The following is a 54,418-nucleotide window of genomic DNA, read 5'->3' as shown; positions in this document are numbered from 1 at the left end:
CCGACCAGACGCTGTCGTTCATCGTCGCCAACACCGCGCCGGGCAAGCGCATCCCCGTCGTGCTGGTCCGCAATGGCGAGCGGGTGACGGTGACCGCCACGGTCGGCCGGCGGCCGAGCGAGGAAGAACTCAACGCCCAGGCCTTCAGCCCCGAAGCTGCCGAGGACTTCTCCGATCAGCGCGAGCAGGACAGCGAGCAGGCCACCCGCCAGGCGCTGGCGATGGCAGTAACCGAACTGACCCCGCAGATCGCACGGCAGATCGGCGTTCCCCCCGAACTCAAGGGCGTCGTGGTCGCTGCGGTCGATCCTTCGGGCGATGCCGCGACCAAGGGCATCCGGCGCGGCGATGTGATCCTGTCGATCAACAACCGTCCGGTGACGACCTCGGCCGAGGTCGACCGGGTGATCGCCGAAGCGCGCGCGGCCAACCGCGAGGCGGTGCTGCTGCGCGTCCAGCGTCGCACCGGCCAGCCGCAGTTCCTGCCGGTTCGCCTGCGCAGCCGCTAAGCGATCCTCAAGCAAGACAGACAAAGGGCGGTACCGATGGTGCCGCCCTTTTTCGTGCCGTTTTCGGCTATATCCATTGTCGTCACCCCCGCGAAGGCGGGGGTCCCGCTCTTGCGCTGACAATTGAGCGAAAGCGGGATTCCCGCGTGCGCGGGAATGACGGGAGTATTGTCGCAATATCCACCCGGCGCTTTTCGCGAGCGTCACCTTGTCTTGCCAGCCCGGCCTTCCTAGTGTGCCCGTGAATGCCTTGATTCACGGGCAACATAGGAGAGAATGCATGGGCCGAATCGCAATCGTTACAGGCGGGACACGCGGGATCGGCGAGGCGATCAGCCTCGCGCTCAAGGATGCCGGTGCGCATGTGATCGCCAGCTACGGTGGCAATGACGAAGCAGCCCGGGCCTTTGCTGACCGCACCGGGATTGCCGTGCAGAAATGGGATGTCGGCGATCACCAGCAGAGCATGGATGCGGTCGCCCAGATCGAGGCCGAGCATGGCCCGGTCGACATTCTGGTCAACAACGCCGGCATCACCCGCGATGCGACCATGATGAAGATGACCTGGGAGCAGTGGGACGAGGTGATTCGCGTCGACCTGACCGGCTGCTTCAACATGGCCAAGGCGTGCTTCCCGGGAATGCGCACCCGCGGCTGGGGCCGCATCGTCAACATCGGTTCGGTCAACGGCCAGGGCGGCCAGATCGGCCAGGTCAACTATGCCGCCGCCAAATCGGGCATCCACGGTTTCACCAAGTCACTCGCGATGGAAGGCGCGCGCTATGGCGTCACTGCCAATGCCATTGCACCTGGCTACATCGCCACCGAAATGCTCGCCACCATCCCGCAAAACGTGATGGACAAGATCGTCGCGCAGATTCCGGTCGGACGGTTGGGCCAGGCGGAGGAAATCGCGCGCGGCGTGGTGTTCCTGACCGCCGAGGAGGCAGCCTTCGTCACCGGATCGACACTGTCGATCAACGGTGGTCAGCATATGTACTGATCGCCTGCGCGGCAGGGATCACCAAGGGGCCGTGCAGCGATGCGCGGCCCTTTTGCTTACAGGTGCGGGGATTTCAGGGTTTGGCCATCAGCCCGGCGATCAGCCCGCGCTTGGCACCGCTGCCCGACTTGAGCACGTTGCGGCGGAACAATCGCGCACCGAATCGGATCAGCACCAGCACCCAGGCAGCCTGCCAGGCCAGGGCCAGCAGATGCTGCCAAAGCACCTGCTCCTGCGCCGCGCGCGCCAGCATCGCGAAGGGCGAGCTGAACGGAAACGCCACCGCGAACAGCTCGATCGGCTCGCCCAGCCGGGTGACCGAGTACGAGGCGAGGAAGAAGAACAAGAGCTGGCCCATCGTCGCGGGCATCGACAGCGTCTGCACCTCGCGCACCGTCGTCGCCATCGCGCCGATGCCGAGGAACAGCGACCCCAGCAGCAGATAGGCCATCGCGAAATAGGCGACGCCCAAGCCAATGAACAGCGGCCAACCGGTGGCTGGCGCGGGCAGATCGGGAACGCCATTGCCCGCCAGAGCGATCGCGACCAGCGCCAGCCCCGCCCAGCAGGCGATGCCGATCAGCGCCATCCCCAGCATCGCGAACAATTTGCCGAGGAAGATCGCATCGATCGGGACCGCCGCAGCGAGAATCTCGATGATCTTGTTGGTCTTTTCCTCGACCAGATTGGACAGCACCATGCCGGCGAGCAGCATCGTCAGCAGCACCAGCAGCGCCTGGCCGACCTGCGCGGTCACCAGCCGTCCCTGCTCCTGCGAGCCCGAGCTCTGCGCTACGGCGCGGGTCTTCAGCTTCGCAGGTTGCGCGGCGTTACCGGCGCGCGCGCGTTCAACCAGCAGTTCGAGCGGGCCCTTCCAGCGTTCGATCTCGCTTGCGGTGCCGATCAGCTGCGGATCGCCAAGGCTACCGGTGAGCACGCCCAGAAAGCGGGTGTCCTGTGTGGCATCGAGCAGGCGTTCGGGGGTATCGGACTGCCTGGCCACCAGCGCCGGCACCCGGCCCTCGCCGAGCTGCGCGGCCAGCGCGGCGCGCGCCTTGAGCGCGGCGTCCGAATCGGACGCGGCCATCACTAAGGCAAAGCTGGGCCGGTCGATATCGCGCGCCACCTGCCCGCCGATGCTGCCCGCTGCGATCCCGATCGCCAGCGGAAACACTGGTCCCAGCAGGAAGAAGAAGAACGCCTTGGAAAAGATGATCGCGGCAAAATCACGCCGGGCGATCACCCACGACGCGCGCAGCAGCTCATGCATCGGCAGTCTCCTGCTGCGCTTCCTCGTCAAGCTGGCGCGCGGCATCTGCGCCTGCGATCGCGACAAAGGCATCGTGCAGCCCGGGCCGCTCGATCGACAGCGACTGGATCCCCGCTTCGCCCTCGATCAGCGCGCGCAGCAGCGGCTCGACCCCAGTCTCGGGAAGCGTGAACTGCCAGAAATGCCCCTCGGGCGCGGCATCGGCGGGCAAAGCCGCGCGCCACGGCCCGTCGAGCGACCGAGTCTCCAGCCGCACCTGCGGGCGTAGCCGATCGCGCGCCTCGGACACCGATCCGGTGAACGGCACCTTGCCGCCCGCGATAATCGCGATGCGCTCGCACAACCGTTCGGCGTGCGCGATGACATGGGTCGAAAAGATGACGGTAACGCCGCGATCGGCCTGCGCGCGAATCAGCCGCTCGAGCTTGGCCTGGTTGAGCGCATCGAGCCCCGAAAACGGTTCGTCGAGCACGATCAGCTCGGGATCGTGCACCAGAGTGCCGAGCAGCTGCACCGTCTGCGCCATGCCTTTCGACAACGTGCGCACCTCCTTGTCCGCCGCCTTGCCCAGGCCATGCTCCTCGAGCATCGCCCTGCCCCGCTTGCGTCCCTCGGCTAGCGGCAGCCCGCGCAGCGCGCCCATGAAGGCGATCGCGTCATAGGCTTTCATCGAAGGGTACAGCCCGCGCTCCTCGGGCAGATAGCCGACCCGCTTGGCGACATCGAGTGGATGGGCGGCGCCGAGCAATGTCCGCGTGCCCTCGTCAGGATCGACGATGCCCAGCAGCATCCGCAAGGTGGTGGTCTTGCCCGCGCCATTGGGCCCGAGAATGCCGAAGATGCTGCCTGCAGGCACGGTGAGATCAACGCCGTCGACGGCGCGCTGACGCCCGAAGATCTTGACCAGACCGCGCGCTTCGATGGCGTTGGCGGTCACGTTCGGTCCTTCGGCATATCGGGCGGAAAAGGCGGCATCCGGCTTGGTCACGGTCGCACTATCGGGTAGCGGAGAAGGATGGTCAGCGGCAAGCGAAACCTTGAGGCGGATATAGCGGCAGAGGCGGCCCGGCTAGGCTTTGCCGATTGCGCCATCGCGCCTGCCGCGTTGGGACCGCAGACCGCCGAGCGGCTGCAAGCCTGGCTGGCCGAGGGCTGCCATGGCGACATGCTGTGGATGGAGGCGCGCGCCGACCAGCGCGCCGACCCTGCGACATTGTGGAGCGAGGTGCGCTCCGTCATCATGCTGGGGATGAGTTATGCGCCCGCGCGCGATCCGTTCGCGCTTGCCGGGCACCCCGACCGGGGGCGGATATCGGTCTATGCCCAGGGCGGTGACTATCACAAGACGGTCAAGACCGCGCTCAAGGCATTGGCGCGCTGGATCGTCGATCAGGCAGATGATGCTCCAGAAACGACGGGGGTGAAGGTGTTCGTCGACACCGCGCCGGTGATGGAAAAGCCGTTGGCGATGGCCGCAGGGCTGGGCTGGCAGGGCAAGCACACCAACCTGGTCAGCCGCACGCATGGCAGCTGGCTGTTTCTGGGTGCGATCTATACCACGCTCGAGCTTGCGCCGAGTGGCGCTGGCGCGGACCTTTGCGGATCGTGCACCGCCTGTCAGGACATCTGCCCGACCAACGCCTTTCCCGCGCCCTATCGGCTCGATGCGCGGCGGTGCATCTCGTATCTGACGATCGAGCATGCAGGACCGATCCCCGCCGAGCTGCGCAAAGGCATCGGCAACCATGTCTATGGCTGCGACGACTGCCTGGCCGTGTGCCCGTGGAACAAGTTTGCTGATGCCGCGCACCGCAACCGCGCCTTTCTGCCGCGCGCCGAGCTTGCCGCACCATCACTTGCCGATCTGCTGGCGCTCGACGACGCGCAGTTCCGCGCAGTGTTCTCCGGATCGCCGATCAAGCGCAGCGGGCGGGTGCGGATGGTGCGCAATGCCCTGATCGCTGCGGGCAACAGCCAGGATGCCGCGCTGATCGCGCCGGTCGCGCGGTTGTTGGACGATGCCGAACCGGTGGTGCGCGGCGCGGCGGTGTGGGCGCTGGCGCGGCTCGACCCCGCTCGCTGGGAATCCGAAAAGTCGGCCCGGCTGGATCGTGAGACCGACGACGACGTGCTCGCCGAATGGCGCGCGCTTTGCGCGCTTGCCGATACGGCCCTGCCCGTCTAGGCGCAAACCCCATATGCGCCCGCCCTTTGACCATGTCCGCACCTGGATCTTCGATCTGGACAACACGCTCTATCCGGCGGAGACCGACCTGTTTTCGCTGATCGACGAGCGCATGGGGACATACGTTGCCGATCTGATGCAGGTCGATCTGGTCGAGGCACGGCGCATCCAGAAGGACTATTATTACCAGCACGGCACCACGCTGATGGGGCTGATGCTCGACCATGGCGTCGATCCGCACCATTTCCTCGATTACGTCCACGATATCGACATGGGCCGCATCCAGCCCTGCTCGGTCACCTCGACCGCGCTGGCGCAATTGCCGGGACGCAAGCTGATCTTCACCAACGGCGATGTGACCTATGCCGGGCGGGTACTCGACAAATTGGGGATCGGCGACCAGTTCGAGGCGATCCACGACATCCACGCGACGCAATACCAGCCCAAGCCGCATGCCGCGGCCTATTCGAGCCTGATCGACCGGCTCGACATTGATCCTGCAGCTGCGCTGTTCGTCGATGACCTCGCGCGCAACCTCAAGCCCGCCAAGCAGCTGGGCATGACCACGGTGTGGATGAACAACGGATCGGACGGCGGCACGCATGAGGCCGAGCACGATTACATCGACCATGAAATTACCGCGCTGGGCGAGTGGCTCGCCGCGCTGACACAGGAGACTGCCCGATGACCGACACACTCCAGACCCGCATCGAAGCCGCATGGGACAACCGCGATTCGCTCGACACCAGCCCGGGCAGCGCAGTGGGCAACGACGTCGCCGAGGCGGTCGCTTTGCTCGACAGCGGTGTCGCGCGGGTGGCCGAGCCTGACGGCAACGGCGGCTGGCAGGTCAACCAGTGGCTCAAGAAAGCGGTGTTGCTGTCGTTCCGTTTGAACCCGATGGCCGAGATCAGCGGCGGCCCCGGCGGCGCGCACTGGTGGGACAAGGTACCCAGCAAGTTCGACGGCATGGCGGCGGATGATTTCAAGGCAGCGGGTTTCCGCGCGGTTCCCGGCTCGATCGTCCGGCGCGGCGCGTTCGTCGCCAAGGATGCGGTGCTGATGCCCAGCTTCGTCAACATCGGCGCCTATGTCGGTGAAGGCACGATGGTCGACACCTGGGTGACCGTGGGCAGCTGCGCGCAGATCGGCCGCAACGTGCACATCTCGGGCGGCGTCGGCATCGGCGGCGTGCTTGAGCCGCTGCAGGCTGGCCCGGTGATCATCGAGGACAACTGCTTTATCGGTGCGCGTTCGGAAGTCGCCGAGGGCGTGATCGTCGGCGAAGGTGCGGTGCTCTCGATGGGCGTGTACCTGGGTGCTTCGACCAGGATCGTCGACCGGGCCACCGGCGAGGTGCACTACGGCAAGGTGCCGCCCTATGCGGTGGTCGTCCCCGGATCGATGCCCGGCAAGCCGTTGCCCGATGGCACCCCCGGCCCCTCGCTCTATTGCGCGGTGATCGTCAAGACGGTCGATGCGCAGACGCGATCGAAGACCGGGATCAACGAACTTCTGCGCAGCTGAAGACTGGGTTCACGCGAAGGCGCGAAGCCGCGAAGAGGATGTAACCGCAAACCCTTGCGCTTAACGTCCCTCGACTTCGCTCGGGACAGACGGCCATGGGGATGCGAAATGACATTCCCCGGGGCGTATCCACTTGCGCCAAGCAAACTGCGGGTGCGCGGCCACATCCCGTGGTCCCGAGCGAAGTCGAGGGACGTCGTGCACCGCTTATGTAATCTTTGCGCGTTCGCCAGAAATCTTCGCGCCTTCGCGTCTTCGCGTGAAACCTCTTCAACCGATCAGACACGAAAAAGGGCGGCCTGCGCGAAGCAGACCGCCCTTTTTTTCCATCCCTGCGACCGGAGCCGCAGGAGCGGCAAGATTACTTGAGCTCGACGGTACCGCCGGCTGCTTCGATCTTCGCCTTGATGTCTTCGGCTTCAGCCTTGCTGACGCCTTCCTTGATCGCCTTGGGAGCGCTTTCCACCAGGGTCTTCGCTTCGGTCAGGCCGAGCGAGGTGATGGCGCGGACTTCCTTGATGACCTGGATCTTCTTGCCGCCGTCGCCGGTCAGGATGACGTCGAATTCGGTCTGCTCTTCAGCAGCCGGTGCAGCGGCACCAGCAGGTGCAGCAACAGCGACAGCAGCAGCAGCCGAAACGCCCCATGCTTCTTCGAGGGCCTTCGAGAGTTCAGCGGCTTCAAGAACGGTCAGCTTCGAGAGTTCTTCGACCAGGTTTGCGATATCTGCCATTTTAAGTCTCCAGTTCTAAATCATGATACGTGCCGCATCCGCCCGGACAGGCGAGACGCGACGAAGTTTGAAAAGCTTATGCGTCTTCCTTGGTCGCATAGGCGCCGAACACGCGGGCAAGCTGCCCAGCCGGTGCCTGAATGACCTGGACAACCTTGGTTGCCGGGGCATTGACGAGACCAATGATCTTGGCGCGCAGTTCGTCGAGCGAAGGCATCGAGGCAAGCGCCTTGATTCCCTCGGCATCCAGAACCGTGTCACCCATTGCGCCGCCGACAATCTCAAGCTTTTCATTGTCCTTGGCGAAATTCACCGCAACCTTTGCAGCCGCGACCGGATCGGTCGAGGTGGCAAGGGCAATCGGTCCGGTCAGCAGGTCGGCGATGGACTCGTAAGGAGTGCCCACCGCAGCCAGCTTGGCCAGGCGATTCTTGGTGACTTTATAGCTGGCGCCTTCTGCGCGCATCTTCGTGCGAAGCTCGGTCGACTTGGCAACGGTCAGACCCAGATTACGGGTCACCACCACCACACCGGCTTCACCGAAGGTTGCGTTCAGCGAGGCAACAGCGGCTTTTTTATCAGCACGATCCATGCTGGTCTCCTTCCACATGAGCGCCTCAACAGGCCGCTTGCACGGCCCACCGGTGCGCCCGGTTCATTGCGCAGCGCCCTTGCCCTTGTGGGGGTCAAGCACTGCAGATCAGTCCGTGGGGGTGTTTGCCGAGCCGTTGCCGTTCCTGAACAGGAAGGCGAAAATGGCAGCGTCTGTCCTGACAGAATCAGGAGCAGTGAAAAACAGTTCCCCGTCTAGGCTGGACATTAAGCGGGGCAAATCCCCCGCACCAACTGTCTCGGACGGCGATCGGCGCGGCCTTGCGGCGTTACCGGTCAGCGGCGGCCAATAGCAGGTGGGGGTGGAGAGTCAAGGTGGGTCGGGGTGATTCGCCTTGGTGGTTGTCCATCCCAACCCCGCCCCTTCTCGTCACCCCCGCGCACGCGGGGGTCCCGCTTTTGTGCGGGCGCCGAGAAAAGCGGGATTCCCGCGTTCGCGGGAATGACGGGGTTGGCTCAAGCCGCCCGTGTCACGCTGACATTCTGTTCGACCAGCTCGACCGTGCCGAAGGCGGTGAGGAAGGCGACGTCGAGCGCGTCGCGGCCGACGCCGATCTTCACCATTTCGCCCGCGGTCGCCATTCCCGTGGGGTCGACCAGATGCCAGGCGCCGCCATCGCCCGCAGGATCGGCAAGGAACACCTCTGCCACCGCGTGAAAATCCGGCGGGGTGACATCGGGCGCGTAGACGCTGGCGAAGCGCGCGGGGATCGACGAGGCACGCGCGAGCACGATCATCACATGCGCATAATCGCGGCACACGCCGTGGCGCATGACGAAGCTGTCGAGCGCGGTGGTCGATCCGTCCGAGCTGCCGGGCTGATAGACAAAATGCTCGGCGATCCAGCGCTGCATCGCCGCGATTCGCGCGCCGCCCTGCAGATGCCCGAACTCGGTATCGACAAAGGCGTGGAACTTGGTGGCGGGGCAGTAATGCGAATCGAACAGATACTGGACGGTTTCTCCGGGCAGCAGGTGCAGCGCGATCTGCGGCAGCGTCGCGATATCCGCCAGCATCCGCTTGACGGTGACCTGCGCGCGGTAATCGATGCTCAGCCGCCCGCTCGGGCGCAGCCAGATGCGTTCGCCGATCCCGTCATGCGCCGCCACCCGCACGAAATGATCGCACGCAGGCGCATCGAGGCTCGCATGCTCGATCACCTGTTCGGGGATGGCCGCAGCTTCCACCTGCAACAGGATGTCGGTCGGAACCTCCATGTCGTAGGTCAGCGTGATGTGCAGGTCGAGGGTCATGCAGGTGGGTGCTCCGGCGGATGGGGCGGGGAAAATGGGCCAGTGACGAATGGCACTGAAAGCCAGACACCAAAAAGGGGCCGAGGTTCCCCCCGGCCCCTGTTTTAGGCTTCTAGCAGCAGTTTGTGACGATCAGCCGGCGTTGACTTCGGCCAGATCGACCTTGAGGCCGGGGCCCATCGACGAGCTGACCGAGATCTTGCGCAGGTACTTGCCCTTGGAGCCCGAGGGCTTGGCGCGCACGATCGCATCGACGAACGCATCGAAGTTGGCGCGCAGCGCCTCGTCGGTGAAGCTCGCCTTGCCGATGCCCGAATGGATGATCCCGGCCTTTTCGACGCGGAATTCGACCTGGCCGCCCTTGGCAGCCTTGACCGCTTCGGCGACGTTCGGGGTCACGGTGCCCAGCTTGGGGTTCGGCATCAGGCCCTTGGGACCCAGCAGCTTGCCCAGACGGCCGACCACACCCATCATGTCGGGGGTGGCGATGACGCGGTCATAATCGACCTTGCCGTTCTGCATCTCTTCCATCAGGTCTTCGGCGCCGACGCGCTCGGCGCCAGCAGCCAGAGCCGCTTCGGCCTTGTCGCCACGTGCGAACACGGCAACGCGCACGTCCTTGCCGGTGCCCGAGGGCAGCGACACGACGCCGCGGACCATCTGGTCGGCGTGACGTGGGTCAACGCCCAGGTTCAGCGCAACTTCGATGGTTTCGTCGAACTTCGACGTCGCCAGTTCCTTGAGGGTCTTGATCGCGTCGTCGACGGTGTACAGCTTTTCGGCGTCGAGCTTTTCAGCGAGCGCCTTTGCCTTCTTGGTCACTTTTGCCATGATACTCAGCCCTCCACCACTTCAAGGCCCATCGACGTCGCCGAGCCTTCGATAATCTTCGTTGCCGCTTCAATGTCGTTGGCATTGAGATCGGCCATCTTGGTCTGGGCGATTTCGGCCAGCTGCGAACGCTTGATGGTGCCGGCGCTTTCCTTGCCGGGCAGCTTCGAGCCGCTCTTGAGGTTGGCAGCCTTCTTGATCAGATAGCTGGCGGGCGGGGTCTTGGTGACGAACGTGAAGCTGCGATCGCCGAACACGGTGATCACGGTGGGCAGCGGGGTGCCCTTTTCGACTTCCTGCGTCGCAGCGTTGAACTGCTTGCAGAATTCCATGATGTTCACGCCGCGCTGACCCAGAGCCGGGCCGATCGGCGGGGAGGGGTTGGCAGAGCCCGCAGGCACCTGCAGCTTGATATAGCCTTCAATCTTTTTTGCCACGATGGCACTCCTTCATTCTGTCGGGCGCGCAGCGGATGCCGGTTGCCCTCAAATTAAGCGGTCAAACAACAGGTTTAAGGCCTGTCTCCCGCGACTTATGTCCTCGCCCCTTTAGGGGAGAGGATACGGAGCGTTACCGGCTTGCCGGTTACGCGGAGTTGGAGAGGGGTTGCGTCCAGATCGAACGCCCTTGCCCCGCTCCCACTGCGACTAGGCAGCAAGCTGCCAAGTCTCGTTGCCCTCTCCCCTGAAGGGGTGAGGACGAATTCTTACTTCGCCAGTTCGACATGCTCGAAGTCGAGATCGACCGGCGTTGCGCGGCCGAAGATCGAGACCGAGACCTTGACGCGGGCCTTGTCGAAATCGAGTTCCTCGACGATGCCGTTGAAGCTCGCGAACGGGCCTTCGAGCACCTTGACCGAATCGCCGATTTCGTAATCGACATCGATGCGCTGGCGCGGGGCGTTGGCGGCCTCTTCCTTGGTGTTGAGGATGCGCGCAGCTTCAGCGTCGCTGATCGCCTGGGGCTTGCCGTTGGGGCCGAGGAAGCCGGTGACCTTGGGGGTGTTCTTGACGACGTGATAGACGTCATCGGTCATCGCCAGCTTGGCAAGCACATACCCGGGGAAGAACTTGCGCTCGGTCTGCACCTTCTTGCCGCGGCGCACTTCGGTCACGGTTTCGGTGGGCACTTCGACCTGTTCGATCAGCGCCGACAGGCCCATGCGCTCGGCATCAGCCAGAATCGCGTCGCGAACCTTGTTCTCGAAGCCCGAATAAGCGTGAATGATGTACCAGCGCGACATTCAGTTCTCTTTCAAAATTTCCGGGCCAGAAAACCGGCCTGGCATCACGCGAGCGTGAGCAACCACTTGACGACAGCGCCGAACACCGAATCGACCGCGAGGAAGAAGATCGCCAGGATCGTCATCATGATGAACACCATGATGGCGGTGGTGATCGTTTCCTGTCGGCTGGGCCAGACGACCTTCGATGCTTCGGTCTTGACCTGATTCACGAACTCGCCGGGACTGGTCTTCTTTCGTTCAGTGGCCATGGCCTTCAGACTTTCCTGTTTCCGATTCGCGGGCGCATCATCATGCTGCAGACACATTCCCGCCAGCCCTGTCCGGCTGAAACACGATATATGCACCCTGTCGGAGAAAGACAGCCCCATAACCGCGCAAAGCCGCAGAGGCAAGCGATTTGCAATTCGGGACGTCCGCGCGCTCGCTTGCGGGTCGGGTCTTCGACGATTCCAGGGGAGGCCGCTGGCAGGAGTGGAGGGATTCGAACCCCCGGCATTCGGTTTTGGAGACCGACGCTCTACCAGCTGAGCTACACTCCTATGCGGCAGGACGACGCCATTAGCGGCTGCAAGGGCGCTTCGCAAGCATTACAGCTCTTGGGCAAGCATTACAGGCGCTGGGCACGCATTGCTGTGTGTATCCCAGCCGCCAGACGCACAGCGGGGTGACCGCTGTCCCATGGCACCAACCCCTTGAGGCGGCATCATGGGGGCGATCACCCCGTGTGAATTCAAAGCCGGTATGCGCCAGGCCCCAAAAGAGCCTGGAGCAAAGACCCGATCAGCGCTTCGAGAACTGGAAGCTCTTGCGCGCCTTGGCCTTGCCGTACTTCTTACGCTCGACGGTGCGGCTGTCGCGGGTCAGGAACCCTGCCGACTTGACCGTGCTGCGCAGCGTGGGCTCGTACTTGCTGAGCGCCTGGCTGATGCCGTGCTTGACGGCGCCGGCCTGGCCCGAAAGTCCGCCACCCTTGACGGTGCAGATCACGTCGTACTGGCCGCGGCGTTCGGTGATGTCGAACACCTGGTTGATCACCAGACGCAGCGTGGGACGTGCAAAGTACACTTCCTGGTCGCGCTTGTTGATGATGATCTTGCCGGTGCCGGGCTTGAGCCACACGCGGGCCACGGCATCCTTGCGGCGACCGGTGGCATAAGCGCGACCCTGCTTGTCGAGCTCCTGCTCGCGGATCGGCGCAGGCGCGCCGCCGCCGCCGGTGTGCGCCGGGTTGATCGGGGTTTCGATGTCGGCAGCGATGTCCTTGATGTCGGACAGGGATTGCACGGTATCAGACATTATGCACCCACCTTGTTCTTGCGGTTGAGCGAGGCAACGTCGAGCGCTTCGGGCTGCTGGCCGTTATGCGGATGTTCGGTGCCGGTAAAGAGATGCAGGTTGCGCATCTGCTGGCGACCCAGCGGACCGCGGGGAACCATGCGCTCGACAGCCTTTTCAAGCACGCGCTCGGGGAAGCGTCCGTCGAGCACCTTGGCTGCGGTCACTTCCTTGATGCCACCGATGTAACCGGTGTGCTTGTAATAGACCTTCTTGTCGCGCTTGTTGCCCGTCAGCATCACCTTGCCGGCGTTGATGACGATGACATGGTCACCGCAATCGACGTGCGGGGTGTAGCTCGGCTTGTGCTTGCCGCGCAGGATGTTGGCGATGATCACCGCAACGCGGCCGACCACCAGTCCGTCGGCATCGATAATATGCCATTTCTTTTCCACGTCAGCCGGTTTGATCGACTTGGTGGTCTTGAGCAAAGCCTTCATGGCCTTCAACCTTCCAAAACATCAGCCGGTCATCCGGGAGGCCCGGTGGGACCACAGACAAGCGGCGGACACATTTCTGTGAGACGAACGGGCCATCATGAGCCCGAGCGAAGCGCGGCTAATGACGATCAGAGGCTTCTAAGTCAAGCATTTTGGGGGGATTGCAAAGAGGTAATATATTACCTTTGGGTTTCGGGGGGTGCTCTCCGGCAGGTCGCAGCCCCCAGAACGCCCAACCGAATCAATCGATTGCAAGCGTTTCTGCCAGAACCCAGGCGCGGAAGCTGGGCGGGCAGTATTCGACCGGCAGCACCAGCACCGCAGGTTCGTCATAGCTGTGCAGGTGGACGATCCGCGCGACCAAGGCCTTGGACTGGGGCAGCGCTGTCTTGAACAGCACCGGCACCTCGGCCTGCTCGGAAAGCGCGCCCTGCCAGTGGAAGATCGAAAGCGATGGCGACAATATGTTGGCGCAGGCGGCAAGCTGCTCGCGCACCACGGTGCGCGCGATCGTGCGCGCCTCCTCCTCGTCGGCGAACGGACAATAGACCAGTCTGATGTCCGACGTGTCGCTCGCCAGATCGCCGATCATGCCGCGGCGGCCCTGGCGGTCTCCGGCGTGCGGTCAGCCTGGCCCAGCCGGTGCGCGCCCCACGCCGTGGTTGCGACCAGAATTGCGCCGACCGCCTGGTGCAGCACCGCCAGGTGCAGATCGACGCTGCTCATCACCGTGGCGATCCCCAGCAGCACCTGCACCCCGAACGCGGTGTGGATCGCGAGCGAGATCCGCCGGTCGACCCGGCGCACCGCGCGGCCCATCACCACCAAAGCGGCGACGGCGGCAAACGCCCACCAGCGGTGGATGAAGTGCAGCAGGAAGGGATCATAGGTCAGCGCATGGAGCACGCCCTGCGACCAGTCGACATCGACCGGGAAGAACGATCCGTTCATCAGCGGCCAGCTTTTGGCGGCATAGCCCGCATTGAGACCCGCGACCCAGGCGCCGAACAGCAATTGCACGAACAGCACGCCGATCACGATCAGGCTCAGCCCGGTCATGCGTGCGGGGCGGGATGCGGGATCGCGCGCCAGTGCCTTGAGATCGAGCGCGGTCCAGATCAGCCCGGCCATGATGAACAAGGCGTTGAGCAGGTGCACCGCGAGCCGGAAATGGCTGACATCGGTGCGTTCGGACAGGCCCGACGACACCATCCACCAACCGACCGCACCCTGCAGGCCGCCAAGCGCGAACAAGGCGGTCAGCCGCCAGCCATAGCCCTGCGGGATCGCGCGGCGGACCGCGAAATACAGGAACGGCAGCGCGAATGCGACGCCGACCAGCCGCCCGAGCAGCCGGTGGACATATTCCCAGAAGAAGATGTTCTTGAACTCGGCGAGCGTCATCCCGGCGTTGATCTCGGTATATTCGGGGATCAGCTTGTACTTCTCGAATTCGGTGACCCAGGCTGCCTCGGACAAGGGCGGCAGAATCCCGGTGACGACATTCCATTCAGTGATCGACAGGCCCGATTCGGTCAGCCGGGTAATGCCGCCGACCACCACCATCACGAACACCAGCAATGCCACGCCATACAGCCAGTTGGCGATGGCGGACGGGGCGGCGTGCCCGTGGGATTGCGCGGTGGAAACACGGGCTGGCGAAACGCTGTTCATGATGCCGCATTTCGGTTGCCCCGCCCCTGCTTGCAAGGTCTTTTTTGCGCGAAACGAAGCTGCTGCACACAGCGACGCCGACGAAGTTTTTGGAATTCCATGCTCAAGCGACATTGCGCAATGATATTATATCACCTATGTCCGGGGCATGTTGTCTCGTATCACCAAGTCCGGCCAGCTCGATTCTGCAGCGATTGCGCTGTCGGCATTGTGCATGGTGCACTGCGCGGCAGGCGTCTGGCTGCTGGCGGGGTTCGCCTCATTAGGCGGCGTGTTGTTCGCCCCCTGGGTGCACGAGATCGGCTTTGCTCTGGCCGCAGTCATGGCGGCGCTGGCGCTTGGCCATGGCGTGCGCTTGCATGGCGCGCGGCTGCCATTGGTGATCGGCGTCGTCGGCATCGCCGCGATGTTGACCGCGATGACGGTGCCGCATGGCAGCGCCTACGAATACGGGCTGACCCTCGCCGGTGTCGCGGCGCTCAGCATCGCACACCTGCTCAATTACCGCGCCGCACGCCAGAACTGACGCTTTCCTGACGTTACGCTAACATTGGTACTTGCCCTTGGCCCGTCATCCGCGCCAAGAGTCGCCGCCTATGACCAGCACATCCCCCACCGCCGCCCAGATCGACCTTCACATCAACGGCGAACCGCGCCGCGTAGCCGCAGGGCAGAGCATTGCCCAGCTCGTGACTTCGCTCGGGCTCGATCCCGCCAAGGTGGCGGTCGAGCGCAACCTCGAGATCGTGCCCCGCTCGACGCTGGCTGAGGTCACCGTGCACGCTGGCGACCGGCTCGAGATCGTGCATTTCGTCGGCGGCGGCGATCATGTCGCCAGCAACCCTATGGACAGCGACGACAGCTGGACGGTCGCGGGGCACACCTTCCGCTCGCGGCTGATCGTCGGCACCGGCAAATACAAGGATTTCGCGCAGAACGCTGCCGCGCTCGAGGCGTCGGGCGCCGAGATCGTCACCGTCGCGGTGCGCCGGGTCAACGTCTCTGACCCCAGCGCGCCGATGCTGACCGATTTCATCGATCCCAAGAAGATCACCTATCTGCCCAACACCGCAGGCTGCTTCACCGGCGAGGAAGCCATCCGCACGCTGCGGCTGGCGCGCGAGGCTGGCGGCTGGGATCTGGTCAAGCTCGAGGTATTGGGCGAGGCCAAGACGCTGTATCCCGACATGCACGAGACGCTGCGCGCCACCGAGATTCTCGCCAAGGAAGGCTTCAAGCCGATGGTCTATTGCGTCGATGACCCGATCGGCGCCAAGCGTCTGGAAGATGCAGGCGCGGTAGCGATCATGCCGTTGGGCGCGCCGATCGGATCGGGGCTGGGCATCCAGAACCGGGTGACCATCCGGCTGATCATCGAGAACGCCAAGGTCCCGGTGCTGGTCGATGCCGGAGTCGGCACCGCATCGGACGCGTCGATCGCGATGGAGCTGGGCTGCGACGGCGTGCTGATGAACACCGCCATTGCCGAGGCCAAGGACCCCATCCGGATGGCCCGTGCGATGAGGCTGGCGGTCGAGGCCGGGCGTCATGCGTATCTGGCCGGCCGCATGGGCACGCGCAAATACGCCGATCCCTCGAGCCCGCTCGCCGGGCTGATCTGACAGGCAACCGGTTCCACGTGGAACCGGGCGTTTTGGTGGAAGCGCTTTCTTTATAACTGGAGCACGACGTCCCTCGACTTCGCTCGGGAACACGGACGGTAAGCACATCAGTGCGGATATTTGGATATCTGAAACGACGGCATTTGGCGGCACTATTCCCACCCCCCGCCTGTCCCGAGCGTAGTCGAGGGACGTGTGCGAAACGTTCGCGGCTACCGCAGTTGCTGGCGCCATGCGGAACACATCCCGCGACAGACCACAGGAAATAGAGCTTTCCGTAACGTCAGCCGGGCGAAGGCCGCCCGATTCGCATGACATTTCTGCGACTTTATAACATTTGTCGATGCTGCGCTGTCGTTCGTCGACAGCTGTAGTCGTTGAGCGATGCAGGCGCGGATTTGGTCGAGCAGGGCGCGACCATGGCGGGCGGGCCGCCTATCCAGATCATGTCGCGAATGATCCTTGGCTCCCCAGGCAAAAGGGCATTCGCGGCAAACAGGACCGGCCCTGACGGGCCCCTTAACCAGCAGGGCCGGTCACAGTTGAGTTCGCATCATCGAAAGGACCCCGCCCCATGTACGCCCCTGCAACCGCATCGCTTTTTTCCCGCACGCTGGCCGCTGCCGCCGCCTCTGCCATCCTGTTTTCCGCCACCGTCCAGGCCAGCCCCGTCAAGAGCCAGCAGACCAGCGAAGGCCGCACGCTGCGCACCGTTGAAGTGCCGTTCGTCGATCTCGATCTGACGACCGCCAGCGGAGCTGCCACCCTTGAGCAGCGGCTGAAGACCGCCTCGCGCCAGGTGTGCGACGCGACCCAGAGCACCACCCTGCGCGAGCGGATCGACCGCCGCGATTGCATCAGCGAAACCATGGCGAGCGGCAAGCGCGCGCTGGTGACCCTGATTGCCCGTGCCGAAGCCGGCGACCGCTTCAAGCCCGGCGAGCGCATCGCCGTCGGCAGCTGATTTCACCAGTTACCATACCCTTGGTAAACCCGACTGGACCGGCAGCCCCCAAGCTGCCGGTCACTTTTTTGCGCCTAGTTCTTGAGCAGTTGGCAAAACAAAAGGTCGAGGCGAGCGCATTGCTGCGCCCGCCTCAGTCCTTTGCGACCCAAAGGACTAGCTCAAAAGCTGTAGAGCTGGTGCCCGCCGGTGGCCCGGCAGGCGCCCGCGATCAGCGATAGAAGATGTGGTTGTCGACCGCGGCAAGGCGCTGCATGCGCCAGCCGGGCGAGACATGGCGTGCGTGGAAGAACAGCGCGCCTTCGACCGGGCTTTCCCAGCCATCGGTCATGGCGATCTGCGCGATCGCGACGGCTTCCTTCCAGTCATGGCTGGCGGTGGGGATGGCGGGCATCCGGCCGCCGCGCACGAACGAGAACTGGCTGGGCTGATAAACGACGCCGCACAGGCTGTTGGCAAAGCGGCCCGAATCGCGGCGTGCGATGACCACCTTGGCAACGGCGAGCTGGCCGTTGAGCGTTTCGCCCTTGGATTCGAAGTAAACCGCACCGGCGAGGCAGTGCAGTTCCTCGTCCATGTCGGCGGGAATCGAATGCATCGACACGAGCTGCGCCAGGCTGGCCGCCTTGAGCGGCTCAACGGCGTTCTGCGTATCGATCTGCTGGGGAGCGGTTTCAGCGCCTGCGAGGGTTTCGACAGCAGCTTCGGGCGTGCTGGAAACGGCGTCTTCGCTGGTCTCGGCTGGAACCGGCTGGATCATGTCGGCGATCAGCGGCGATGCAAATGCGGCTGAAGCGTCGGCGAAGGTCAGAGTGGCAATCGAATAAAGTGCCACGGCGGCCATGCTGGCAGCCTTGAGGATAGTACTCATCAACGTCTTTGACTGTGCGGTGAGTCACCGAGGTCGGGGCAACATGCTGGCAGAATGATCTCTGCTCGCCGGTCCCGACAGGCTTCCCCCCGTCTGCGTGCTTGCCTCGAGAATTTCCATCCGTGGATTTTCGGTTGGAACCTGTCAGCCGCCTGCGCGTTTTTGGTGAACGCGCCCTTCTGTCATGCGACAGAATGAGTCAACCAAGCTGACCTAAGATCGCGTCGAACTGTGCGCGGTTGGCGACATCCAGTTCGATTACCCACATATCGGGGTCGCGCGCCCTGCGACGCGCTATATATTCCGACAGCGTGCCCTTTGCAGCGATGACATCAGGCGCTTCGGTCCAGATTTCCTGCCATTCGATAGCGCTGTCCAGCCCGGACATGCCTTCCAGCACGGCGTTTTCAGCGCCGCGAACGGTGCGTGCGATCAGGATCGAACCCGATACCGGGTCACCCTTGGCCAGCACTGTGGCGAATCCGCCTGAAGCCTGGGTCAGCCGTTTCAGCGCCTCGATCCGGATATGCGCGGCGAGCCGCGCTTCGATCATGATGCAAGGTCCCGGGCGGCGGGGTGCTGCGGCAGGCTATAGCCTTCGAGCCCCGACAGGCCGATGTGCGAGCGCATGAACGTGCCGGTACCGCGGGCGATTTCCTCGCCATGGCTGTCGACCAACCGCGCTTCGCCGACGAACACCCGCCTTTTGCCGCTGACCCAGTGCCCCTCGGCATAGACCGGTCCGGCGCGCACAGGGGCGGTGAAGTGCAGGTTGAAGGCGGTGGTGAGCAAGAACCGGTCGGTGACCAGCGCGTTGCAGGCATAGAACGCGGCATCGTCGAGCATCTTGAAGTACAGCGTGCCGTGCGCTGCGCTGGCGGCGTGAAAATGCTCGGGCGTCACGTCGAAATCGATCCGCGCCCGGCCCGCTCCGGTGATCGTCAGGCGCGAGGGAAACAACCGGTTGATCGCGGCGGCGGCATACAGCCGTTCGAGCGCACGATAATGCGCCTCTGCCCCGGTACCGGGAGCATCAGCGGATCCCGATCCAGGCCCCGAATCAGGCCCCGAATCAGGCTGCGTCACGATCCAGCTCGGCGGTCACCAGCGCAAAGATCGCATCGGGATCATCGGCGCCCCTGATCTTGGCGAGCGTCTTTTCATCGCGGGTCAGCCGCGAGATGTGCGCCAGCGCCTGCAGATGCATCGCCCCGGTGGCGACGGGAGAAATCAGCGCGATCACCAGATCGACCGGCAGATTGTCGATCGAGCCGAAGTCGATCGGCTTGCCCAGCCGCAGCAGCACCGCGACGGAATGGTCCACCCCGTCAATCTTGCCATGCGGGATCGCGACGCGTCGGCCGAAACCGGTCGAGCCCAGTTGCTCGCGCTCGAGCAGGCAGCTGAGCACCTTGTCGGTATCGAGGCCATAGCAATGGCCGAACTGTTCGGCGGCCAGTTCCAGCGCCTGCTGCTTGTCGGCGACGCGTGCAGATGTCAGCACCGCCTGCTTGTCGAGTTCGAACCACGCCATGATAATAAAAATTCTCGATTCTGTGCGCCCGCCCTCGATCGTTGCCGGGGGCGGACGCAGGAATGTCCATCGGGTTTCGCGTTGCCCCTGCCGGGGAGGCTCTGACCTCGTCCCGCCAACGCATATCTGGGGCGCCCATGCACCAAATCGCCGCAAAAACCAAGCGGCACCGTGCACGGGCGCACAACCAGGGGGTTATTTTTGCGGTTCGACCCAGCCGATCGAACCATCGGTACGGCGATAGACCATATTGTGTCGCCCGGTGCCGGTGTTCTTGAAGAACAGCGCGTTGGTGTTGCGCAGGTCGAGCATCATCACCGCGTCGGACACGGTGGCTTCGGGCACATCGACCCGGGTTTCTGCGATCACGACGGGAAAATCGCCGGCGTCCTCTTCCTCGCTGCCGCTGTCGAAGACGGTATAGGCGGCCTCTTCTTCGGCCAGCGCATGCTGCACCTGCTCCTGGCGGCCCTTGAGGCGGCCCATATAGCGGCGCAGCTGCTTGTCGATCTTCTCGGCAGCGACATCGAACGCGACATGCGCATCGGGTGCGATGCCCTGGCCCTTGAGGATCAGGCCCTGCATCACATGGGTGACGATATCGCACTGGAACTGGTCATGCGGCCCTCGCCCGAAGGTGACCTGACTGGATATCGCCTTTGAAAAATACTTTTCGACAATCGCATTGAGCCGGTCCTCGACGTGCACCTTGAGCGCTTCGCCAGTATCGACCTGATGACCTGAAATACGAATGTCCATTTTGTTCTCCATTATGATGGCCTGCCGCCGCATGAGCCGCGACGGGCCGGACAGATTGACCCCCGGCGATGCCAGGGGCGTTCGAGATGCGGCGAATTGACCTCCTTTCGTTGAAAGGGTGCAGGACTAACGCTTGGACAGCCAGAGCGGCTGCTTTATTTTAGCAAGAAAATCCAGATGCGCGGCAAGCTCTTGCGGGCTTGCGGCGAAATGGCGCGGCAACCGGTGCGGGCGCTGGATGGCGGGAATGAGATTGGGCCGGGCCGGGCGGTCGGTGCCGCTGTCGGGGCCGTCATCGGCCAGCCCCAGACCGATCTGGCGGCCTCCGGTCAGCTCGATATAGACCTGCGCGAGCAGCTCGGCATCGAGCAGCGCGCCGTGCAGCACGCGGTGGCTGCGATCGACCCCGAAGCGCTTGCACAAGGCATCGAGGCTGGCGGGCGATCCGGGGAATTTCGACCGCGCCATCGCCACGGTGTCGATCACGCGTGCCATCGGGATCGGCGGCAGCTCGATCCGCGCCAGCTCGGCATTGACGAAGCGCATGTCGAAGCCGGCATTGTGCGCCACCAGTTGCGCATCGCCGATGAATTCGAGCAGCTCTTGCGCGCGTTCATGGAACAGCGGCTTGTCGGCAAGGAACGCGTCGCTGTGGCCGTGGACGCGCTCGGCCTCGGGCGGCATCGGCATCTGCGGGTTGAAAAAGGCGTGGAAAGTGCGGCCCGTGGCCATCCGGCCGACCATTTCGATACAGCCGATTTCCACCATCCTGTGTCCCTCGTCGGGGGACAGGCCGGTGGTTTCGGTATCGAAAATGATCTCTCTCATTCCCGTCATTATTGGCCTGATTTGATCAGCGCGCAAGAGATCAGTGCGCAAGAATCGGGCGCAATTTCCTGAGCAGCTTGCGCACCGCCTGCCGCGTCGCCAGCTTGGTGCGCCCGGTGGGGATGATCCAGTCGGCATGGCAACGCTTGTGATGGTCCGCCATCTGCAGGTGGCGGATGTGGCGCAGCCGGGCTGCGGTCATCCCTGGCCGCGCCATCACCCGCTTGCGCTGTTGCCACAAGGCAGCCGAGACGACGATGATGCCGTCGACGTTCTGCGTGCCGCCCTTTTCGAACAGCAGCGGGATATCGAACACGATGATCCGCCGCGCGCGGTGGGCACGGACGAACGCCGCGCGCGAGCGTCCGACGGCGGGATGGACGATATGCTCGAGCGTCTTGAGGGCCGCTGGGTTGCCGAACACCGCCGCGCCCAGCTTTGCCCGGTCGACGCCCTGTGGCCCGGTGGTCCCCGGAAACGCCGCCTCGATTGCCGGCAGCAGCGCGCCACCGGGACCCTGCAACTTATGCACCTCGGCATCGGCATCGAACACCGGCACGCCCTCGGCGCGCAGCATCTTCGCGACAGCCGACTTGCCCATGCCGATCGATCCGGTCAGCCCCAGCACCATAGGGCGGTGCCTGTGATGCGGAGGCAGCCGCTTGACGTGCGCGGTCATGCGGTCAGCAGCGCGCGCAATTCGTCATCATGGGTCCGCGGCGGGGCGGCGTCGAAAAAGATCTCGAAGGCGAGCGCCGCCTGGCCGATCAGCATTTCCAGCCCATCGACGGTATCGAGCCCCCGCGCCCGCGCCTGTTTGAGCAGCGCTGTCTCGAGCGGGGCATAGACGATGTCGTAGACCACTGCGCCTTCGGGCAAAGTCGACAGATCGACATTGAGCGGATCGAAGCCCTTCATGCCCAGAGGGCTGGTGTTGACCAGCAGATCGACCTCGCCAAGCGGGTCATCCATGCCGCGCACCTGGCCCTTGAGACCGAACCCGGCGAGCAGCCCCATCGCCTTGAGCGCATTGCGCGCGTGGATCGTGACCGAGCCGACATCCATCCGCGACAGCGCGAACAGCACCGCACGCGCGGCCCCGCCCGCGCCGATGATCGCGACATCCGCGCCGGTGAAATCGCTCTGCCCGAGCGGCGCGTAAAACCCCCCGGCATCGGTGTTGGTGCCGAACAATGCGCCGGTGTCATCGCGCGCGATGGTGTTCATCGCCCCGATGCTGGCGCGCACGTCACCGGGATCGGCGACATGCTCCATCACCGCAAGCTTGTGCGGGATGGTGACGTTGCACCCGCGCCAGGCGGGGTCTTCGCTGCGGCTGGCGATATAGCCGGGCAAGGCCTCGGGCGTCACATGGGCTGAGCGATATTCGGCGTCCATCCCCAGCTGCTTCAGCCAGAAATTGTGGATCAGCGGCGATTTGCTGTGCGCGATCGGGTCGCCGATCACCTCTGCATACGGCCGGGAAGCGTCAGGGTTTTCCACAGACTTGTCAGCCGCTCAGCTCGGCATCAGTTCGCGCTCGCGCAGGAAGCCGAGCAGCGGCAGCAGCGGCATTCCTAGGACAGCGAAATGACTGCCCTCGATATGGCTGAAAAGCTGGGCCCCTGCGCCTTCTATCTCGTAGCAACCCACCGTGTATCCGATCGATTCCCAGTGTTTATCCACATAGTCACGCACAAAGGCGCTGCCCAGCGGGCGCACATGCATCACCGCCTTTTCCACATGCCGCCAGATCGGGCGGCCGCCCTCGACGATCACCGCTGCACTCCACAACCGGTGCGGCTTGCCCGACAGCGTCTCGAGCTGCCGGATGGCATCTTCGGGGGTTTGCGGCTTGCTGAGCATCTCGCCGCTTTCGGTTTCAAGGATCTGGTCCGATCCCAGCACCATCGCCTCGGGCCGCTTGGTCCCGACCCGCATCGCCTTGGCTTCGGCGAGCGCATCGGCAATATCGCGCGGGCTCGTGCCCTCGGCATGCAGCGTGGCACGGATCGCCGATTCATCGATATGCGCCGCCACGACCGAAAACGGGACGTCGGCTTTGTCCAGCATCGTCCGCCGCGATGCGCTTTGCGATGCGAGTATCAGCATGTCATTTCGTCCTTACGCTTCATCTGCGATCGCCCCTGCCGCCAGCCCTTGCCGGGCCGTGTCCGACGCGCGCGCGGTCTCGCGTGCGTTGAACAGATTGATGATCGCCGCTGCCGATTCCTCGATCGACCTGCGGGTCACATCGATCACCGGCCAGCCATTGTCGGCAAACATCCGCCGGGCATAGGCAAGCTCTGCCTTGACCTTCTCATCGTTGACATAGTCGGTTTCAGGGGCCTGATTCAAGGACAACAGACGGTTGCGACGCACCGCGATCAGCCGTTCGGGGTTGGTGGTGAGCCCGACGACCAATGGCCGGTTGAGTGAAAATAGCACCGGCGGCGGCGGAGATTCGACGACGATCGGGATATTGGCGGTCTTGTAGCCGCGATTGGCGAGGTAGATCGAGGTCGGTGTCTTGGACGATCGCGAGACGCCGGCCAGCACGATGTCGGCGGCCTCCCAGTTTTCCCAGTTCTGCCCGTCATCGTGCGCGATGGTGAACTGGATCGCCTCGACGCGGGCGAAATACGCGGCATCGAGCACATGCTGGCGGCCGGGGCGCGCCTTGGCCGCCTGGCCCAGCAGGTTGGACAGCGCATCACTCACCGCATCGAGCGCGGGCACCATCGGCAGCCCCAGCACCCGGCAGCGCCGTTCGAGCTTGGCGCGGATATCGGGATTGACCAGAGTGAACAGCACCAGCCCCGGATTGGCCGCGACCTCGTCGAGAATTCGATCGAGATGCGTTTCGGAACGGACCATCGGCCAGAAGTGTTTTATGATCTCGACCGCATCGAACTGCGCCAAAGCGGCCTTGGCGATGTTTTCCAGCGTCTCGCCGGTGGAATCCGACAGCAGATGGAGGTGGAAGCGGCTCATGGCGATGGTCTGTGGGTTGTGCGGGGATAAATCAAGGCATGATGTTGTGGGCAAAACCGGGGACACAAACGCTCCCCCCTACCGATCAAATCATGGACCGGCTTGTCCACAGCTGACAAGCTTATCGACAGGCTGTTGATAGGCGGGATAAATTTTCCGACTCGTGACGCTCGTGCGATTTGCCGACTGTCAATCTGTCGATACATAAGGCAAGAAAGCGTCATGCCGGTTATCAAGCGGCCTTCTTCAACAGATTCCTATATAAAGGATATAAGATAAAGTATGGGTGGGGAGACAGTTCAGACCGCAGTGCGCCATGCGCCGCTGCTCGAGTGCTTGGCAGGCAAGGTACACCAGACGCCGCCGATGTGGATGATGCGACAGGCCGGGCGCTACCTGCCCGAGTATCGCGCTCTTCGGGCAGAGAAGGGCGGTTTCCTCGAGCTGGTATACGACAGCCCCTCGGCCGCCGAGATCACGCTGCAGCCGCTCAAGCGCTTCGATCTCGATGCCGCCATCCTGTTTTCGGATATCCTGATCGTGCCCTATGCGATGGGACAGAATCTGCAGTTCCTGGTCGGCGAAGGTCCCCACCTTTCCCCGACGCTGGTCGATCATGCGCTGGAGAGCCTTGTACCCGTCCCTGAGCGCTTGGATGCGATTTACGAGACCGTGCGCCTGGTCAAAGCCGATCTTGCGCCTGAGAAGGCGTTTCTGGGCTTTGCAGGGTCTGCGTGGACGGTCGCGACCTATATGGTCAACGGCGAAGGCAGCAAGGACCAGCACGCCACCCGTTCCTATGCCTATCGCGATCCGCAGGCTTTCCAGGTGCTGATCGACGCGATCGTCGATCTGACCATAACCTACCTGATCGGCCAGATCGATGCCGGGGTGGATGCGGTGCAGATTTTCGACAGCTGGTCAGGCTCGCTTGCCCCGTCGCAGTTCGAACGCTGGGTGATCGCGCCCAACGCCCGGATAGCCGCTGCGATCCACGAGGCGCGTCCGGGTGTTCCGGTGATCGGTTTCCCCAAGGGCGCGGGCGAGAAACTGGCAGCCTATGCGCGCGAGACGGGTGTCGATGCGCTTGGCCTCGACGAGACGATCGATCCGGTCTGGGCCGCGGCGAACATCCCTGCCTCCATGCCGGTGCAGGGCAATCTCGATCCGCTGGCGCTGCTGGCGGGAGGCGAGCAGATGGAAAGCGCGGTCCGGCACATCATCCGCACATTCGAGGGGCGGCCGCACATTTTCAACCTGGGCCACGGCATATTGCAGCAGACGCCCATTGAACATGTGCACGCACTGCTTACACTGGTGAAGCAGGGCGCATAATCGCGCTGCCACACCAGCGGGCGGGTTTTCCTGCCCGCGCACACGGCATGGCACCATGAACGAGCTCCTCCTGACAACGGATTACGTCCTTTCGATGCTCTATCTCTGGCTCAAAGCAGCGCACCTGATCTTCGTCATCTTCTGGATGGCGGGGCTGTTCATGATGCCCAGGTTCTTCGTCTATCACCAGGAAGCCGCCGCCGGATCGCCCGAAGCGGCGCTGTGGGTCGAGCGCGAAGCCAAGCTCAAGAAGATCATCCTCAACCCGTCGCTGATCATCGTCTGGCTGCTCGGACTGGTGCTCGCGGTGCAGATCGGCGCGTTTTCGCAAGGCTGGTTCCACGCCAAGTTGCTGTTTGTCCTGATCCTCAGCGGCTATCACGGCTGGATGGTCGGCTATGCGCGCAAGCTCGCCAAGGGTGAGCGCAAGATGACCGGCAAGCAATTGCGGCTGATCAACGAGGTTCCGGGTATTGCGGCTGCGGTGATCGTGATCCTGGTGATCGTGAAGCCTTTCTGACGCTTTAAAAAATCCTCCCCTGCAAGGGGAGGGGGACCGCCCGCGCAGCGGGTGGTGGAGGGGTGTCACCCTATCGCTGATGTGGACACCCCTCCGTCATGGCTCCGCCATGCCACCTCCCCTTGCAGGGGAGGATTTTCAACGGCCATGCTGAAATCTTTGCCCCCCCGCACCCCGTCGCAGCCCCGATTGACTTTGGCCAGCCCCGCGCCTAGATCGGTAAACGTCCCGTCCGGGACCGATGACGACCCTTATCCACCAGTGACCGGATTACCGGCTGGGCGTCCCACAGAATTTCCCATGACTGCCGCCTGATCTTTTGCGGCACCCATCATCACGGACGATTGCACCTCATGCATCTTAAAGAACTCAAGCAGAAAACCCCCGCTGAACTCGTCACCATGGCCGAAGAGCTGGGCGTCGAGAGCGCATCGACGCTCCGCCGCCAGGACCTGATGTTCGCGATCCTCAAGGAACTGGCCGACGATGGCGAGCTCATCATGGGCCTCGGCACCATCGAAGTGCTGTCCGACGGGTTCGGTTTCCTGCGCAGCCCCGAGGCAAACTATCTCGCCGGGCCCGACGACATCTATGTCTCGCCCAACCAGGTGCGCCGCTTCGGCCTGCGCACCGGTGACACGGTCGAAGGCGAGATCCGCGCACCGCGCGACGGCGAGCGCTATTTCGCGCTGACCAAGCTCACCGCGGTCAATTTCGACGACCCCGATGTCGTGCGTCACCGCGTCAATTTCGACAACCTCACCCCGCTCTATCCCGACGAGAAGCTGCGGCTCGATACGCTCGACCCGACCGTCAAGGACAAGTCGGCGCGCGTCATCGATATCGTCTCGCCGCAGGGCAAGGGCCAGCGCGCATTGATCGTAGCCCCACCGCGTGTGGGTAAGACCGTGCTGCTGCAGAACATTGCCAAGGCGATCACCGACAACCATCCTGAGGTTTTCCTCATCGTGCTGCTGATCGACGAGCGGCCCGAGGAAGTCACCGACATGCAGCGCAGCGTCAAGGGCGAGGTCATCTCGTCCACGTTCGACGAGCCTGCGCAGCGTCACGTCCAGGTCGCCGAAATGGTGATCGAGAAGGCCAAGCGTCTGGTCGAGCACAAGAAGGATGTCGTCATCCTGCTCGATTCGATCACGCGTCTGGGCCGCGCCTACAACACCGTCGTGCCCTCGTCGGGCAAGGTGCTGACCGGCGGCGTCGATGCCAACGCGCTGCAGCGTCCCAAGCGCTTCTTCGGTGCTGCGCGCAACATCGAGGAGGGCGGTTCGCTCTCGATCATCGCCACCGCGCTGATCGACACCGGCAGCCGCATGGACGAGGTCATCTTCGAAGAGTTCAAGGGCACCGGCAACTCCGAAATCGTGCTCGACCGCAAGATCGCCGACAAGCGCATCTTCCCGGCACTCGATGTCGGCAAGTCCGGCACGCGCAAGGAAGAGCTGCTGGTCGAGAAGGACATCCTGTCCAAAATGTGGGTGCTGCGCCGTATCCTCATGCAGATGGGCACCATCGATGCGATGGAGTTCCTGCTCGACAAGATGAAGGAATCCAAGACCAACGAGGATTTCTTCGATTCGATGAACCAGTAAGCGCCTGAAGGGTACTGCGCTGATGAGCGAATTCTGGTCACATATCGTCATGGACTTTTCGGGCCTGTTTGCGGGCGACGCTGCGGCGTGGTTTGCATTCGGCCAAGTGCTGATGATCGACATCCTGCTGGCAGGTGACAATGCGATCGTCGTCGGCGCGCTGGCGGCGGGCCTGCCTGCTGATCAACGCCGCAAGGTCATCCTGATCGGCATCGTCGCAGCACTCGTGCTGCGGATCGCCTTTGCCTTGGTGGTGACCCAGTTGATGCAGATTGTCGGGCTGATTTTCGCCGGCGGCCTGCTGTTGCTCTGGGTCTCGTGGAAAATGTACCGCGAGCTGCAACCTGCGGGCGGATCGGCAGGATCGCCGGAAATCGAGGGTGACGAGAATAGCGGGGTGAAGCCCGCCAAGAGCTTTGCCTCGGCCGCCTGGGCGGTTGCGGTCGCCGATGTCTCGATGAGCCTCGACAACGTCCTCGCTGTTGCAGGCGCGGCGCGCGAACACCCCGGCATCCTGATCGTCGGCCTGATTCTTGCGGTTGCGCTGATGGGCGTCGCTGCGAACTTCATCGCCAAATATATCGAGCGTTACCGCTGGATCGCCTATGTCGGCCTGCTGGTGATCCTCTATGTCGCGGGCAAGATGATCTACGACGGCTTCGTCGATCCCAGCGTCGGCATCACCACGCTGTTCAGCTGACCCACTGGACAGGCTTCGCGCAACATTTCCTCCCCATCGGAGTTTGATCCCTGATAGGATCAGGCACCGACAGGGAGGATGTTTGCCATGAAGAGGATATTGCTGAGCGCAGTCGGCGCAGTGCTGGCCACCCACGCACCCGTCATCGCCAAGGACGGCAGCCAGATCGCGGCATCGGCCGAGATCGGTCGCAACGTCACCCTGTTCGAGCTGCCCAAGGGCTCGCGCCCGCACGATGTTGCTCCCGCGCCCGATGGCAAGATATGGTACACCGCGCAGCGCCAGGGCGCGCTCGGCATCCTCGATCCGGTCTCGGGCAAGGTGGTGCAGGTGCCGCTTGGTCCTGAATCCGCACCGCATGGCGTGATTCAGGGCCCCGATGGCATGGCGTGGATCACCGATGGCGGGCAGAATGCGATCGTCCGCTACAACCCGGCCAATGGCAAGATCGACGTCTGGAAATTGCCGGCGGATACCGGCTACACCAACCTCAACACCGGCGCCTTCGATGGCAAGGGCGTGCACTGGTTCACCGGGCAGAACGGGATTTACGGCAAGGTCGACGCCGCCAGCGGCAAGGTCGATGTCTGGAAGGACCCCAAGGGCCGCGGCCCCTATGGCATTGCCACTGCGCCCGATGGCACGGTGTGGTACGTTTCGCTCGCCGGCAGCCATCTGGCGAAGATCGACAGCGCCAGCGGCGAGATCAGCGTCATCGAGCCGCCGACGCCGGGCGCAGGATTGCGCCGCGTGTGGCCGGACAGCAGGGGCGATTTGTGGATCACCGGCTGGAACAGCGGCGAGCTGTATCGGTATCGTCCGTCAAACAAGAGCTGGAAAACCTGGAAGCTGCCCGGCGACGCGCCCAAGGCCTATGCGGTCTATGTCGACGAGCGCGATATGGTGTGGGTCAGCGATTTCGGCGACAATTCCACCCGCGTCTTCGACCCGCGCACCGAAAAGTTCACCGCGCGCTATCCCGGCAGCGGGGAGGGGGCGAACGTCCGCCAGATCCTCGGCCGCAAGGGCGAGGTGATGCTGCCCGAATCGGGCACCGAGCGGATGATGGTGATCCGGACTGATGGCAAATGATCCGCTGGCTCGGCGTTCTGGCGCTGCTGCTACCGGTGCCAGCTGCAGCGCAAGCGACCAACCAGACCGGTGAACGCGCCTTCCAGCGCTGCTACAGCTGCCACTCGGTCACCAAGGGCGAGAAGGGGCTCAGCGGCCCCAATCTCCACGCCTTGGCGCAACGCCCGATCGCGGGCGACCAGACTTTTGAATATTCCAAGGCTTTCAAGCGGTTCGCTGGATCGAACCGCCGCTGGACGCCCGAGCTTCTGGACCAGTTTCTTGCCGATCCGCAAAAGCTTGTCCCTGGCAATGACATGGGCTTCTTCGGCCTGAAAAAAGCCGAAGAGCGCGCGGCGATCGTGGCGTATATTATGCGGGCCGAATAACCCAATAGGTGATTTTTACCGTCACCCCCGCGAACGCGGGGGTCCCGCTATTGCACTGACGTTGCTGAAAAGCGGGATTCCCGCGTTCGCGGGAATGACGGCAAGCAGGGGAACGGTCACCCCGCCTTCGCCAGCATCTCGCCCATTTTCTCCCAGACCTTGTTCATCGCCTTCATCGGGCGGACCATGACCTTGAAGTCGCTGATCTGACCCGCATCGTTCCAGCGAATGATGTCGACGCCATTGACCTGGATGCCATCGAGCTCGAGCGCGAACTCGAGCATCGCGGTGTCGCCATCGATGATCTGCCGGACATAATGGAAGCTGTCGTTGCCCAGCACGTGTGCTGCGGCGTGGAGATAGGCGAAGACCTTGCCCTTGCCCTGCTGCGGCGTGTGGACGACGGGCGAGTGGAACACCGCGTCATCGGCCAACATCGCGCTCAGCTTTTCGGGGTCGGAGCCGCCGTGCATGTAATCATGCCAGGCGGCGACTCCGGATTGCGCCGTGGTCATGCAAGATGCTCGGCGAAAAACGCCTGGGTGCGGCTGTCGGCAAGCTGCGCCCCCTGCTCATCGCGCCGGTCGCCCATCTCGGTGGCAAAGCCGTGATCGAGACCTTCGTAATCATGCAGCGTCACCTTGGGGTGATCGTCCAGCCCGGCATGGATCGCTGCCTGTGCCTTGGCATCGACGAAGTGATCGGCGGTGGGGATGTGCAGCATCAGCGGGTTGGCGATGGCATGCGATTCATCGATCATCTTGTCGATCATCACCCCATAATAGCCGACGCTGGCGTCAACATCGGTGCGGGCCGCGGTCATATAGGCAAGCTTGCCGCCCAGGCAGTACCCGACCGCGCCGACCTTGGCGACGCCCGCGAGCCCGCCGATCCCGGCTCGGATCGCGCGAATGGTGGCCTCGATATCCTTGATGCCGTCATCGGCGTCATACTGCCCGAAATAGCCGAACGCTTCCTGCATCTCGGCCTCGACGTCGGGGTTGAGCTCGATTCCCGGCTTGATCCGCCAGAACAGGTCGGGCGCGACCGCGAGATAGCCTTGTGCGGCCCAGCCATCGCACTTCTGCCGGATGCCCGGATTGACCCCGAAAATTTCCTGGATCACGATGATCGCCGCCTTGGGCGTTCCTTCGGGCGTCGCGACATAGGCGTCGAACTGCCCAGCGTGGTCGAAAGTCTGGATGCTGTGCATCGAACCCATTTTGCTCTCCATCATCAATTCGTTTGCTTTGGCGGCCATTTATACCCACTTTGCGAAGGCTGATAAGCGCTAATCCGGGGCTTGGGGGCCTTTGTGCTGCTAGAAGGTTGATTGCCATGAAAGTGAATATCGAAGTCGATTGCTCCCCGGAAGAAATGCGTCGTTTCATGGGGCTGCCCGACGTGTCGGATGTCAACAAGACCTATGTCGATGGTGTCGTGAACGCGATGAAGGGCACCAGCAACGTCGACCAGCTGCAGACCATGGCCAAGAACATCGCACCGATGGGCGAGATGGGTTTGCGCTTCTTCCAGCAGATCATGGAAGCGGCAGCATCGGGCGCCAGCGGCAAGCCCAAGAGCTGATCCGTATCTGACACGATGCACGCAGGCGACACGATCTTTGCGCTGTCCAGCGGCGCGCCGCCTGCTGCCATCGCCCTTATCCGGATAAGCGGTCCGCATGCCGGCGACGCGATCGTTGCGCTGTGCGGCGGACTGCCGCCCGCGCGCCGCGCCGCCCTGCGCGCGCTGCACGATCCCGATGACGGAACCTTGCTCGACCGCGCATTGGTGCTGTGGTTTCCCGGTCCTGCGACCGCGACGGGGGAGGACCTGGCCGAATTGCATCTGCACGGCGGACGCGCGGTGGTGCGCGCGGTGGAAGCCGTGCTGGCGCGGATGCCCGGGTTGCTCCTGGCCGAGCCCGGCGAATTCACGCGGCGCGCATTCCTCAACGGGCGGATGGATCTGGCCGAGGCTGAGGGATTGTCCGATCTGCTGTTTGCCGAAACCGAGGCGCAGCGCGTCGCCGCGATCCGGACGGCGAGCGGACATCTGTCCCGGCAGATCGAGGGGTGGCGGCAGCATGTGTTGCGGCTTTCGGCGCTGGTCGAGGCCGAGCTCGATTTTTCCGACGAGGATGATGTCGGGCAGGCGGCGGATTCGACGCGCAACGCCATAGAACAGCTGGCCCGGGAAATTGGTGCGGCGCTCGCGCGGCCGCGCGCTGAACGGTTGCGCGATGGTATCCGCGTCGTATTGGCTGGGCCTCCCAACAGCGGCAAGTCGACGCTGCTCAATGCGCTGGTGCAGCGCGAGGCAGCGATCGTCTCTGACATTGCAGGGACCACGCGTGATCTGATCGAAGTGCCGGTCGCGCTGTGTGGGGTGCCGTTCGTCTTCACCGACACCGCAGGGCTTCGCGATGAAGGCGCTGAGGTGATCGAAGCGATCGGGATCGACCGTGCGCGCGACGCAATGGCGGGGGCGGATATCGTGCTGTGGCTCGGGCCCGAAGGGCAGGGCGGGGCGACCGCCTGGGAGATCGAACCACAGATCGACCGCGCGGATGTTTCACGTGAAACAAAGGCGACCGCGCGGCACAGTATCTCGGCGCGCACGGGCGCGGGGCTTGACGCGCTGATTGCCGATCTGGTGGCTTCGTCGGCGGCACTGCTGCCTGCGGCGGGGGACGTAGCGCTCAATGCGCGCCAGCATCGCTTGCTCACCGAATGCACCGAAGCGCTTGCCCACGCGTGCCGGCAGGATGACCTTTTGCTGCGGGCGGAATCGCTCCGCCACGCACGGCTGGCGCTCGACCAGCTGCTGGGGCGTACGCATGTCGAGGATATGCTCGACGCACTGTTCGGCGCCTTCTGCATCGGGAAATAGTCTCTCCCCTCCCGCTTGCGGGAGGGGAGAGAGACAGTGCGCTGCCGTGCACCTTGGCAAAGCAAAGCTCGCCGCTCACCTCTCGACCGAATCCGCCAACTGCGCTATGCGCGTGGCATGGTACAATTCGATGTTCTGGTTGTCGGCGGCGGTCATGCCGGGTGCGAGGCTGCGGCTGTCGCTGCGCGGATGGGTGCGCGCGTGGCTCTCGTCAGCTTCACCCGCGATGCCATCGGTGCGATGTCGTGCAACCCGGCGATCGGCGGGCTGGGCAAGGGACACCTCGTCCGCGAGGTCGATGCGTTCGATGGACTGATCGCGCGCGCCGCTGACGAGGCTGCGATCCATTACCGCATGCTCAACAGCTCGAAGGGCAGCGCGGTGCAGGGGCCACGGGTCCAGGCCGACCGTAAATTGTACAAGGCCGCGATCCAGCGGATGCTCGGAGACCAGGCGAACCTTGCGATCGTCGAACGCGAAGTCGCAGCGCTGCGGATTGATTGCGGACGCGTGACCGGGGTCGCTATGGCCGATGGCACCAGCGTCGCTGCGCGCGCGGTCGTGCTGGCGACGGGAACATTTCTGGGCGGGCGGCTGTTCCGCGGCGAGGAGCGGCTCGAGGGTGGCCGTATCGGTGAACCCGGTGCGGGCCTGCTGGCGCTGCAGCTGCGCGACGCCGAACTGCCGATGGCGCGGCTCAAGACCGGAACGCCGCCGCGGATCGATGGACGGACGATCGACTGGGCCGTGCTCGACGAACAGCCCAGCGACGACGAAGGCTGGACGATGTCGCCGCTCAGTTCGGGTCGCAGCGTGCCGCAGGTGTTCTGCGCGATCACCCGCACCCGCCAGAAGACGCATGACATCATCCGCGCCAACCTCGATCGCTCGCCCTTGTTCAGTGGCGCGATCGGGGCGCAGGGGCCGCGCTATTGCCCCTCGATCGAGGACAAGATCCACCGTTTCGGAGATCGCGACGGTCACCAGGTGTTTCTCGAACCCGAGGGCCTGGACACGCATCTGGTCTATCCCAACGGCATTTCGACCTCGCTGCCGACCGACGTCCAGCTGGCGTTCGTCCGCAGTATGGCCGGGCTGGAAAAAGCCGAGATCGTCGTTCCGGGCTATGCGGTGGAGTATGACCATATCGATCCGCGCGCGCTTGATCACAGCCTGCAGGTGCGCAGCCTGCCTGGCCTGTATTGCGCCGGCCAGATCAACGGGACAACCGGTTACGAGGAAGCCGCAGCCCAAGGGCTTGTTGCCGGGATGGCGGCTGCGGGGCAGGTGCTCGGGCGAGAGATCGCGTTGCCCGATCGCGCGACCAGCTATCTTGCGGTGATGATCGATGATCTTGTCTTGCAGGGCGTGACCGAGCCGTATCGGATGCTCACCGCGCGCGCGGAATACCGGTTGAGGTTGCGGGCCAACAATGCTTCGGACCGTCTCACCACGCTGGCGATCGGCAATGGCTGTGTCGGCGATGAGCGCAAGACCTGGTTCGAAGCGCGCCAGCGTCAGAAAGCAGAGCTGCTTTCGGCGCTCGACCGCCAGACAAGCTGCACCGAGCTTGCGGCGCTGGGCCTTCCGATCAAGGCCGATGGCAGCCGGCAGAGTCTGTATGACTGGCTGCGCTTCCCGGCGGTTTCGCTGCCGTCGCTTGCACCGTTGGTCGCCGGCATCGGCGATCTGGACGATGACCTTGTTTCCGAGATCGAGGAGGATGCGGTGTACGCGCCGTATCTCGCGCGTCAGGAATCCGAGCTGCGCGATCTGCGGGCCAACGAGCGCGTCGCGCTGGGAGCCGTCGATTATCGTGCCATCACCGGGCTGTCCAACGAGATGGTCGAACGGCTTTCGCTGGCCCAGCCCGAAACACTCGCCGAAGCCGGCCGCGTTCGTGGGGTTACCCCGGCAGCCCTGGCGGCCATCCTCGTGCATACGCGCCGCCATGCTGCGTGATTCGATGAGCACGCTATCTGACGAAGCGAGCGCCCAGCGCTGGCTCACCGAGCAGCTTGGTGTTTCACGTGAAACAATGGCGGCGCTCGAGCGGCTCAACGGGTTCGTGCGGTTGGAGGCAGCCCAGCAGAATCTGGTGTCGGCCTCGACGCTCGACCATATGTGGCAGCGCCATATCGTCGATAGTGCCCAGCTGCTGCGCTTTGCTGCGCCGACACCTGACGACCATTGGATCGACCTGGGGAGCGGCGCGGGGTTTCCTGGGCTGGTCATCGCCTTGCTCGCGCCGTGTCAGGTGACCCTGGTCGAATCGCGTGGCCTGCGGATCGCCTATCTTGAAAGGGCGATCGCGCATCTGGCGCTCGAGGGCCGCGTGGTGGTCGCAGGCATGCCGCTCGAGCGGATGACAACGGTCGCGGCGGATTATATTTCGGCGCGCGCGTTTGCTCCGTTGCCAAAGCTGCTTGATACGGCCGCGAGGTTTTCCACAGAAAATACACGCTGGTTGCTGCCGAAAGGCCGAAACGCGCGCACGGAACTGGCAAGCGTGCCGTCCGCGTGGCAACGTGTGTTTCACGTGGAACAAAGCATCACGGATGCCGATGCGGCGATCCTCGTCGGCAGTGGGACGGTCCCACCGAGTGAGCCTCTGCGTACCGTTTCGGCACCGACGCGCAAACACAGGAGCAGGCCATGATCCGCATTGCGATCGCGAATCAGAAAGGCGGGGTCGGCAAGACCACCACCGCGATCAACCTGGCCACCGCGCTTGCGGCGACGGGGCTCAAGGTGCTGCTGATCGATCTCGACCCGCAGGGCAACGCCTCGACCGGGCTGGGTATCGCGCGCAACGACCGCGAGTTCTCCAGCTATGACCTGCTGACCAATGAAAGCTCGCTGGCGCAGTGCAGCGTGCCGACCCAGATTCCCGGGCTCGATATCGTCCCGGCCACGGTCGATCTGTCGGGCGCGGAAATCGAGCTGGTGGATCTCGAGCACCGCACCCACCGTCTCAAGATGGCGATGGACACCGCGCTGGCAGGTCGCTGGCATGTCTGCCTGATCGACTGCCCGCCCTCGCTGGGGCTGCTGACGCTCAACGCGCTGGTCGCGACCGATCAGGTGCTGGTGCCGCTGCAGTGCGAGTTCTTTGCGCTCGAAGGGTTGAGCCAGCTGCTCCAGACGGTCGAACGGGTGCAGCAGCGCTTCAATCCCGATCTGTCGATCATCGGCGTGGTGCTGACGATGTACGATCGCCGCAACCGGCTGACCGATCAGGTGTCGGACGATGTCCGCGCAGTGCTGGGCAAACTGGTGTTCGATACCGTGATCCCGCGCAACGTGCGGCTGTCCGAGGCGCCAAGCCATGGCATGCCCGCACTGATCTACGACCACCGCTGCGTCGGATCGGAAGCCTATATCGCGCTGGCGCGAGAGTTCATTTCCCGGATGCCCCGGGTGGAAGAGGAAGCCGCCTGATGGCCGACGAACACGATCTGCCCGATATCGCCAAGGCGCTGGGTCGCAAGCGTCCAAGCGGACTGGGGCGCGGGCTCAATGCGCTGCTGGGCGAGGCGGTGCGCGAAGAGCCGCTGGTACGGCGCGAGGACGGTGCGGCGGAGCAGGGCGCTGCGATGACCGGCCTGCGCAGCCTGCCGCTGTCCGAGATTCGCCCGCATCCCGGCCAGCCGCGGCGCTGGTTCGATGAGGAGGCGCTCGACGACCTGGCGCGCTCGATCGCCCAGCGCGGGGTGATCCAGCCGGTGATCGTGCGACCGCGCCAGGGCGGCGGCTATGAGCTGGTTGCGGGCGAGCGCCGCTGGCGTGCGGCGCAGCGCGCACGGCTGCACGAAATCCCAGCGATCATCCGCGAACTCAGCGATCCCGATACGCTGGCACTGGCGTTGATCGAGAACATCCAGCGCGAGGACCTCAACCCCGTCGAGGAGGCTGAGGCCTATCAGCGGCTGGTTGGCGATCAGGGCTATACCCCTGTCGAGGTCGCGCGGATGGTCGACAAGTCGCGCAGCCATATCGCCAACCTGATGCGTCTGCTCGCGCTTCCGCAGCCGGTGCTCAAGATGATCGCCGACAAGAGCCTGAGCATGGGCCATGCCCGCGCGCTGATCAACGTGCCCGATGCCGAAAGCATCGCGGCCGAGGTGGTCGATCGCGGGCTGTCGGTGCGCGATGTCGAGAAGCTGGTGCGCCGCGCGCGCAGCGATGCGGCCGGAACGGCGCCGAGCGCCCGGCGCAAGGGCAAGGGGCAGGGCAGCGACGATGCTGCGAGCAATGCCGATATCGCGGCGGTCGAGCGGCACCTTGAAGACCTGCTCGGTCTCAAGGTCAAGATACTGACCGACGCCAACCAGCGTACCGGCAGCGTCACCGTGCGTTATGGCAATCTTGACCAGCTGGACCTGATCTGCCAGCGGCTTTCTGGCGAGATTATTTAGCTATATCAACGGCTTATTTAGCTTTTGGACAGTGCGCGAATCCTCGCAAGAGGCCGTGCACGACGTCCCTCGACTTCGCTCGGGAACACGGGAGGTGGGTGCGGCCTCGCGGTATGCTGACGCGCCAGATGCTCCCGACTGAGGCAAAGCCGTCTCCCCGCCCCCCACCGCCTGTCCCGAGCGAAGTCGAGGGACGTCGCGCACCCGGGGTGTTCAGTCGCCTTGCACCCGCTGCGGATCGTTGAGCACGTTGATCGCCGCATGCACCCGCGCCTCGATCTCTTCGCGCGGCAGGCCGGCAGGGATGATCTCGCCGAACTTGTACGTCACGACGCCCGGGTGCTTGATGAAGCCGCGCCGGGGGTACAGATGGCCGCTGTCGAGCGCAATCGGCACCACCGGCAGCTTGGCCAGCTTGTACAGCCCGGCGAAACCCGCCTGCAGCGGCGGCTGCTGTCCCGGCGGGGTGCTGGTGCCTTCGGGGTAGATTACGATCGAGCGGCCCTCGGCGACGAAGCGGCGCACTTCGGCCATCATCGCGCGCAAGGCGGTGGCACCGCCGGCGCGATCGATGAAGATCATGCCGTAAGTGCGCGCGATCTGGCTCCACAACGGGATGCGCGAGAGCTCCTTCTTGGCGACGACCGCGGGGCGATTGAAGATGCGCAGCAGCTCGATCGTCTCGAAGAAGCTTTCGTGCTTGATCGCGTAGAGCACCTGGCCGTCGGGGATGGTGCCATCGATGCGCGCGCGGATGCCGAGCAGCGAGCGGGCGCAGACGTAATGAAACGTCCCCCAGAACCGCGCCATGCCCTGCAGCCGGTGCCGCGAAAACGGCAGGATGATGAACGCGACGATCACGATCGGCACCGATCCGCCATAAAACGCGATGGTGAACAGGATCGTGCGCAACAGGGCGACAAGCATACGCACCGTCAGACCCCGAACAGACCGGAGAGCCAGCGCAGCACCAGCTTGTTGTACTCGCGCCACAGTGTCATCAGGCTGGGCTTGCTGGCAACCGCATCGGTGTAGATCGCGATGGTCTCAGGCAGTGCGCGCTTGAGCTCGTATTCGGCGCGGCGCATGTGCCAGTCGGTGGTCACCAGCCGCACCGAAGTGATTTCGCGCTGCTTGGCCCAGCGCGCGGTCTCGATTCCGTTGGATCGCGTGTCATAGGCGCGGAAACCCAGATCGACACAGCAATCGAAAAGCTCCGCCGCGCCGGGATATTGCGCGCTCAGCTCGGCCGGACGGACATCGCGATCGACGCCCGAGATCAGCATGCGGGGGGCCCATTCGTTGCGCAGCGCCTGCAGGCCGCGATCGATCCTGAGCGGTCCGCCGGTCGGAACGACCACCGCATCGGTCTTGAGATCACCCAGCGGCTGCGGCAGCAGCAGCGCAAACCAAGCAAACCCGAGCACCCAGGCGAGCAGCAGCGATGACAAGAGGCGGACAATCACAGTTTCTTCCTGAGCGCGCCAAGAACGGTCATGCGCGCAGTGACCACCGCCAGCGCAATACCCGCAATCGGCACGGTTGCAAGCAATAGCCAGTCGAACGGGCCGAACGATCCGGCAGATACCAGCCCCGAATCGAGCCGGCCCGCCGCCCTGCCCAGCAGCCACAGCACCGGCGCGGCGAGCAGGCAGGCGACCAGCGCTCCAAGCGCGGCATCGAGCGCGATGCGCCGCTGGAACAGCCGTGCGATCTGCTGATGGGTGCTGCCCAGCAGGTGCATGATGTCGATCGTCTCGGAATGCGCGGCAAAGCTGCTGCGCGCCGACAGCATCACCGATGCGATGCTCGCCAGCGCCAGAAGCGCGACCAGCGCGATCGCCAGCCAGCGCAGCGTGCCGATCAGCTCGAACACCGGCCGCAGCCATTGGCCATGCGCATCGATCCTGGCGTCGGGGGCTGCCTGCGCCAGGCCACCGCGCAGGCGGTCCAGCGTCGCTTCATCGGCGGCCTGGCGGAAATTGACGTCGATCAGGCTGGGCAGGGGGATGTCGCGGCTCAGCGCGCCGCTGCCCAGCCATGGAGCGAGCAGCGAGCGGACCTCGGCATCGCTGATGGGGGTGACGACCGCGACGGCCCTGTCGGAGCGCAGCACCGCCTCTGCAGCGTCGGCCTGGCGCTCGCGTGCCTGCGGATCGGCATTGACGATCTGCACCGTGGCGCGCCCGGCAAGATCGGCGTTGATCTGGCCTGCCGCGCTGCCCAGCGCGAGCGCAGCGGCGGCCGCGAGCAGGGTGAGAAACAGCATTACCGCGATGACCCAGGGCATCGGCCCGGTCAGCCGCGCCTGCGGGATCAGCCTGCGGTCATGCGCGGTGGGGAAGAGGGCGCCCAGCATCAGCTGCGCTCTCCGTCCCAGCCGCGCAGGTCCGATGGCTTGGGCGGGTAGCGCAACGCACCTGTCGGATCGAACAGCCGGCCACCCTCGAGCCGCATCATCTGCGCACGCTTGATCCGGGTCATCAGGTGGATGTCGTGGGTGGCGACGATGATCGTGGTGCCCATGCGGTTCAATGCCTCGAACAGCCGCAGCAATTTGACCGCCATTTCGGGGTCGACGTTGCCGGTGGGCTCGTCCGCCACCAGAATGTCGGGGCGGGTGATTACGGCACGGGCGATGGCAACGCGCTGCTGCTCGCCCCCCGAAAGCGTCGCAGGCAAGGCGTCTCCGCGCGCATTGAGCCCCACCCAGTCGAGAATCTCGCGCACCGGCGTGGTGAGATCGGAATCGCGCATCCCGGCGATACGCAGCGGCAATGCGATGTTGTCGAACGCCGAAAGGTGCGGCACCAGCCGAAAATCCTGGAAAACCACACCGATGCGGCGGCGAAATCCGGGCAGGCGCTCGCGGCTCAGGGTGACCAGATCGCTGTCGAACAGCCTAATCATTCCGCGGCTGGGGCGCTGGGCCAGATAGAGCAGCCGAAGCAGCGACGACTTGCCCGCGCCCGAAGGCCCGGTGAGGAAATAGAACTGGCCCGAAAACAGCGTGAACGACAGGTCGGACAGGGCTTCGGGTCCGGTGCCATAGCGCAGGCCCACATTCTCGAACTGGACGATGCTATCCATGGGCGCGCTGTTCATCGCACGGCGATAGCGCGCAGCGCACGGGACAGGCAATCGGAAAGGCGCATCGGGCGGTCGTCCGGCGTGCTGGTTGCGGGGCAACGGGGGCAGCCACCCAGCCAACCCGTTGAAAAACCGTTATAGCGCGCAAACTCCGGTGGAAAAAGAGCCGACAGCACCTGGCAAGCGGTGCAAGCCCCTTGCGGCGATTCGTCCGGCGTGGTTAGAAACTGTGCATGATTATTGCGTGCCCCGCGTGCAACACCCGCTATGCGGTTCCGGACACCGCCATCGGCATCGACGGCCGGTCGGTCAGATGCGCCAAATGCGGCCATAGCTGGTTCCAGCACGGCCCCGATGTCGCGCAATCTGCGGAGCCTGCGACGGCCGACGTGCCGGAGGTCGCTCCTGCTCCCGTTGCGGCCCCTGCGCCCGCGTCGCCTGCTCCTGCTCCTGCTCCTGCTCCTGCTCCTGCGCCCGCGCCCGTCCCGTCCCCGCCTTCGGTAGCCGATGATCCCGAGCCCCAGCTGCCGCCGCTGCCGCGGCCCGTGCCGCCGGTGAGCAGGCCGATCGTGGCATCCTATGCCGATGATTCGCTCGCCGACCGGCCCAGCAGCTTCAGCCACGAACCGCCGTTCCGGCCACGCCGCAATCCGGCGAAATTGTGGATGATCGGCGCGGTCGCGTTCGCGGTGATCGCATCGGGGACGGCAGCGGCGATCTATGCGTTCGGCCTGCCCGGCATCGTCTCGGGCTACAGCCTGCCGTTCGCCGAGGTCGAACCCGATCTGCAGATTGATTTCCCGCCGACCAAGCAGGAGCGGCGGACGCTGCCCAACGGCACCGAGTTCTTCTCGGCATCGGGGACGATCCGCAATCTCAGCCAGACCGCGCAGGACGTGCCGCCGATGCTGGTGGTGCTGCGCGACGCACAGGACCGGGTGGTGTTCAACTGGATCATCAACCCGCCGGTCGATACGCTGCAGCCGGGCCAGTCGGCGGATTTCCGCCAGGCGATGGTCGACGTTCCGCGTTCCGCCAGCTCGGCCGAGATCGCCTGGGCCAAGCGGCGCTGACCGCAGGACGGGCGCGGCGCGTGCGCTGCGGGATAATCCGTGTTGCTATGCGCCAAGCGCTTTGCTAATGGCGCGGCCTGCCACGCGGGCAGGCGGGTCTTCATGTCCCGAAAACCCCGCGAAATTGCTGGACTGTGCGGTCATGGCGGAATTGGTAGACGCGCAACGTTGAGGTCGTTGTGGGCGAAAGCCCGTGGAAGTTCGAGTCTTCTTGACCGCACCAGTCTGGAACGTGCCGCTGCCCATCAGGTGGCCCGGCCAACCCGGCAGCAGAAACTCCACAAGCTGCAATCCCGACCGTTGTTTCAGCCCTGTGCGGTGAGGGCACCCACCTTCAGCCCGCCCGTTCGCCCAGATGACGTTCCCAGGCCAGCGCATGCGACACGATGGTGTCGAGATCGTCGTGCTGCGGGGTCCAGCCAAGGCTTTGGCGGATCGCCTTGTTGTCGGCGGTGAGCGAGGCGGGGTCGCCCGCGCGGCGGCCGGCCAGCACGCGCGTGATCTTGCGGTTGGTGACCCGGTCGATTGCATCGAGCACCTCGAGCACCGAATAGCCGTGGCCATAGCCGCAATTGAGCGTGTGCGAGCGCGACGGCTCTGCGATCAGCGCCTCGAGCGCCAGCACATGCGCGTGCGCCAGGTCGGAGACATGGATGTAGTCGCGCACCCCGGTGCCATCGGGGGTGTCGAAATCGGTGCCGAACACGGTGACGTTGTCGCGCTTGCCCAGCGCTGCTTCGACCGCGACCTTGATCAAGTGTGTGGCCCCTGCGGTCGACTGGCCGGTGCGCGCCTGCGGATCGGCGCCGGCGACGTTGAAATAGCGCAGCGCGCAATAGTTGAAATCATGCGCTGCCGCGCAATCGCGCAGCATCCACTCGGTCATCAGCTTGGAGGTGCCATAGGGATTGATCGGTACCTGCGGCGTGGTCTCGCCGATCGGGCCGTCGATGTCGGGGGTGCCATAGGTCGCTGCGGTCGACGAGAAGATGAAGTGCTTCACGCCGCCCTGAATCGCCGATTCGATCAGCGAACGGCTCTTGGCGGTGTTGTTGCTGTAATATTTGAGCGGATCACTCACCGATTCGGGGACCACCACCGAGCCTGCGAAGTGCAGGATCCCGCCGATGTTCTGTTCGGATAGGATCCGCGCGAGCAGATCGCCATCGGCGATGTCGCCCTGATAGAACGGCACGTCGCCGGGGACAGCCCAGGCAAAGCCGGTGACCAGATTGTCGATCACCGCGACCTTCCAGCCTGCATCCTTGAGCGCGAGCACGGCGTGGCTGCCGATATAGCCCGCGCCGCCGGTGACGAGGATGGTGTGGCGGTCCTTGAAGCCCACGGTCGCGGTCATTCGTTTAAGCCTCCCAGTGCCCTGGCCCTCAGTGCCCAGTCCCTCAGTGCCCAGTCCCTCAGTGCCTTGGCCCTCAGTGGCCGACCGTCTCGCCGCGCTCCAGCCCCGATGCTGCAAGCTGCTCGTCGATCTGCGCCATCAGCCGCGCCAGGCCTTCCTCGCTGCGGGCCTCGGCACGCGCGACCAGAACGTCCTGTGTGTTCGATGCGCGCAGCAGCCACCAGCCGTCCTCGGTGTTGACCCGCGCGCCATCGGTGGCATTGACGGTCGCGCCGCTGGCCGACAGCCGTGCGAGCACTTCTTCGACCACCGCGAACTTGCGGCTCTCGTCGACCTGGAAGCGCATCTCGGGCGTGTTGATCATCGGCGCCATCTCGCCGCGCAGCTGGGTCACCGACTTGCCGAGCAGGGTCTGCGCTTCGATCAGCCGGACAGCGGCGTAGAGTGCGTCGTCGAAACCGTAATAACGGTGCTTGAAGAACACATGTCCGCTCATCTCACCTGCGAGCGGAGAGCCGGTTTCCTTCATCTTGGACTTGATCAGGCTGTGCCCGGTCTTCCACATCAATGGCACGCCGCCGAGCTCGCTCACCCGGTCGAACAAGGCCTGGCTGGCCTTCACATCGGCGATGATGGTGGCGCCGGGAACGTCTTTCAGCACCGCTTCGGCGTAAATCGTCAGCAGCTGATCGCCCCAGATTACGCGGCCCTGGCCGTCGATCGCACCGATCCGGTCGCCATCGCCATCGAAAGCCACTCCGAAATCGAGCTTCTTCTCGGCGACAAGCGCCTTCAAGTCCGCGAGATTCTTTTCTTCGGTGGGGTCAGGATGATGATTGGGAAAATTGCCGTCGACTTCGGTAAAGAGCGTGAAGTGCTCGCCCGGAAGCCGCTTGACCAGCCGTTCGACGGCGGGGCCGGCAGCGCCGTTGCCGCAATCCCAGCCGACCCGCGCCGCCGAGCCGCCGAAATCCTCGACCAGCCGGTCGATATAGCGGTCGAGAATGTCGATCGAACGCGACGTTCCGCTGCCGCTGTCCCAGTCGCCCGTTGCCGCCATCTCGCCCAGCGTGCGGATGTCCGCGCCAAAGAACGGACGGCCCTGAAAGACCATCTTGAAGCCGTTGTAATTGGCGGGGTTATGGCTGCCGGTTATCTGAATGCCGCCATCCGCCTCTTCTAGCACCGCTTCGGCGTAATAGAGCATCGGGGTCGGGCCCATGCCGACGCTGATCGCGTTGACGCCGCTGTCGTTGAGGCCCTTGATCAAGGCCGCCTCGAGCACCGGCGAGCTCACCCGGCCATCATAGCCGACCACGACGCAACTGCCACCCGCGCGCGCGATCAGCGTCGCAAAGCCGCGGCCGATGGCATAAGCGTCAGCGTCGCTCAGCGTCTCGTCGATGATCCCCCGGATATCGTATTCGCGCAAAGTCGTGGGGTCGAAGCGATGGGTCATGGGAATGGTCTTCCGGAAAATGTCTGGCACTTGGCCATAGGACGTTTTGGGGTGCGAACCGTTGCTGCGGCCCTACTGAGAAATTGACGTGAACTCAATTGGCTTGGTGCTGCCCGGGCGCCGCAAACCACTGGATGATGGCCCGGGCGATCCGGCCCGCGCTGTGGCCGTCGCCGAACGGGTTGTGCGCCTGTGCCATCGCAGAATAAGCTTGCGCGTCATCGAGCAGACGGGTCGCTTGCGTGACGATCGTCGCGCGGTCGGTGCCGACCAGTCTTGCGGTGCCCGCCGCAACGCCCTCGGGCCGCTCGGTGGTGTCGCGCATCACCAGCACCGGCTTGCCCAGCGCAGGTGCCTCTTCCTGCACGCCGCCGCTGTCGGTCAGCATCAGATCGGCGATCTGCAGCAGCCGGGTGAAGTTGAGGTAATCGAGCGGCTCGAGCAAAGCGACATTGTCCAGTCCGCCCAGGATCGGCAGCATCGCGGCGCGCACCTGGGGATTGAGATGCACCGGGAAGATGATCGCGACATCGTCGCGCATGGCGAGATCGCGGATGGCATGGGCGATGTCGTCCATTCCGCTGCCGAAATTCTCACGCCTATGGGTGGTGACGCCGATGATGCGTTTGCCCGCAAACCGCGCCTCGACCGGCGCGATCACATCGGCGCGCGCCGGGTTTTCTGCGAGCTGCGCGGTCACCCAGTGCAGCGCATCGACCACGGTGTTGCCGGTGACGAGAATCTTGTCCTCCGCGACCGCCTCGCGGCGCAGCGCATTGGCGGCGGTTTCGGTGGGTGCGAAGTGCAGATCGGCAAAGCTGCCGATGATCTTGCGGTTCACCTCTTCGGGCCAGGGGTGGTAGATATTGCCGCTGCGCAATCCCGCCTCGACATGCGCGACCGGAAGCTTGCGGTAATAGGCCGCAAGCGCGCCGCACATCGCGGTGGCGGTGTCGCCCTGGACGATCACCATGTCGGGCTTTTCGGCATCGAGCACCGCGCCGATGCCGGTGAGCAGCCGCGCGCTGATCTCGTCGAGGCTTTGCCCCGGCTGCATCAAGGCGAGATCATGATCGGGAACCAGCCCTGCGATCTCGAGCACCTGGTCGAGCATCTCGCGGTGCTGGCCGGTGACCAGCACGATCGGCTCGAGGTCATCCGCCTCTTTGAGCGCGGCGATAACCGGGAACAGCTTGATCGCTTCGGGACGGGTGCCGAAGATCACCATGATCCGCTTGGCCCCGGCGCTGTCGTTTGACTTCGTCATCGTCATCGCCCCCCGTTGACCCGCCATTCAGCGACCGACACTGACATAAGTGAAGCCCGCCGCACGCACCTGCTCGGGCTTGTAGATGTTGCGCAGATCGACCAGCGTGTCGCCGCGCATCGTGCGCAGAACGCGGGGCAGGTCGAGCGCGCGGAACACGTCCCATTCGGTGACGATCACCGCGCAATCGGCCTGGTCGAGCGCCTGATAGGTGCCCTTGGCCATGGTCACGCCGGGCATCAACGCGGCTGCGGCCTCCATGCCCTCGGGGTCGAAGGCGACGACTTCGGCGCCGGCATCGATCAGCCCCTGTGCGATCACGATCGCAGGCGCATCGCGCATGTCGTCGGTGTTGGGCTTGAAGGTCAGGCCGAGCAGCGCGATGCGCTTGCCCTCGACATCGCCGCCCATCGCCGCAATCACCTTGCGCGCCATCGCGCGCTTGCGCAGGTCGTTGACCCGGACGACGGCCTCGACGATCTGCAGCGGCGCCTCATGGTCCTGCGCGGTCTTCATCAGCGCCAGCGTGTCCTTGGGAAAGCAGCTGCCGCCATAGCCGGGGCCTGCGTGCAGGAACTTCGACCCGATCCGGCCATCGAGCCCGATGCCGCGCGAGACGTCCTGGATGTTGGCATCGACCTTCTCGCACAGATCGGCCATCTCGTTGATGAAGGTGATCTTGGTCGCGAGGAACGCGTTGGCGGCGTATTTGATCACTTCCGAGGTGCGCCTGGAGGTGAACAGGATCGGCGATTCGTTGAGGTACAACGGCTGGTAGATCTCGCGCATATAGTCGCGCGCCCATTCGACCTCGGTGCCCACCACGATGCGGTCGGGGCGCTTGAAGTCGCCGATCGCGGCGCCCTCGCGCAGGAATTCGGGGTTGGAGACGACCTCGAACTCGGCATCCGGCGCGGCGTGGCGGATGATCTTCTCGACCTCGTCGCCGGTGCCCACCGGGACGGTCGACTTGGTGACGATGACGCAGCGCTTTCGGATCGATTCGGCGATCTCGCGCGCGGCATCGCGGACATAGCTGAGGTCGGCAAAGCCGTCGCCGCGGCGCGAGGGGGTGCCCACCGCGATGAACACCGCATCGGCATCGGCGACGCTGGACGGCAGATCGGTCGAGAACGAAAGGTGCCCCGCGCGGACGTTCTTGGCGACCAGTGCTTCCAGACCGGGCTCGAAGATCGGCATGACCCCGGCAAGCAGCGATTCGATCTTGGCAGGGTCCTTGTCGACACAGACCACGTCATGGCCGAAATCGGCAAAGCAGGCGCCCGAGACCAGGCCGACATAGCCCGAACCAATCATTGCAATCTTCATGTCAGAAAAAGCTCCAGAGCGACCTTGCTCGGTCTAGTTGCCGCCGCACAGGGCGTCAAATGTTCAACGGGCGGACGATGATCGGGCCTGATAGCGACAGATTGTTGCAATGATCTGAACAGTGCATGCGCGATCCGCGTGCTTACAGCGTCTTTTCATAGATCAGATATTCGCGGTTGACCTTGCTGTTGATCGCATCGGCGATCGCAACCATGCCCTGGTTGTCGTCCAGCACCCAGCCCAGTTCGCCGCGCACGCCGCCATAACGGCCGACCACCTCGATCCGTACCGCCTCGATCATCATGAACGCCATCTGCGCGGCGAGCCGCGAATTCTGCAGCTCGGTGCGCACCCCCATCAGCGGAACCCGCACGCTGGGCGAGCGGCAGTTGCGCAGCCACCACAAAAGCTTGGCCCAGCCGAACGGCAGCAGCGAACCCTTGAGCGGTGCGGTCACCGCGTTGATATCGGGCAGGGTCATCAGGAACGCGACCGGACGCCCGTCATATTCGGCGATCATGATCAGGTCCTCGCGCACCAGCGGGCGCAGTTTCTTGCCGATATAGGCAATCTCCGCATCGGTGATCGGCACGAAGCCCCAGTTGTTGCCCCAGGCTTCGTTGAGGATTTCCAGGATGATCGCCGCTTCCTCGTCGAACCGGCTCTTGTCGACCTTGCGGATGCGGATGCGATCGTTGCGGTGGCCCGATGCGACGATCCGCTGGATCAGCGGCGAAAATCCGTCGACGATCGGCAGTTCATAGGTCAGCAGCTTCTTGGCGGGGGTATAGCCCATCGCCTCGATCCATCCGCGATAGGCGCGGTTGTGGTGCCCCATCATCACCATCGGCGGCGAGTCGAAACCTGCGGTCAGCAGCCCCGGCTCGTCCCAGATCGACAGGCTGAGCGGGCCGAGCGCGCGTGTCATCCCCTGATCGCGCAGCCACGCCTCGGCCGCCGTCAGCAGCGCCTGCCCGGTGGCCTCGTCGGCGGCCTCGAACATACCGAAATTGCCGGTACCCGGTCCCATGCCCTGCTCCACCGGCTGGGCGAGCGCGAGGTGATCGATATGCGCCGAAATCCGCCCGACCACCTTGCCGCCGCGCAATGCGATCATCGGCTGGACGGTCGCGTGGCCGTAAAACGGGTTCTTGGCCGGATTGAACATCTCGCGCACCTCGGCGCGCAATGGCGCGACCCAGTTGGGGTCCGATGCGTTCAGCGTATAGGCAATTTCGATGAACGCCTTGAGCCCCGCCTTGTCATTGACCGGGCTGACCCTTATTTCACCTGGGTTCGTCAACACCGTTTCCTTTTCTGGGCCGTGCCTCAAGCCGGGCAGGCCCCGCTCGAAGCGCTCTTTGTCGTCTGCCCATGATCTGTGTCAAGGATATGCGGGCCAGATATTGCCATGTTGCTGCCACGTTGATCTGGCTAAAGCAGGCGATCACAAGCAGGATAATTATGGCAAGCAGCTTTTCTTTGACCGGCACGCACGGTTCCGCAAGCCACGGCGCTACCAGCGCCCGTGTGGTCGGCCAGGTGCCCGACGATATGGCGATGATCCGTGCGGCAGCGACGCTGACCCGCGATCTCAACGCGGCGCGTCCGCTCATCTATTGGGCTGACATGCTCGCGTCGGTCGCGGTCGGCTATGGCGCGCTGGCTGGCGCGATCCTGGCACAGGGCGTTGGCCTTGCCGTGCTGTGCGGCCTCGTTGCGGTGCTCGCTTTGTACCGCGCGGGCAGCTTCATCCACGAACTCACCCATTTGCGGCCCGATGCGGTGCCCGGTTTCAACACCGGCTGGAACGCTTTTGTCGGTATTCCGCTGCTGATCCCCAGCTTCATGTACGAAGGCGTGCACAACCTGCACCACCAGCGCACCCGCTATGGCACCGCCAAGGATCCCGAATATCTTCCGCTCGCGCTGATGAAACCATGGACGGTGCCTTTGTTCGTGGCGGTTGCAGCATTGGGCCCGATCGGTCTGATCATCCGCTATGGCGTGCTCTCGCCGCTGTCGGCGGTGATCCCGCCGCTGCGCCGCATCGTCGTCGAGCGTTATTCGGGGCTGGTGATCAACCCCGCCTTCCGCCGGGTGATGCCCGAAGGCAAGTCGCGCCGCCACTGGCTGGTGCTCGAGGTGCTGGCGAGCGTCTGGGCGATGAGCCTGATCGCGCTGGTCGCGACCGGAACGATCCCCCTGCGCGCCTTCCTGATCGGCCTTGCGGTCGCATCGGGGACGATGGTGCTCAACCAGATCCGCACGCTTGTCGCGCATCTGTGGGAGAACGAGGAGCAGGTGATGAGCGTCACCGCGCAGTATCTCGACAGCGTCAACGTGCCGCCGCCCGGCCTGCTGCCCGAATTATGGGCGCCGGTGGGCTTGCGCTATCATGCGCTGCACCATCTGCTGCCCGGCGTGCCCTATCACGCGCTGCCCGAGGCGCATCGCCGGCTGTCGCGCGAACTCGGCACGTCGACCTATGCGCTGGCGAACTATCGCAGCCTGTCGGGGCTGATCGGTCGCCTGGTCCGCAGCACCTTCCGCACCAACAGTTCGCGATAGTCTGCTGTTTTCCGGCGAAAGCCGGAATCCAGGGCGGCTGCAACGCTATCTGACTCCTGGACTCCGGCTTTCGCCGGAGAACGGTCAGTCGATCGAACCCACGCCCCGCTTGCGCGGCTTGCGCTTGCGATCGACCATCACCGGCTCCACCGGGTCGCCCAGCACCGCGAGTCCCTGGCCCAGCGCGACGCGCTCGTCGAACACGAAGCAGCCGCCCGAAAACAGCGACTCCTCGGCGGGCACCTCCTCGAGATATTTGAGGATGCCGCCCTTGAGGTGGTAGACCTCGTCGAACCCCTGCGCGCGGACATAGGCGGTCGCCTTCTCGCAGCGGATGCCGCCGGTGCAGAACATCGCGATCTTCTTGCCCGATTCGCGCAGCGCCTGTGCCTCGGCATCGAACCACGCGGGAAATTCGCTGAACCGTTCGGTGCCCGGATCGATCGCGCGGGCAAAGCTGCCCTGCTCGACCTCGAAGCTGTTGCGGGTGTCGATCACCACCGTGTCGGGGTCGCTGATCAGCGCGTTCCAGTCGGCCGGATCGACATACGCACCCTGGCCGTGCACCGGATCGATGTCGGGCACGCCCATGGTGACGATCTCGCGCTTCAACCGCACCTTCATCCGGCGGAAGGGTGCAGCGTGCGCGCCCGAATATTTGACCTCGATGTCGCCGAAGCCGGGGAGTTCGCGGATGAAGGCGGTTCCCGCAGCGACGCCCTCGGCAGACCCTGCGATCGTGCCGTTGATCCCCTCGTGCGCCAGCAGCAGCGTGCCGCACAGGCCATGCTGCGCGCACAGCGCCTCCAGCGCGGGACGGACGGCGGCGGGGTCCTCGATCCGCGCGAAATGATAAAGCGCGGCCACGGTGATCGGATAGTCGGGAGAGTCGGTCATGCCCCGCCCATAAGCCAGCGCGCTGCCCGATGCCAATGGTCCCGCTTGCAACCGGCGGCCCGGTGCGGCATGGCAGGGTTATGGTTCCCCTTTCGTTCGCTGGACAGGATTTCACGATCGTCGATCGCGCTGGCCTTTACTGGCCGCAGCGGCGGGCGCTGTTCGTAGCCGACCTGCATTTCGAAAAGGCCAGCTGGTACGCAGCCTCGGGCCAGATGCTTCCCCCTTACGACAGCGCCGCGACGCTCGACCGGCTGGAGGCGGCGATCGCCTTGTGCGGGGCGACCAGCCTGTGGTGCCTGGGCGACAACTTCCACGACAGCCGGGGTGCGCAGCGGCTCGATGCCAGGCTGGCGGAGCGGCTCGAGAGCCTGTCGCGAGGGATCGCGGTCCACTGGATCACCGGCAACCACGACAGCGCGCTCGATGCAGGCTTTGGCGGGGAGGTGATCGACGAGGCGGCGCTGGGCGGTCTGGCGCTGCGCCACCGGGCGGAAGGCGCGCCCGAATCACAGGCCGGCGTGCCCGAGCTGTCGGGCCATTTCCATCCCCGGCTGAGGGTCCGTCTGCGCGGACGGCTGGTCTCGCGGCCGTGTTTTGTGCGCTGTTCGCAACGGCTAATCCTGCCTGCATTCGGATCGCTGACCGGGGGCATGGATGCCGGGGACCCTGCGATCTTGAAGGTGATGGGGGACGATCCGCATGCGGTTGTCGCTACGGAAAGCAGGGCACTCGCATTCCAATTGCAAAAAACGGCAGAATTGCGGGGCTGAGCCGCCGCACGCCACCTGTTGCGTTTTTACCATAATGCTTTGCATTTTTGCGGGTGACCCGCGCAAATGCTGGAATCTTGGCCGCATTGGTTTAACGTTAGCGTCAAGGTGGCAAATGACCACCGCGCGTGACTGCAATCAGGAGAGAGATATGCCCAAGCGTTTCGGCAAGACCAGCCGTGTGTCCCTTATGCTTTCCGCCGGCCTTGTCGGCATCGTCAGTCCGGCGTACGCGCAGGAGACCCCCAGCGAAGGCATCAACGACAGCAACACCATCGTCGTCGTCGCCCAGGGGCGCGAGCAATTGCTCTCCGACGTGCCTGTCGCGGTTTCGGCGGTGAATGCTGAGACGCTCGAAAACACCGGCGCCAACGACATCCGCCAGCTCAACCAGGTCGTGCCCTCGCTGCTCGTCTCCTCGACCGGCAACGAAGCCAACGGGTCGGCGCGTATCCGCGGTATCGGCACCGTCGGCGACAACCCGGGCCTCGAAAGCTCGGTCGCGGTGTTCATCGACGGCGTCTACCGCTCGCGCTCGGGTATCGGCCTCAACGAACTGGGCGAGATCGAACGCGTCGAGGTTCTGCGTGGGCCCCAGGGCACGTTGTTCGGCCGCAACGCCTCTGCCGGTATCATCTCGATCTATTCGAAAAAGCCCGAATTCGAATTCGGCGGCTTTGGCGAGGCGACCTACGGCAATTACGACAACATCCGTGTCGCCGGTGGCCTCACCGGCCCGATCTCCCAGACGCTCGCCGCCCGGTTGGACGGCGTCTACGAAAAGCGCGACGGCTTCCTGCGCGACGTCACCAACAACATCGATCTCAACAATCGCGATCGGTATTTCGTCAAGGGCCAGCTGCTTTGGGAGCCGACCGACGATGTGTCGTTCCGTTTCATCGCCGATTACACCAACCGTGACGAACGCTGCTGCGGCGCGGTCTATCTCGGCCGCGATTTCAACCCGCTGATCGGCGATCTCAACAATCCGTCGACGCCGCTGGTGCCGCTCCAGGCCAATGGCAACAACATCATCAACGTGCTGCGCGATCTGGGGCAGCCCATGGTGTCGTTCAACGATCCGTTCAGCCGCAACGCCTATGTCACCCCGGGCCGCAACTATAACGGCAGCACCAAGGACGGCGGCGTTTCGCTCGAGGTCAACTGGAACCTCGGCGGGGTCTCGCTGACGTCGATCACCGGCTATCGCGAGTACAAGAACAGCCAGGCGGGCGACATCGACTACAGCACGCTCGATATTCTGTACCGCTCCGATGACGAGGATGCGCAGTTCCGCCGGTTCAAGACCTTCACCCAGGAACTCAGGGTGCAGGGCGAAGCCTTTGGCGGAACGCTCGACTGGCTGGTCGGCGGTTATTTCGCCAACGAGGACCTGACCGTCCGCGACAATCTGCGCTTCGGCAACCAGTATGGCCGGTTCGCAAGCTGCCGCCTGATTTCGGGTGGCGGTCTGGCGCAATTCTATTCGCCGGGGTCGGCCGGCTGTATCACTCCCACCGGCAGGGCCGTTCTCACCGGCGCGGTTCCGGGCGTCGCATCGCCCTTCGGTGCGGCCGGCCCGGCCATCGTGGCGGGGATCGACCGGCTCGACGCGATCAACAACCGCGGCTCGATCAGCGATCGTTATTTCCAGAACAGCCGCAACTTCGCTATCTTCACGCACAACATCGTGCACATCACCGACCGGCTCGATCTGACCTTGGGCGTGCGCTACACCAACGAGCGCAAGCGCTTCAACGCCACCTTCAGCAACGACAACATCGGTTGCGTCCAGAACCAGGCCGCGCTCACGCCGTTCCTGACCAACGCCGGGCTGGCCGCTGTTGCAGGCGGCATCATCGGCCTGTCGTGCCAGGGCAACTCGACCGCAGAGCTCAACGGGGTGTCGATCAACGATCGCCGCACCGAAAGCGAGTTCACCGGCACGGCGGTCCTGTCCTGGAAGGCCACCGACGACCTGCTGTTCTACGGCAGCGCCTCGCGCGGCTACAAGGCGGGCGGTTTCAACCTCGATCGTTCGGCGCTCAAGGGGCCGATCGTCGCGCCGCTGGGCCAGGTGCCCACCACGACCTTCGCGGCCGTGGGCGGCGCGCAAGCGCTCGTCGGCAACCTGCAGTTCGACCAGGAAATCGTCGATGCGTTCGAACTGGGCATGAAATATGCCAGCGGCCCGCTGACCGTCAACGTCGCGCTGTTCCGCCAGCAGTTCGAAAACTTCCAGCTCAACACGTTCAACGGCACCGTGTTCCTGGTGCAGACCGTCAACGGCTGCTCGACCAATCTTGGCGGCGCGGACCGGGATCAGAACCTGTCGCCAGCTGGCACGAACTTCAACGCCAACGCAGCGCTCACCGGCGCCTGCGCACCTGGCGACACCACTTATGGTGTGCGCGCCCAGGGCGTGGAAGTGGAAGCCTCGATCAACCCCGTCCGCAACTTCACCGTCAATGGCGGCGTCACTTATGCGCAGACCAAGTACCGCAACAATCTGGTCGGCAACAAGACCGGCGCGCCGCTGGATCCGGCGCTGCGCCTGCTCCCCGGCGACAACCTGTCGAACGCTCCCGAGCTGACGCTGACCGGATCGGTGGCCTGGACCCCCGACATCGGTGACAGCGGCCTGTCGGGCCTGGTCTATGTCGATACCCGCATGACCGAGGGCTTCAACACCGGCTCCGACCTGTTCCCGCAGAAGGAACAGCCCAGCTTCGTGGTGGTCAACGCCCGCGTCGGCTTGCGCGGACCCGATCAGGGATGGGCGGTCGAGCTCTGGGCACAGAACCTGTTCAACGAGGACTTCACCCAGGTCGCGTTCAACAGCCCGTTCCAGGCTGGCGCCACCTCGGCACCCTTCGTCGATCCGCAGTTCCCCGGTGGGCGCCAGATCTTCTCGGCGTTCCTCGGCGAACCGCGCACCTACGGCATCACGCTGCGCAGCCGTTTCTGATCCTGACCGCATAGCCGGACACAAAAGGCCCCGTCTGCACGCGCAGGCGGGGCCTTTTGCTGTTGGCCTTACACGGTTGTCGAACGCATTGCGTGGCGCAGGAGTGTCACCGCCAGCACGGTCACTGCGCAGGCCATCAGACCCGCGGCGAGCACGAACGGCGCGCCGGGAAAAAACGGCCCGCGGCTATCGGCAAAGGCGGCGAACATACCGGTCATCACCGGCGGACCGATGATGGCGGTGAGGCTGATGGTGCTCGCGATCGCGCCCTGCAGTTCGCCCTGCGCATCCTCGGCGATGCGCGGGCTCATCAATTGCTGCATCGCGGGAAAGCACATGCCTGGCACCGCGCCGATGACCATGCCGATCACCACGACCAGGGTGCTGGGGGCAAAGGCGAGGATAAGGAACGAGGGCACCGCAAAGGCTAGACTGACCGTCGCCGTCTTCACCGCACCGAAGCGCGCGATCATCCTGCCCGACAGAACCCCCTGGGTTAGCACCA

The 54,418-nt window shown here is 64.3% G+C and carries 60 protein-coding genes and 2 tRNA genes (2 of these 62 cut by a window edge); 25 read left to right on the top strand and 37 right to left on the bottom strand.

From position 1 onward, the window contains the following. Together ACK4R0_RS05780 and phbB are read left to right on the top strand one after the other, a co-directional pair. Positions 1-509, top strand: partial view of a Do family serine endopeptidase gene (locus ACK4R0_RS05780; RefSeq protein WP_409671573.1) — the final stretch only. It extends 1,018 nt beyond the left edge of the window; 509 of the gene's 1,527 nt are visible here — the last part of the coding sequence; the start codon falls outside the window, past its left edge; the stop codon is at positions 507-509. A 280-nt stretch (positions 510-789) separates the two neighbouring features. Further along, a complete protein-coding gene (gene phbB, locus ACK4R0_RS05775; protein ID WP_409671569.1) occupies positions 790-1,512 on the top strand; it encodes an acetoacetyl-CoA reductase in 723 nt (240 codons plus the stop codon). Between the two features lie 73 nt (positions 1,513-1,585). Here the strand turns inward: phbB and ACK4R0_RS05770 are convergent, their stop codons facing one another. Continuing rightward, positions 1,586-2,782 (bottom strand): ABC transporter permease, encoded by a 1,197-nt coding sequence (locus ACK4R0_RS05770; protein WP_409671566.1) that lies wholly within the window; start codon positions 2,780-2,782, stop codon positions 1,586-1,588. Continuing rightward, positions 2,775-3,719: an ABC transporter ATP-binding protein gene (locus ACK4R0_RS05765; RefSeq protein ID WP_409671650.1), complete on the bottom strand. Its 945-nt coding sequence runs from the start codon at positions 3,717-3,719 to the stop codon at positions 2,775-2,777. The genes ACK4R0_RS05770 and ACK4R0_RS05765 overlap by 8 nt, the downstream gene beginning before the upstream one ends. A gap of 78 nt (positions 3,720-3,797) precedes the next feature. Here ACK4R0_RS05765 and queG point away from each other — a divergent pair, with 78 nt between their 5' ends. From queG to dapD, 3 genes are read left to right on the top strand one after another with little or no spacing between them, the layout of a single operon-like run. Beyond that, complete coding sequence (gene queG / locus ACK4R0_RS05760) at positions 3,798-4,967, top strand: tRNA epoxyqueuosine(34) reductase QueG (RefSeq protein WP_409671564.1); 1,170 nt, start codon at positions 3,798-3,800, stop codon at positions 4,965-4,967. 13 nt (positions 4,968-4,980) lie between these two features. Then, entirely contained in the window at positions 4,981-5,655 is a 675-nt protein-coding gene (locus ACK4R0_RS05755; protein WP_409671561.1) for a pyrimidine 5'-nucleotidase, read from the top strand. After that, on the top strand, positions 5,652-6,494 hold the full coding sequence (gene dapD / locus ACK4R0_RS05750) for a 2,3,4,5-tetrahydropyridine-2,6-dicarboxylate N-succinyltransferase (RefSeq protein ID WP_409671558.1): 843 nt from the start codon (positions 5,652-5,654) through the stop codon (positions 6,492-6,494). The genes ACK4R0_RS05755 and dapD overlap by 4 nt, the downstream gene beginning before the upstream one ends. 361 nt (positions 6,495-6,855) lie before the next feature. Here dapD and rplL read toward each other — a convergent pair whose 3' ends face one another. The 12 genes from rplL to ACK4R0_RS05690 all read right to left on the bottom strand — a co-directional run bounded on the left by rplL (position 6,856) and on the right by ACK4R0_RS05690 (position 14,619). After that, on the bottom strand, positions 6,856-7,227 hold the full coding sequence (rplL, locus tag ACK4R0_RS05745; protein WP_017671662.1) for a 50S ribosomal protein L7/L12: 372 nt from the start codon (positions 7,225-7,227) through the stop codon (positions 6,856-6,858). A 76-nt stretch (positions 7,228-7,303) separates the two neighbouring features. After that, entirely contained in the window at positions 7,304-7,819 is a 516-nt protein-coding gene (gene rplJ, locus ACK4R0_RS05740; RefSeq protein WP_409671553.1) for a 50S ribosomal protein L10, read from the bottom strand. A 476-nt stretch (positions 7,820-8,295) separates the two neighbouring features. Continuing rightward, a complete protein-coding gene (locus tag ACK4R0_RS05735) occupies positions 8,296-9,093 on the bottom strand; it encodes a transglutaminase-like domain-containing protein (RefSeq protein ID WP_409671551.1) in 798 nt (265 codons plus the stop codon). 132 nt (positions 9,094-9,225) lie between these two features. Further along, a complete protein-coding gene (gene rplA / locus ACK4R0_RS05730; protein WP_409671548.1) occupies positions 9,226-9,924 on the bottom strand; it encodes a 50S ribosomal protein L1 in 699 nt (232 codons plus the stop codon). A 5-nt stretch (positions 9,925-9,929) separates the two neighbouring features. Beyond that, entirely contained in the window at positions 9,930-10,361 is a 432-nt protein-coding gene (gene rplK, locus ACK4R0_RS05725; protein WP_409671546.1) for a 50S ribosomal protein L11, read from the bottom strand. A gap of 269 nt (positions 10,362-10,630) precedes the next feature. Then, on the bottom strand, positions 10,631-11,167 hold the full coding sequence (nusG, locus tag ACK4R0_RS05720; protein WP_409671543.1) for a transcription termination/antitermination protein NusG: 537 nt from the start codon (positions 11,165-11,167) through the stop codon (positions 10,631-10,633). 44 nt (positions 11,168-11,211) lie between these two features. Then, a complete protein-coding gene (gene secE, locus ACK4R0_RS05715) occupies positions 11,212-11,418 on the bottom strand; it encodes a preprotein translocase subunit SecE (protein ID WP_188512888.1) in 207 nt (68 codons plus the stop codon). A 215-nt stretch (positions 11,419-11,633) separates the two neighbouring features. Continuing rightward, positions 11,634-11,709 (bottom strand) — tRNA-Trp (locus ACK4R0_RS05710). A 241-nt stretch (positions 11,710-11,950) separates the two neighbouring features. Further along, on the bottom strand, positions 11,951-12,466 hold the full coding sequence (gene rpsI / locus ACK4R0_RS05705) for a 30S ribosomal protein S9 (protein WP_409671538.1): 516 nt from the start codon (positions 12,464-12,466) through the stop codon (positions 11,951-11,953). Then, positions 12,466-12,945 (bottom strand): 50S ribosomal protein L13, encoded by a 480-nt coding sequence (gene rplM / locus ACK4R0_RS05700; protein ID WP_409671535.1) that lies wholly within the window; start codon positions 12,943-12,945, stop codon positions 12,466-12,468. The genes rpsI and rplM overlap by 1 nt, the downstream gene beginning before the upstream one ends. A gap of 241 nt (positions 12,946-13,186) precedes the next feature. Continuing rightward, entirely contained in the window at positions 13,187-13,537 is a 351-nt protein-coding gene (gene cutA / locus ACK4R0_RS05695) for a divalent-cation tolerance protein CutA (protein WP_409671532.1), read from the bottom strand. Beyond that, on the bottom strand, positions 13,534-14,619 hold the full coding sequence (locus tag ACK4R0_RS05690; RefSeq protein ID WP_409671529.1) for a COX15/CtaA family protein: 1,086 nt from the start codon (positions 14,617-14,619) through the stop codon (positions 13,534-13,536). Before ACK4R0_RS05690 ends, cutA begins: the two co-directional genes overlap by 4 nt. A 148-nt stretch (positions 14,620-14,767) precedes the next feature. Between ACK4R0_RS05690 and ACK4R0_RS05685 the strand changes: the two genes are divergently transcribed. The 3 genes from ACK4R0_RS05685 (at position 14,768) to ACK4R0_RS05675 (ending at position 17,205) form a co-directional block, all read left to right on the top strand. Next, entirely contained in the window at positions 14,768-15,145 is a 378-nt protein-coding gene (locus tag ACK4R0_RS05685; protein WP_409671527.1) for a MerC domain-containing protein, read from the top strand. 70 nt (positions 15,146-15,215) lie between these two features. Beyond that, entirely contained in the window at positions 15,216-16,241 is a 1,026-nt protein-coding gene (gene thiS, locus ACK4R0_RS05680; RefSeq protein ID WP_409671524.1) for a sulfur carrier protein ThiS, read from the top strand. A 574-nt stretch (positions 16,242-16,815) separates the two neighbouring features. Continuing rightward, positions 16,816-17,205: a UrcA family protein gene (locus ACK4R0_RS05675; protein WP_409671521.1), complete on the top strand. Its 390-nt coding sequence runs from the start codon at positions 16,816-16,818 to the stop codon at positions 17,203-17,205. A 211-nt stretch (positions 17,206-17,416) separates the two neighbouring features. On the opposite strand, the gene ACK4R0_RS05670 is transcribed toward ACK4R0_RS05675, so the two are convergent. The 10 genes from ACK4R0_RS05670 to ACK4R0_RS05625 form a co-directional block, all read right to left on the bottom strand. Then, entirely contained in the window at positions 17,417-18,076 is a 660-nt protein-coding gene (locus ACK4R0_RS05670) for a cell wall hydrolase (RefSeq protein ID WP_409671519.1), read from the bottom strand. A gap of 199 nt (positions 18,077-18,275) precedes the next feature. Beyond that, positions 18,276-18,629 carry a DUF1491 family protein gene (locus ACK4R0_RS05665; RefSeq protein ID WP_409671516.1) on the bottom strand — a complete coding sequence of 118 codons (354 nt, stop codon included), beginning with the start codon at positions 18,627-18,629 and terminating at the stop codon, positions 18,276-18,278. After that, the gene (locus ACK4R0_RS05660) at positions 18,626-19,162 is read right to left on the bottom strand and encodes a PaaI family thioesterase (RefSeq protein WP_409671513.1); all 537 of its coding nucleotides are present in this window, start codon (positions 19,160-19,162) and stop codon (positions 18,626-18,628) included. The genes ACK4R0_RS05665 and ACK4R0_RS05660 overlap by 4 nt, the downstream gene beginning before the upstream one ends. Continuing rightward, positions 19,149-19,610, bottom strand: a complete 462-nt coding sequence (locus ACK4R0_RS05655; protein WP_409671510.1) for a PTS sugar transporter subunit IIA — start codon at positions 19,608-19,610, stop codon at positions 19,149-19,151. The genes ACK4R0_RS05660 and ACK4R0_RS05655 overlap by 14 nt, the downstream gene beginning before the upstream one ends. Positions 19,611-19,805: 195 nt before the next feature. Next, entirely contained in the window at positions 19,806-20,369 is a 564-nt protein-coding gene (hpf, locus tag ACK4R0_RS05650; protein WP_409671507.1) for a ribosome hibernation-promoting factor, HPF/YfiA family, read from the bottom strand. Between the two features lie 126 nt (positions 20,370-20,495). Then, positions 20,496-21,197: a DNA polymerase III subunit epsilon gene (gene dnaQ / locus ACK4R0_RS05645; RefSeq protein WP_409671505.1), complete on the bottom strand. Its 702-nt coding sequence runs from the start codon at positions 21,195-21,197 to the stop codon at positions 20,496-20,498. Positions 21,198-21,237: 40 nt separating this feature from the next. Further along, positions 21,238-21,876, bottom strand: coding sequence for a dephospho-CoA kinase (coaE, locus tag ACK4R0_RS05640; RefSeq protein WP_409671502.1), 639 nt, complete (start codon positions 21,874-21,876; stop codon positions 21,238-21,240). After that, positions 21,873-22,664 (bottom strand): shikimate dehydrogenase, encoded by a 792-nt coding sequence (gene aroE / locus ACK4R0_RS05635; RefSeq protein WP_409671499.1) that lies wholly within the window; start codon positions 22,662-22,664, stop codon positions 21,873-21,875. Before aroE ends, coaE begins: the two co-directional genes overlap by 4 nt. 51 nt (positions 22,665-22,715) lie before the next feature. Then, a complete protein-coding gene (locus tag ACK4R0_RS05630) occupies positions 22,716-23,309 on the bottom strand; it encodes a Maf family protein (RefSeq protein ID WP_409671496.1) in 594 nt (197 codons plus the stop codon). A gap of 12 nt (positions 23,310-23,321) precedes the next feature. Further along, a complete protein-coding gene (locus ACK4R0_RS05625) occupies positions 23,322-24,191 on the bottom strand; it encodes a pyruvate, water dikinase regulatory protein (RefSeq protein WP_409671493.1) in 870 nt (289 codons plus the stop codon). A 282-nt stretch (positions 24,192-24,473) separates the two neighbouring features. Here ACK4R0_RS05625 and hemE point away from each other — a divergent pair, with 282 nt between their 5' ends. The 6 genes from hemE to ACK4R0_RS05595 all read left to right on the top strand — a co-directional run bounded on the left by hemE (position 24,474) and on the right by ACK4R0_RS05595 (position 29,816). Further along, a complete protein-coding gene (hemE, locus tag ACK4R0_RS05620; protein ID WP_409671491.1) occupies positions 24,474-25,526 on the top strand; it encodes a uroporphyrinogen decarboxylase in 1,053 nt (350 codons plus the stop codon). 55 nt (positions 25,527-25,581) lie between these two features. Beyond that, a complete protein-coding gene (locus ACK4R0_RS05615) occupies positions 25,582-26,046 on the top strand; it encodes a CopD family protein (protein WP_409671488.1) in 465 nt (154 codons plus the stop codon). Positions 26,047-26,399: 353 nt separating this feature from the next. Continuing rightward, on the top strand, positions 26,400-27,656 hold the full coding sequence (rho, locus tag ACK4R0_RS05610) for a transcription termination factor Rho (protein WP_409671485.1): 1,257 nt from the start codon (positions 26,400-26,402) through the stop codon (positions 27,654-27,656). 22 nt (positions 27,657-27,678) lie between these two features. Then, positions 27,679-28,356 (top strand): TerC family protein, encoded by a 678-nt coding sequence (locus tag ACK4R0_RS05605; RefSeq protein ID WP_409671482.1) that lies wholly within the window; start codon positions 27,679-27,681, stop codon positions 28,354-28,356. A gap of 87 nt (positions 28,357-28,443) precedes the next feature. Then, entirely contained in the window at positions 28,444-29,448 is a 1,005-nt protein-coding gene (locus ACK4R0_RS05600; RefSeq protein WP_409671479.1) for a lyase, read from the top strand. After that, a complete protein-coding gene (locus ACK4R0_RS05595; protein ID WP_409671476.1) occupies positions 29,445-29,816 on the top strand; it encodes a c-type cytochrome in 372 nt (123 codons plus the stop codon). Before ACK4R0_RS05600 ends, ACK4R0_RS05595 begins: the two co-directional genes overlap by 4 nt. A 116-nt stretch (positions 29,817-29,932) precedes the next feature. On the opposite strand, the gene ACK4R0_RS05590 is transcribed toward ACK4R0_RS05595, so the two are convergent. Next, complete coding sequence (locus ACK4R0_RS05590; protein ID WP_409671474.1) at positions 29,933-30,331, bottom strand: nuclear transport factor 2 family protein; 399 nt, start codon at positions 30,329-30,331, stop codon at positions 29,933-29,935. Then, entirely contained in the window at positions 30,328-31,038 is a 711-nt protein-coding gene (locus tag ACK4R0_RS05585) for a dienelactone hydrolase family protein (RefSeq protein WP_409671648.1), read from the bottom strand. The genes ACK4R0_RS05590 and ACK4R0_RS05585 overlap by 4 nt, the downstream gene beginning before the upstream one ends. A 116-nt stretch (positions 31,039-31,154) precedes the next feature. On the opposite strand from ACK4R0_RS05585, the gene ACK4R0_RS05580 reads away from it, so the two are divergent. The 6 genes from ACK4R0_RS05580 to ACK4R0_RS05555 all read left to right on the top strand — a co-directional run bounded on the left by ACK4R0_RS05580 (position 31,155) and on the right by ACK4R0_RS05555 (position 37,129). Then, positions 31,155-31,403 carry a DUF6489 family protein gene (locus ACK4R0_RS05580; RefSeq protein ID WP_409671471.1) on the top strand — a complete coding sequence of 83 codons (249 nt, stop codon included), beginning with the start codon at positions 31,155-31,157 and terminating at the stop codon, positions 31,401-31,403. A gap of 15 nt (positions 31,404-31,418) precedes the next feature. After that, entirely contained in the window at positions 31,419-32,711 is a 1,293-nt protein-coding gene (gene mnmE, locus ACK4R0_RS05575; RefSeq protein ID WP_409671468.1) for a tRNA uridine-5-carboxymethylaminomethyl(34) synthesis GTPase MnmE, read from the top strand. Between the two features lie 117 nt (positions 32,712-32,828). Beyond that, complete coding sequence (gene mnmG / locus ACK4R0_RS05570; protein ID WP_409671465.1) at positions 32,829-34,673, top strand: tRNA uridine-5-carboxymethylaminomethyl(34) synthesis enzyme MnmG; 1,845 nt, start codon at positions 32,829-32,831, stop codon at positions 34,671-34,673. Then, positions 34,663-35,370, top strand: a complete 708-nt coding sequence (gene rsmG, locus ACK4R0_RS05565; RefSeq protein WP_409671462.1) for a 16S rRNA (guanine(527)-N(7))-methyltransferase RsmG — start codon at positions 34,663-34,665, stop codon at positions 35,368-35,370. The genes mnmG and rsmG overlap by 11 nt, the downstream gene beginning before the upstream one ends. Further along, positions 35,367-36,152 (top strand): ParA family protein, encoded by a 786-nt coding sequence (locus tag ACK4R0_RS05560; RefSeq protein ID WP_409671459.1) that lies wholly within the window; start codon positions 35,367-35,369, stop codon positions 36,150-36,152. Before rsmG ends, ACK4R0_RS05560 begins: the two co-directional genes overlap by 4 nt. Then, positions 36,152-37,129 carry a ParB/RepB/Spo0J family partition protein gene (locus ACK4R0_RS05555; RefSeq protein ID WP_409671456.1) on the top strand — a complete coding sequence of 326 codons (978 nt, stop codon included), beginning with the start codon at positions 36,152-36,154 and terminating at the stop codon, positions 37,127-37,129. Before ACK4R0_RS05560 ends, ACK4R0_RS05555 begins: the two co-directional genes overlap by 1 nt. Positions 37,130-37,342: 213 nt before the next feature. Here the strand turns inward: ACK4R0_RS05555 and ACK4R0_RS05550 are convergent, their stop codons facing one another. From ACK4R0_RS05550 to ftsE, 4 genes are read right to left on the bottom strand one after another with little or no spacing between them, the layout of a single operon-like run. Next, on the bottom strand, positions 37,343-38,056 hold the full coding sequence (locus ACK4R0_RS05550; protein WP_409671646.1) for a lysophospholipid acyltransferase family protein: 714 nt from the start codon (positions 38,054-38,056) through the stop codon (positions 37,343-37,345). Between the two features lie 8 nt (positions 38,057-38,064). Continuing rightward, entirely contained in the window at positions 38,065-38,595 is a 531-nt protein-coding gene (locus ACK4R0_RS05545) for a YdcF family protein (protein ID WP_409671453.1), read from the bottom strand. Next, positions 38,592-39,488, bottom strand: coding sequence for a cell division protein FtsX (locus tag ACK4R0_RS05540; RefSeq protein WP_409671450.1), 897 nt, complete (start codon positions 39,486-39,488; stop codon positions 38,592-38,594). The genes ACK4R0_RS05545 and ACK4R0_RS05540 overlap by 4 nt, the downstream gene beginning before the upstream one ends. After that, on the bottom strand, positions 39,488-40,219 hold the full coding sequence (gene ftsE, locus ACK4R0_RS05535) for a cell division ATP-binding protein FtsE (RefSeq protein ID WP_409671643.1): 732 nt from the start codon (positions 40,217-40,219) through the stop codon (positions 39,488-39,490). The genes ACK4R0_RS05540 and ftsE overlap by 1 nt, the downstream gene beginning before the upstream one ends. A gap of 233 nt (positions 40,220-40,452) precedes the next feature. Here ftsE and ACK4R0_RS05530 point away from each other — a divergent pair, with 233 nt between their 5' ends. Continuing rightward, positions 40,453-41,292, top strand: coding sequence for an MJ0042-type zinc finger domain-containing protein (locus ACK4R0_RS05530; protein WP_409671447.1), 840 nt, complete (start codon positions 40,453-40,455; stop codon positions 41,290-41,292). 136 nt (positions 41,293-41,428) lie between these two features. Then, positions 41,429-41,515: transfer RNA gene (locus ACK4R0_RS05525), tRNA-Leu, on the top strand. A 111-nt stretch (positions 41,516-41,626) separates the two neighbouring features. On the opposite strand, the gene galE is transcribed toward ACK4R0_RS05525, so the two are convergent. The 5 genes from galE to ACK4R0_RS05500 all read right to left on the bottom strand — a co-directional run bounded on the left by galE (position 41,627) and on the right by ACK4R0_RS05500 (position 48,007). Beyond that, positions 41,627-42,649, bottom strand: coding sequence for a UDP-glucose 4-epimerase GalE (gene galE / locus ACK4R0_RS05520; protein ID WP_409671444.1), 1,023 nt, complete (start codon positions 42,647-42,649; stop codon positions 41,627-41,629). Between the two features lie 73 nt (positions 42,650-42,722). Then, complete coding sequence (gene pgmG / locus ACK4R0_RS05515) at positions 42,723-44,108, bottom strand: phosphoglucomutase/phosphomannomutase PgmG (protein WP_409671441.1); 1,386 nt, start codon at positions 44,106-44,108, stop codon at positions 42,723-42,725. A 94-nt stretch (positions 44,109-44,202) separates the two neighbouring features. Continuing rightward, positions 44,203-45,375, bottom strand: a complete 1,173-nt coding sequence (wecB, locus tag ACK4R0_RS05510; RefSeq protein WP_409671438.1) for a non-hydrolyzing UDP-N-acetylglucosamine 2-epimerase — start codon at positions 45,373-45,375, stop codon at positions 44,203-44,205. A 27-nt stretch (positions 45,376-45,402) separates the two neighbouring features. Further along, positions 45,403-46,704, bottom strand: a complete 1,302-nt coding sequence (locus ACK4R0_RS05505) for a UDP-glucose dehydrogenase family protein (RefSeq protein WP_409671435.1) — start codon at positions 46,702-46,704, stop codon at positions 45,403-45,405. A 142-nt stretch (positions 46,705-46,846) separates the two neighbouring features. Further along, complete coding sequence (locus tag ACK4R0_RS05500; RefSeq protein WP_409671432.1) at positions 46,847-48,007, bottom strand: N-acetyltransferase; 1,161 nt, start codon at positions 48,005-48,007, stop codon at positions 46,847-46,849. A gap of 161 nt (positions 48,008-48,168) precedes the next feature. Here ACK4R0_RS05500 and ACK4R0_RS05495 point away from each other — a divergent pair, with 161 nt between their 5' ends. Further along, on the top strand, positions 48,169-49,275 hold the full coding sequence (locus ACK4R0_RS05495; protein ID WP_409671429.1) for a fatty acid desaturase family protein: 1,107 nt from the start codon (positions 48,169-48,171) through the stop codon (positions 49,273-49,275). An 84-nt stretch (positions 49,276-49,359) separates the two neighbouring features. On the opposite strand, the gene ACK4R0_RS05490 is transcribed toward ACK4R0_RS05495, so the two are convergent. Continuing rightward, on the bottom strand, positions 49,360-50,172 hold the full coding sequence (locus tag ACK4R0_RS05490) for a rhodanese-related sulfurtransferase (protein ID WP_409671426.1): 813 nt from the start codon (positions 50,170-50,172) through the stop codon (positions 49,360-49,362). Between the two features lie 80 nt (positions 50,173-50,252). Here ACK4R0_RS05490 and pdeM point away from each other — a divergent pair, with 80 nt between their 5' ends. After that, entirely contained in the window at positions 50,253-50,945 is a 693-nt protein-coding gene (gene pdeM, locus ACK4R0_RS05485; protein WP_409671423.1) for a ligase-associated DNA damage response endonuclease PdeM, read from the top strand. Positions 50,946-51,096: 151 nt separating this feature from the next. After that, complete coding sequence (locus tag ACK4R0_RS05480; protein WP_409671420.1) at positions 51,097-53,913, top strand: TonB-dependent receptor; 2,817 nt, start codon at positions 51,097-51,099, stop codon at positions 53,911-53,913. A gap of 68 nt (positions 53,914-53,981) precedes the next feature. On the opposite strand, the gene ACK4R0_RS05475 is transcribed toward ACK4R0_RS05480, so the two are convergent. Further along, a protein-coding gene (locus tag ACK4R0_RS05475) for an MFS transporter (RefSeq protein ID WP_409671418.1) crosses the window boundary here: on the bottom strand, positions 53,982-54,418 show its 3' end. It continues 781 nt past the right edge of the window; only the last 437 of its 1,218 coding nucleotides appear in the window; its start codon lies beyond the right edge, outside the window; it ends in the stop codon at positions 53,982-53,984.

It is taken from the genome of Blastomonas sp. (genome assembly GCF_046294995.1).
In the GTDB taxonomy this organism is placed as follows: domain Bacteria; phylum Pseudomonadota; class Alphaproteobacteria; order Sphingomonadales; family Sphingomonadaceae; genus Blastomonas.
Note: the sequence above shows the minus strand (reverse complement) of the source record. Positions and strands in the feature narration are given on the sequence as shown.

Coding starts and splice junctions, on each gene's coding strand:
- phbB (WP_409671569.1), top strand. CDS start 790: ATGGGCCGAATCGCAATCGTTACAGGCGGGACACGCGGGATCGGCGAG.
- ACK4R0_RS05770 (WP_409671566.1), bottom strand. CDS start 2,782: ATGCATGAGCTGCTGCGCGCGTCGTGGGTGATCGCCCGGCGTGATTTT.
- queG (WP_409671564.1), top strand. CDS start 3,798: ATGGTCAGCGGCAAGCGAAACCTTGAGGCGGATATAGCGGCAGAGGCG.
- ACK4R0_RS05755 (WP_409671561.1), top strand. CDS start 4,981: ATGCGCCCGCCCTTTGACCATGTCCGCACCTGGATCTTCGATCTGGAC.
- dapD (WP_409671558.1), top strand. CDS start 5,652: ATGACCGACACACTCCAGACCCGCATCGAAGCCGCATGGGACAACCGC.
- rplL (WP_017671662.1), bottom strand. CDS start 7,227: ATGGCAGATATCGCAAACCTGGTCGAAGAACTCTCGAAGCTGACCGTT.
- rplJ (WP_409671553.1), bottom strand. CDS start 7,819: ATGGATCGTGCTGATAAAAAAGCCGCTGTTGCCTCGCTGAACGCAACC.
- ACK4R0_RS05735 (WP_409671551.1), bottom strand. CDS start 9,093: ATGACCCTCGACCTGCACATCACGCTGACCTACGACATGGAGGTTCCG.
- rplA (WP_409671548.1), bottom strand. CDS start 9,924: ATGGCAAAAGTGACCAAGAAGGCAAAGGCGCTCGCTGAAAAGCTCGAC.
- nusG (WP_409671543.1), bottom strand. CDS start 11,167: ATGTCGCGCTGGTACATCATTCACGCTTATTCGGGCTTCGAGAACAAG.
- secE (WP_188512888.1), bottom strand. CDS start 11,418: ATGGCCACTGAACGAAAGAAGACCAGTCCCGGCGAGTTCGTGAATCAG.
- rpsI (WP_409671538.1), bottom strand. CDS start 12,466: ATGTCTGATACCGTGCAATCCCTGTCCGACATCAAGGACATCGCTGCC.
- rplM (WP_409671535.1), bottom strand. CDS start 12,945: ATGAAGGCTTTGCTCAAGACCACCAAGTCGATCAAACCGGCTGACGTG.
- cutA (WP_409671532.1), bottom strand. CDS start 13,537: ATGATCGGCGATCTGGCGAGCGACACGTCGGACATCAGACTGGTCTAT.
- ACK4R0_RS05690 (WP_409671529.1), bottom strand. CDS start 14,619: ATGAACAGCGTTTCGCCAGCCCGTGTTTCCACCGCGCAATCCCACGGG.
- ACK4R0_RS05685 (WP_409671527.1), top strand. CDS start 14,768: ATGTTGTCTCGTATCACCAAGTCCGGCCAGCTCGATTCTGCAGCGATT.
- thiS (WP_409671524.1), top strand. CDS start 15,216: ATGACCAGCACATCCCCCACCGCCGCCCAGATCGACCTTCACATCAAC.
- ACK4R0_RS05675 (WP_409671521.1), top strand. CDS start 16,816: ATGTACGCCCCTGCAACCGCATCGCTTTTTTCCCGCACGCTGGCCGCT.
- ACK4R0_RS05670 (WP_409671519.1), bottom strand. CDS start 18,076: ATGAGTACTATCCTCAAGGCTGCCAGCATGGCCGCCGTGGCACTTTAT.
- ACK4R0_RS05665 (WP_409671516.1), bottom strand. CDS start 18,629: ATGATCGAAGCGCGGCTCGCCGCGCATATCCGGATCGAGGCGCTGAAA.
- ACK4R0_RS05655 (WP_409671510.1), bottom strand. CDS start 19,610: ATGGCGTGGTTCGAACTCGACAAGCAGGCGGTGCTGACATCTGCACGC.
- hpf (WP_409671507.1), bottom strand. CDS start 20,369: ATGGACATTCGTATTTCAGGTCATCAGGTCGATACTGGCGAAGCGCTC.
- dnaQ (WP_409671505.1), bottom strand. CDS start 21,197: ATGAGAGAGATCATTTTCGATACCGAAACCACCGGCCTGTCCCCCGAC.
- coaE (WP_409671502.1), bottom strand. CDS start 21,876: ATGACCGCGCACGTCAAGCGGCTGCCTCCGCATCACAGGCACCGCCCT.
- ACK4R0_RS05630 (WP_409671496.1), bottom strand. CDS start 23,309: ATGCTGATACTCGCATCGCAAAGCGCATCGCGGCGGACGATGCTGGAC.
- ACK4R0_RS05625 (WP_409671493.1), bottom strand. CDS start 24,191: ATGAGCCGCTTCCACCTCCATCTGCTGTCGGATTCCACCGGCGAGACG.
- hemE (WP_409671491.1), top strand. CDS start 24,474: ATGGGTGGGGAGACAGTTCAGACCGCAGTGCGCCATGCGCCGCTGCTC.
- ACK4R0_RS05615 (WP_409671488.1), top strand. CDS start 25,582: ATGAACGAGCTCCTCCTGACAACGGATTACGTCCTTTCGATGCTCTAT.
- rho (WP_409671485.1), top strand. CDS start 26,400: ATGCATCTTAAAGAACTCAAGCAGAAAACCCCCGCTGAACTCGTCACC.
- ACK4R0_RS05605 (WP_409671482.1), top strand. CDS start 27,679: ATGAGCGAATTCTGGTCACATATCGTCATGGACTTTTCGGGCCTGTTT.
- ACK4R0_RS05600 (WP_409671479.1), top strand. CDS start 28,444: ATGAAGAGGATATTGCTGAGCGCAGTCGGCGCAGTGCTGGCCACCCAC.
- ACK4R0_RS05595 (WP_409671476.1), top strand. CDS start 29,445: ATGATCCGCTGGCTCGGCGTTCTGGCGCTGCTGCTACCGGTGCCAGCT.
- ACK4R0_RS05590 (WP_409671474.1), bottom strand. CDS start 30,331: ATGACCACGGCGCAATCCGGAGTCGCCGCCTGGCATGATTACATGCAC.
- ACK4R0_RS05585 (WP_409671648.1), bottom strand. CDS start 31,038: ATGGGTTCGATGCACAGCATCCAGACTTTCGACCACGCTGGGCAGTTC.
- ACK4R0_RS05580 (WP_409671471.1), top strand. CDS start 31,155: ATGAAAGTGAATATCGAAGTCGATTGCTCCCCGGAAGAAATGCGTCGT.
- mnmE (WP_409671468.1), top strand. CDS start 31,419: ATGCACGCAGGCGACACGATCTTTGCGCTGTCCAGCGGCGCGCCGCCT.
- mnmG (WP_409671465.1), top strand. CDS start 32,829: ATGGTACAATTCGATGTTCTGGTTGTCGGCGGCGGTCATGCCGGGTGC.
- rsmG (WP_409671462.1), top strand. CDS start 34,663: ATGCTGCGTGATTCGATGAGCACGCTATCTGACGAAGCGAGCGCCCAG.
- ACK4R0_RS05560 (WP_409671459.1), top strand. CDS start 35,367: ATGATCCGCATTGCGATCGCGAATCAGAAAGGCGGGGTCGGCAAGACC.
- ACK4R0_RS05555 (WP_409671456.1), top strand. CDS start 36,152: ATGGCCGACGAACACGATCTGCCCGATATCGCCAAGGCGCTGGGTCGC.
- ACK4R0_RS05550 (WP_409671646.1), bottom strand. CDS start 38,056: ATGCTTGTCGCCCTGTTGCGCACGATCCTGTTCACCATCGCGTTTTAT.
- ACK4R0_RS05540 (WP_409671450.1), bottom strand. CDS start 39,488: ATGCTGGGCGCCCTCTTCCCCACCGCGCATGACCGCAGGCTGATCCCG.
- ftsE (WP_409671643.1), bottom strand. CDS start 40,219: ATGGATAGCATCGTCCAGTTCGAGAATGTGGGCCTGCGCTATGGCACC.
- ACK4R0_RS05530 (WP_409671447.1), top strand. CDS start 40,453: ATGATTATTGCGTGCCCCGCGTGCAACACCCGCTATGCGGTTCCGGAC.
- galE (WP_409671444.1), bottom strand. CDS start 42,649: ATGACCGCGACCGTGGGCTTCAAGGACCGCCACACCATCCTCGTCACC.
- pgmG (WP_409671441.1), bottom strand. CDS start 44,108: ATGACCCATCGCTTCGACCCCACGACTTTGCGCGAATACGATATCCGG.
- wecB (WP_409671438.1), bottom strand. CDS start 45,375: ATGACGAAGTCAAACGACAGCGCCGGGGCCAAGCGGATCATGGTGATC.
- ACK4R0_RS05505 (WP_409671435.1), bottom strand. CDS start 46,704: ATGAAGATTGCAATGATTGGTTCGGGCTATGTCGGCCTGGTCTCGGGC.
- ACK4R0_RS05495 (WP_409671429.1), top strand. CDS start 48,169: ATGGCAAGCAGCTTTTCTTTGACCGGCACGCACGGTTCCGCAAGCCAC.
- ACK4R0_RS05490 (WP_409671426.1), bottom strand. CDS start 50,172: ATGACCGACTCTCCCGACTATCCGATCACCGTGGCCGCGCTTTATCAT.
- pdeM (WP_409671423.1), top strand. CDS start 50,253: ATGGTTCCCCTTTCGTTCGCTGGACAGGATTTCACGATCGTCGATCGC.
- ACK4R0_RS05480 (WP_409671420.1), top strand. CDS start 51,097: ATGCCCAAGCGTTTCGGCAAGACCAGCCGTGTGTCCCTTATGCTTTCC.